The 56,874-nt window shown below is 71.3% G+C and carries 46 protein-coding genes and 1 pseudogene (1 of these 47 only partly in view); 20 read left to right on the top strand and 27 right to left on the bottom strand.

The window, feature by feature from the left end; genetic code table 11:
* Nucleotides 1-337: 337 nt before the first annotated feature.
* From AC07GB_RS34225 to AC07GB_RS34255, 7 genes are all read right to left on the bottom strand, one after another.
* Entirely contained in the window at nt 338-1,993 is a 1,656-nt protein-coding gene (locus tag AC07GB_RS34225) for a hypothetical protein (protein ID WP_478852429.1), read from the bottom strand.
* Nucleotides 1,990-2,802, bottom strand: a complete 813-nt coding sequence (locus tag AC07GB_RS34230; RefSeq protein WP_478852431.1) for an AAA family ATPase — start codon at nt 2,800-2,802, stop codon at nt 1,990-1,992. The genes AC07GB_RS34225 and AC07GB_RS34230 overlap by 4 nt, the downstream gene beginning before the upstream one ends.
* On the bottom strand, nt 2,799-3,563 hold the full coding sequence (locus AC07GB_RS34235) for an AAA family ATPase (RefSeq protein WP_478852433.1): 765 nt from the start codon (nt 3,561-3,563) through the stop codon (nt 2,799-2,801). Before AC07GB_RS34235 ends, AC07GB_RS34230 begins: the two co-directional genes overlap by 4 nt.
* The gene (locus AC07GB_RS34240; protein WP_478852435.1) at nt 3,560-5,281 is read right to left on the bottom strand and encodes a transposase; all 1,722 of its coding nucleotides are present in this window, start codon (nt 5,279-5,281) and stop codon (nt 3,560-3,562) included. The genes AC07GB_RS34235 and AC07GB_RS34240 overlap by 4 nt, the downstream gene beginning before the upstream one ends.
* A gap of 212 nt (nt 5,282-5,493) precedes the next feature.
* A complete protein-coding gene (locus AC07GB_RS34245) occupies nt 5,494-7,842 on the bottom strand; it encodes a hypothetical protein (RefSeq protein WP_478852437.1) in 2,349 nt (782 codons plus the stop codon).
* Nucleotides 7,843-8,952: 1,110 nt separating this feature from the next.
* Nucleotides 8,953-9,507: a class IV adenylate cyclase gene (gene cyaB / locus AC07GB_RS34250; RefSeq protein WP_478852439.1), complete on the bottom strand. Its 555-nt coding sequence runs from the start codon at nt 9,505-9,507 to the stop codon at nt 8,953-8,955.
* 14 nt (nt 9,508-9,521) lie between these two features.
* Nucleotides 9,522-10,373: a helix-turn-helix domain-containing protein gene (locus AC07GB_RS34255; RefSeq protein WP_478852441.1), complete on the bottom strand. Its 852-nt coding sequence runs from the start codon at nt 10,371-10,373 to the stop codon at nt 9,522-9,524.
* Between the two features lie 164 nt (nt 10,374-10,537).
* On the opposite strand from AC07GB_RS34255, the gene AC07GB_RS34260 reads away from it, so the two are divergent.
* Nucleotides 10,538-11,056 (top strand): hypothetical protein, encoded by a 519-nt coding sequence (locus AC07GB_RS34260; RefSeq protein WP_478852443.1) that lies wholly within the window; start codon nt 10,538-10,540, stop codon nt 11,054-11,056.
* Nucleotides 11,057-11,257: 201 nt separating this feature from the next.
* The gene (locus tag AC07GB_RS34265; RefSeq protein WP_478852445.1) at nt 11,258-11,707 is read left to right on the top strand and encodes a hypothetical protein; all 450 of its coding nucleotides are present in this window, start codon (nt 11,258-11,260) and stop codon (nt 11,705-11,707) included.
* 132 nt (nt 11,708-11,839) lie between these two features.
* Here AC07GB_RS34265 and AC07GB_RS34270 read toward each other — a convergent pair whose 3' ends face one another.
* From AC07GB_RS34270 to AC07GB_RS34280, 3 genes are read right to left on the bottom strand one after another with little or no spacing between them, the layout of a single operon-like run.
* A complete protein-coding gene (locus tag AC07GB_RS34270) occupies nt 11,840-12,691 on the bottom strand; it encodes a helix-turn-helix domain-containing protein (RefSeq protein ID WP_478852447.1) in 852 nt (283 codons plus the stop codon).
* Between the two features lie 23 nt (nt 12,692-12,714).
* Complete coding sequence (locus AC07GB_RS34275) at nt 12,715-13,245, bottom strand: DUF6879 family protein (protein WP_478852449.1); 531 nt, start codon at nt 13,243-13,245, stop codon at nt 12,715-12,717.
* Nucleotides 13,214-13,477 (bottom strand): hypothetical protein, encoded by a 264-nt coding sequence (locus AC07GB_RS34280; RefSeq protein ID WP_478852451.1) that lies wholly within the window; start codon nt 13,475-13,477, stop codon nt 13,214-13,216. The genes AC07GB_RS34275 and AC07GB_RS34280 overlap by 32 nt, the downstream gene beginning before the upstream one ends.
* 369 nt (nt 13,478-13,846) lie before the next feature.
* Between AC07GB_RS34280 and AC07GB_RS34285 the strand changes: the two genes are divergently transcribed.
* A complete protein-coding gene (locus AC07GB_RS34285; protein WP_478852453.1) occupies nt 13,847-14,233 on the top strand; it encodes a hypothetical protein in 387 nt (128 codons plus the stop codon).
* The gene (locus AC07GB_RS34290; protein WP_478852455.1) at nt 14,230-14,439 is read left to right on the top strand and encodes a hypothetical protein; all 210 of its coding nucleotides are present in this window, start codon (nt 14,230-14,232) and stop codon (nt 14,437-14,439) included. Before AC07GB_RS34285 ends, AC07GB_RS34290 begins: the two co-directional genes overlap by 4 nt.
* Nucleotides 14,440-15,590: 1,151 nt before the next feature.
* Here the strand turns inward: AC07GB_RS34290 and AC07GB_RS34295 are convergent.
* Together AC07GB_RS34295 and AC07GB_RS34300 are read right to left on the bottom strand one after the other, a co-directional pair.
* Complete coding sequence (locus AC07GB_RS34295) at nt 15,591-16,295, bottom strand: hypothetical protein (RefSeq protein WP_478852457.1); 705 nt, start codon at nt 16,293-16,295, stop codon at nt 15,591-15,593.
* A gap of 236 nt (nt 16,296-16,531) precedes the next feature.
* Nucleotides 16,532-17,197, bottom strand: a complete 666-nt coding sequence (locus AC07GB_RS34300) for a hypothetical protein (protein ID WP_478852459.1) — start codon at nt 17,195-17,197, stop codon at nt 16,532-16,534.
* Nucleotides 17,198-17,960: 763 nt separating this feature from the next.
* On the opposite strand from AC07GB_RS34300, the gene AC07GB_RS34305 reads away from it, so the two are divergent.
* The 3 genes from AC07GB_RS34305 (at nt 17,961) to AC07GB_RS34315 (ending at nt 21,018) form a co-directional block, all read left to right on the top strand.
* Nucleotides 17,961-18,380 carry a hypothetical protein gene (locus AC07GB_RS34305; protein ID WP_478852460.1) on the top strand — a complete coding sequence of 140 codons (420 nt, stop codon included), beginning with the start codon at nt 17,961-17,963 and terminating at the stop codon, nt 18,378-18,380.
* Between the two features lie 747 nt (nt 18,381-19,127).
* The gene (locus AC07GB_RS34310; protein WP_478852462.1) at nt 19,128-19,385 is read left to right on the top strand and encodes a hypothetical protein; all 258 of its coding nucleotides are present in this window, start codon (nt 19,128-19,130) and stop codon (nt 19,383-19,385) included.
* Nucleotides 19,386-19,791: 406 nt separating this feature from the next.
* Nucleotides 19,792-21,018 carry a helix-turn-helix domain-containing protein gene (locus AC07GB_RS34315; RefSeq protein WP_478852464.1) on the top strand — a complete coding sequence of 409 codons (1,227 nt, stop codon included), beginning with the start codon at nt 19,792-19,794 and terminating at the stop codon, nt 21,016-21,018.
* Nucleotides 21,019-21,483: 465 nt separating this feature from the next.
* On the opposite strand, the gene AC07GB_RS34320 is transcribed toward AC07GB_RS34315, so the two are convergent.
* Entirely contained in the window at nt 21,484-22,512 is a 1,029-nt protein-coding gene (locus AC07GB_RS34320) for a Rossmann-fold NAD(P)-binding domain-containing protein (RefSeq protein ID WP_478852466.1), read from the bottom strand.
* Between the two features lie 369 nt (nt 22,513-22,881).
* On the opposite strand from AC07GB_RS34320, the gene AC07GB_RS34325 reads away from it, so the two are divergent.
* The gene (locus AC07GB_RS34325) at nt 22,882-23,718 is read left to right on the top strand and encodes a GbsR/MarR family transcriptional regulator (RefSeq protein ID WP_478852468.1); all 837 of its coding nucleotides are present in this window, start codon (nt 22,882-22,884) and stop codon (nt 23,716-23,718) included.
* Here the strand turns inward: AC07GB_RS34325 and AC07GB_RS34330 are convergent.
* The 8 genes and pseudogenes from AC07GB_RS34330 to AC07GB_RS34365 all read right to left on the bottom strand — a co-directional run bounded on the left by AC07GB_RS34330 (nt 23,650) and on the right by AC07GB_RS34365 (nt 31,478).
* Nucleotides 23,650-24,285, bottom strand: a complete 636-nt coding sequence (locus tag AC07GB_RS34330) for an SDR family NAD(P)-dependent oxidoreductase (RefSeq protein WP_478852541.1) — start codon at nt 24,283-24,285, stop codon at nt 23,650-23,652. The two genes, AC07GB_RS34325 and AC07GB_RS34330, sit on opposite strands and share 69 nt — an antisense overlap.
* 77 nt (nt 24,286-24,362) lie before the next feature.
* Nucleotides 24,363-24,473: pseudogene (locus tag AC07GB_RS34335) on the bottom strand (hypothetical protein); the annotation flags it as partial.
* A gap of 116 nt (nt 24,474-24,589) precedes the next feature.
* Entirely contained in the window at nt 24,590-26,425 is a 1,836-nt protein-coding gene (locus AC07GB_RS34340) for a nitrosuccinate lyase (protein ID WP_478852470.1), read from the bottom strand.
* 35 nt (nt 26,426-26,460) lie between these two features.
* Entirely contained in the window at nt 26,461-28,002 is a 1,542-nt protein-coding gene (locus tag AC07GB_RS34345; protein WP_478852472.1) for an FAD-binding oxidoreductase, read from the bottom strand.
* Nucleotides 28,003-28,113: 111 nt separating this feature from the next.
* Entirely contained in the window at nt 28,114-29,112 is a 999-nt protein-coding gene (locus AC07GB_RS34350; RefSeq protein ID WP_478852474.1) for an aldo/keto reductase, read from the bottom strand.
* Between the two features lie 61 nt (nt 29,113-29,173).
* Nucleotides 29,174-30,328, bottom strand: coding sequence for an FAD-dependent monooxygenase (locus AC07GB_RS34355; protein ID WP_478852476.1), 1,155 nt, complete (start codon nt 30,326-30,328; stop codon nt 29,174-29,176).
* Nucleotides 30,325-30,909 (bottom strand): hypothetical protein, encoded by a 585-nt coding sequence (locus AC07GB_RS34360; RefSeq protein WP_478852478.1) that lies wholly within the window; start codon nt 30,907-30,909, stop codon nt 30,325-30,327. Before AC07GB_RS34360 ends, AC07GB_RS34355 begins: the two co-directional genes overlap by 4 nt.
* Before the next feature lie 86 nt (nt 30,910-30,995).
* Entirely contained in the window at nt 30,996-31,478 is a 483-nt protein-coding gene (locus AC07GB_RS34365; protein WP_478852480.1) for a carboxymuconolactone decarboxylase family protein, read from the bottom strand.
* A gap of 692 nt (nt 31,479-32,170) precedes the next feature.
* On the opposite strand from AC07GB_RS34365, the gene AC07GB_RS34370 reads away from it, so the two are divergent.
* The 12 genes from AC07GB_RS34370 (at nt 32,171) to AC07GB_RS34425 (ending at nt 48,296) form a co-directional block, all read left to right on the top strand.
* On the top strand, nt 32,171-33,256 hold the full coding sequence (locus AC07GB_RS34370; protein WP_478852482.1) for an AMP-binding protein: 1,086 nt from the start codon (nt 32,171-32,173) through the stop codon (nt 33,254-33,256).
* Nucleotides 33,256-34,623: an aldehyde dehydrogenase family protein gene (locus AC07GB_RS34375; RefSeq protein ID WP_478852484.1), complete on the top strand. Its 1,368-nt coding sequence runs from the start codon at nt 33,256-33,258 to the stop codon at nt 34,621-34,623. Before AC07GB_RS34370 ends, AC07GB_RS34375 begins: the two co-directional genes overlap by 1 nt.
* 106 nt (nt 34,624-34,729) lie before the next feature.
* Complete coding sequence (locus AC07GB_RS34380) at nt 34,730-36,079, top strand: 3-deoxy-7-phosphoheptulonate synthase (protein ID WP_478852486.1); 1,350 nt, start codon at nt 34,730-34,732, stop codon at nt 36,077-36,079.
* 51 nt (nt 36,080-36,130) lie between these two features.
* Entirely contained in the window at nt 36,131-38,323 is a 2,193-nt protein-coding gene (gene pabB / locus AC07GB_RS34385) for an aminodeoxychorismate synthase component I (RefSeq protein WP_478852488.1), read from the top strand.
* Between the two features lie 90 nt (nt 38,324-38,413).
* Nucleotides 38,414-39,889 carry an AMP-binding protein gene (locus AC07GB_RS34390; protein ID WP_478852490.1) on the top strand — a complete coding sequence of 492 codons (1,476 nt, stop codon included), beginning with the start codon at nt 38,414-38,416 and terminating at the stop codon, nt 39,887-39,889.
* Nucleotides 39,890-39,921: 32 nt separating this feature from the next.
* The gene (locus tag AC07GB_RS34395) at nt 39,922-41,514 is read left to right on the top strand and encodes a class I adenylate-forming enzyme family protein (protein WP_478852492.1); all 1,593 of its coding nucleotides are present in this window, start codon (nt 39,922-39,924) and stop codon (nt 41,512-41,514) included.
* Nucleotides 41,515-41,555: 41 nt separating this feature from the next.
* Nucleotides 41,556-42,773, top strand: a complete 1,218-nt coding sequence (locus AC07GB_RS34400; protein WP_478852494.1) for an FAD-dependent monooxygenase — start codon at nt 41,556-41,558, stop codon at nt 42,771-42,773.
* 6 nt (nt 42,774-42,779) lie between these two features.
* Complete coding sequence (locus tag AC07GB_RS34405) at nt 42,780-43,628, top strand: aminotransferase class IV (RefSeq protein ID WP_478852496.1); 849 nt, start codon at nt 42,780-42,782, stop codon at nt 43,626-43,628.
* 60 nt (nt 43,629-43,688) lie between these two features.
* On the top strand, nt 43,689-45,689 hold the full coding sequence (locus tag AC07GB_RS34410) for an FAD/NAD(P)-binding protein (protein WP_478852498.1): 2,001 nt from the start codon (nt 43,689-43,691) through the stop codon (nt 45,687-45,689).
* Nucleotides 45,690-45,790: 101 nt separating this feature from the next.
* Nucleotides 45,791-46,357, top strand: coding sequence for a MarR family winged helix-turn-helix transcriptional regulator (locus tag AC07GB_RS34415; RefSeq protein ID WP_478852500.1), 567 nt, complete (start codon nt 45,791-45,793; stop codon nt 46,355-46,357).
* A 422-nt stretch (nt 46,358-46,779) separates the two neighbouring features.
* Complete coding sequence (locus AC07GB_RS34420; RefSeq protein ID WP_478852502.1) at nt 46,780-47,319, top strand: hypothetical protein; 540 nt, start codon at nt 46,780-46,782, stop codon at nt 47,317-47,319.
* Entirely contained in the window at nt 47,319-48,296 is a 978-nt protein-coding gene (locus AC07GB_RS34425; protein WP_478852504.1) for an MsnO8 family LLM class oxidoreductase, read from the top strand. Before AC07GB_RS34420 ends, AC07GB_RS34425 begins: the two co-directional genes overlap by 1 nt.
* Nucleotides 48,297-48,713: 417 nt before the next feature.
* Here AC07GB_RS34425 and AC07GB_RS34430 read toward each other — a convergent pair whose 3' ends face one another.
* The 6 genes from AC07GB_RS34430 to AC07GB_RS34455 all read right to left on the bottom strand — a co-directional run.
* Nucleotides 48,714-49,967, bottom strand: coding sequence for an FG-GAP repeat domain-containing protein (locus AC07GB_RS34430; protein WP_478852506.1), 1,254 nt, complete (start codon nt 49,965-49,967; stop codon nt 48,714-48,716).
* A 57-nt stretch (nt 49,968-50,024) separates the two neighbouring features.
* The gene (locus AC07GB_RS34435) at nt 50,025-50,768 is read right to left on the bottom strand and encodes a hypothetical protein (RefSeq protein ID WP_478852508.1); all 744 of its coding nucleotides are present in this window, start codon (nt 50,766-50,768) and stop codon (nt 50,025-50,027) included.
* Between the two features lie 48 nt (nt 50,769-50,816).
* Nucleotides 50,817-52,013 (bottom strand): non-hydrolyzing UDP-N-acetylglucosamine 2-epimerase, encoded by a 1,197-nt coding sequence (gene wecB / locus AC07GB_RS34440; protein WP_478852510.1) that lies wholly within the window; start codon nt 52,011-52,013, stop codon nt 50,817-50,819.
* Between the two features lie 393 nt (nt 52,014-52,406).
* Nucleotides 52,407-53,759, bottom strand: coding sequence for a phosphomannomutase/phosphoglucomutase (locus AC07GB_RS34445; RefSeq protein ID WP_478852543.1), 1,353 nt, complete (start codon nt 53,757-53,759; stop codon nt 52,407-52,409).
* A gap of 305 nt (nt 53,760-54,064) precedes the next feature.
* Nucleotides 54,065-55,744, bottom strand: a complete 1,680-nt coding sequence (locus AC07GB_RS34450; RefSeq protein WP_478852512.1) for an FAD-binding oxidoreductase — start codon at nt 55,742-55,744, stop codon at nt 54,065-54,067.
* Between the two features lie 162 nt (nt 55,745-55,906).
* Nucleotides 55,907-56,874, bottom strand: partial view of an MFS transporter gene (locus AC07GB_RS34455; RefSeq protein ID WP_478852514.1) — the 3' portion only. It continues 259 nt past the right edge of the window; the window shows 968 of its 1,227 coding nt (coding positions 260-1,227); the start codon falls outside the window, past its right edge; the stop codon is at nt 55,907-55,909.

Here is a 56,874-nt window from a genome sequence, read left to right on the forward strand (position 1 = left end):
GCGCGCGTCCGGCTCCGCCGGAACGACGCGCCGCCGCTACGCGGCGGGAGACGCGCAGCGCTCCGCGCTGCTCTGCCGGCCCTCCGGGCCGGCGCCGGGCAACTCCGTTGCCCGGCAACCGAATCGCTCCGCGATTCGGTTCAGTAATTCGCTCCGCGAATTACTGAGGCTGGCTACAAGGCCAGTGTGCGGATCGCTGGTCTGGGTTTCAACCCTTACTCCTGTTTGATCTCTCTCTGACTCTCCTTTAGGTGTTGAGTCATCAAATTCTTTGTGCAACAAGGTAGTTCAAGAAGCAACTGCTAATTCCTTCCCTGATATTCCAGAAAAGCAACCCTCAAGTGAATTCTCTTCTGCACGGATATCCTGCTCCGGCTGACAGCGCATAAAGCAGATCTGGATGAGGAATCGGCCACTGCGGAGTCGAGGCAGGATCCAGTAGAAGTCGGTCCATGAGATCGGCCAAAAGATCCTCACTGACCGATACGGGAGGCCGACGGGAGCCAAGGTAACGCCTCAGGATCTCCACAATGGGGGCGGCCTGGTCGTGTGGGAGGGCAGTGTCGGTCGGGGGACCGATGGTAGCGAGCAGCTCGGCGCGTTGGTGTGAGCTCAGCAGGTGTGGTGGAGCTGAGAGTTGGAGCTCCTCTTGCGTCCGTGGGTGATGCTGAGGGGGCTGGTCGGTCGATGTGTATGGCGTGGTGGTGGCTGGGTGGGCGCAGCGGGCGCGGTGGTGCCAGTCGGGGCCGGGCTGGAGAGGGCCGAGGGCGGGGATGCCCACCGCGGCGTCGTGGGCCAGGTCTGTGAGCCGGTGGCCGAAGGAGCTGCTGAACAGCAGGAAGTGATCTTGCGCCTGCTCTGAGCGGCGGAAACGGAGAGCCGTGCGCAGCACGGGGCGAGCTCGGGGCGGGACGGCGTAGACCACGGCGGGTGGCGGAGTGGTCGAACCGTGTTCGGGGTGCCAGACGTCGGGGACGGCTAGGCGTGTACAGCGCACGTCGAGGGCGGCGATGGGGGTGGCGTACAGGGCGTCGGGGTGGGTTCCTGTCGTCAACAGGGCTGTCAGTGCGGCTAGTTGGAGTGGGTGAGGAATGCCGCGGCTGATGCGGTGGGCCGTGTACGGCGTGAATGGGCGTGTGGTGGTGCCCGGCCCCGTGGCCGTGTCGAGGTCGTCGGGCAGGTCCAGGAGGAGACCGGCGCGCAGGAATCCGGCCTGGGCTCCGCGCAGCCGGGTCAGGGTGTGGCGTGGGCTGGGGCTGCTGGTCGTCAGGCGGGATAGGAAGAACTCCAGGTCTTGCTGGGTGGGCAGACCTGGATGGCGGGTGAGGTAGGCCCTGGCCGCGTACAGGCCGGCCCGGTACTGGGCATCGACCCGGGCGAAGTCTGCGGCGGGCAGACAGCGGCGCAGCTCGGCGCGGAAGCGGGCGACCGGGAGGCGCGGTAGGTCCGGCAGGGGCATGGTGCGGTCTGGGACGGGCTGAGGGCGGTGTGGGGCGGGCGGGCCGAGGAGATCGAGGGCCTCGTGGCTGTCGGTGATCTGCTGCAGGTCGTGGTCGAGGTGGTGGCGGGCGAGCCGGGTGCGCAGCCGTGCGGCGGCGGCAGGGGTGGGCGGCTGGGCGATCAGGACGAGGTGGATGCCGGTGTCCTGGCGTAGCTGGGCGATGTGGCGGGTGCGGGCCTCGGCGAGGTGGTGGGCGCGCAGGATGACGAGGCGGTGGATGCCCAGGACGGTGATCCAGCAGGTAGCGGCCCGCCAGGCGGGTGCGGCGGCGGGGGGCTCGGATGTGGTGGGCTGGTAGTCGGTGCGGCCCAGGGCGCGCAGGATGTCCCGCGGCAGGTAGGCGGTACGGGGTGTGTGCGGGGTGAGGTCGACCGTGGTTTGGCCGGCCTGGGGGTCGGTGCTGGCCCGGGCCGCTTGGAGTACGCGGGTGTCGTCGTCCACGTTGATGATCAGCGTGACGGGCGGAGGCGTTGGGGGTGTCGTGGGTGTCATCGGGGGTCTTCGTGTGGCGGGAGGCAGCCGTCGAGCGTCGTCTCCAGCAGGGTGCTTGCCGGGGGCGAGGCGCGGCGTTCAAGGCGCAGGGTGTGGTGGGTGATCTGGGCCCAGCGGCGGAAGTTGCCGTGCCCGTGACGGGTGTCGAGGCGGTCGAGGACGTCCTTGCCGGTGTCGCGCCATCGCGGGTGGAGCTGTGGGATGGCGCGGCGTACCTCGCCGGGGGTGAGCGGGTGGATCTGCAGCCAGCGGGTGGTGCGTGTGGTCAGCAGGGGCTGGCGGCGCAGCATGCGGAAGCCCTTGGTGCTGGTGGCGAGGATGAGGGTGAGCTGGGTGGTGGGGTCGTCGAAGAGGTAGCAGAGGTACTCGACGCAGCCGGTGGTCAGGCGGCTGGCCTCGTCCATCACCAGCAGGTGCGGGTGCGCGGCGAGTTGGGTGCGCAAGGCCGTGTCCAGGACGCCCGGGTCCCGCGTCGGCGGGATGGGGAGATCTGCAGCGAGCAGCAGCTCGGCGTGCAGAACGAGCGGGGTCGGAGCAGGGCGCGGGCTGAGATGGCAGATGCGTACGTCGCCGGGCAGCGCAGGGCGGGAAGCGAGATGAGTCTGCAGGGCGTAGGTCTTGCCGCAGCCTGCGTCGCCGTAGAGGCACATGATGGCCTGCTCTGCCAGGGTTTGCTCCACAGCGCGGGTGACCGCGTCGAGGGCAGGCACCGGGACGGTCCGGGCACCGGGGAGCGAGAGGAAGTGCTGCGGGCCGGGGCCGGGTAGGGCCGGAGGCGGGCGCGTGCTGCTGATGGTGGTGGGCGTCATGCCTGTCCCAGGCGGGCGAAGGTCCAGCGCAGCACCTCTTGGTCGACGCGTTGCCTGCCCAGGCGCTGGAGGCCGAGGCGTGCCTGGGCGGTCAGCCAGGCCCAGTCGCGGAAGCTGCCGTGGGCGGCGTGCGTGTTGGCGAAGAGGATGTCGTCGGGTTCCGCGTTCTCCCACAGCGGGTGGAACAGGGGGATGGCCTGGAGGACTTCTTGGGGGGTGAGGCGGGAGAACTTCTGCCAGATGAAGATCCGTGAGGCGAGCATCGGCTCCTTGCGCAGCACGGTGTAGCAGCCCTGGCCGCCGACGAAGACGATGGCCAGCTGGGTGGCGTAGTCGTCCCACAGGTAGCGGAAGTACTCGAAGGCCTCGGAGTTGAGCCACTGGGCCTCGTCCACGATCAGGGTGCGCGGGTGGGCCGCGAGTGCGTCTTTGAGGAGGTGGTCGAACTCCGATGGGTGTGCGGGCGGGGTGCCGGCCAGGTCGAGCGCGGTGAAGATCTCGTGGCGCACCGCGCGGGCGGTAGGGCGGGAGCGGAATGCGATCCGGCGTACTTCCTCGTCGGGCTCCAGCTCGCGCAGGCTGGTGTTGACCGAGAGGGTCTTGCCGAAGCCCGCGCCGCCGTAGACGCACATCATCGCCCTCGCCTCGATTGTGTCGGCGAGGTTCTCTCGTGCTCTGAGCAGGGCGCGGGTGGCCACGATGTGCGCGCCGGGCAGTTTCAGGTACTGGTCGCCCTCGGCCGGGGGCAGGGTGGTGGTCACTGGTGCTCCTCCTTACGTGGGCCGGGCCCGTCGGTGGGGCGTGGCGCAGCAGGGGTGCGCCAGTGGCTCGGCGCTGTGGTGGGTGGGATCAGGTCGGGCAGGGCGAGCTCAGCCGCGTCGGTCAGGTGGGCTGCGGTCAGGGCCTGGTCGGCCTCGGCCGAGGTGAGGGCGCCCAGGCGTTTGGGCTGTTCGGCGCGGGTCACCGCCGCGTACTTCGGGCGGGTACGTCGCGAGGCCTGGGCCAGCGCGCGGGCCAGACGGCGCTTCTCGGCGTCCTTGCTGCGGCGCAGTGCCCGGCGCTGCTCATCGGTGGCCGCATCCGCCAGGTGGGCTGTGCCCAGGTGCTTGCCCGTAGCGGTGTCGAAGACTTCGATCTCGTGGTCGTGGTGCGGCAGGCAGCGCACCCTCACCTTCGTGCCGGCGTCCGCGCCTCCGGTCATCCACTCCCCCACGTAGTACCGGTTGTTGAATCGCACGCCGCTGGTGGTCAGCGTGCGGGTGCGGCCGTCGTCTTCGAGCGTGAACGCCCACAGCAGGGAGCGGTCGACGTCGTGGATCGGGGTGGGGTCCTGCTGCCACGCCTCAAGCGGCGTGCGCCCGCCCAGCGCCTGGGAGGCGTGCTCGGTGTTCCACCAGGTGATCCACTCCAGCAGTTGCTCGACGAAAGCGGGGAACTCCATCAACTCGCCCACCGGCACACGGCCGCCCCGTGCGGTGCCCGGTCGCACCGAGGCGGACGGGGCGTGGGTGTAGCCGGGCAGGGCGGCGAAGAACATGCGCTGGGCGCAGCGGTTCAGGTTCTCCACCGTGCCCTTCAGTTCCGGCCGGTAAGCGGGCAGGTCCTGGATCGGCACAGCGAACGCGCCCAGAGCCTGGGCGACGGTGTGGGAGAGGAAATCGGAGCCGCGGTCGATGCGTACCAGGGCGGGCAGGCCCCCGATGGGGCCGAAGGCGTCGTTCTCGCCTCGCTGCAGGGCCATGCGTAGCGCGGCCAGGATCGCGTCTCGGGAGGGCTGGTGCGGGGTGATCGCGGCTCCGGTGATCGCGTTCGTCGCGCAGTCGATGAACCACGTCACCCAGGGAAAGACGCGCTGGCTGTCGAGGAGGACCTCGACGGGGATGTGTTTGTGATCGGCTTCCCAGCAGGCGTTGCGCCACTGGCGGGGGCGGCGCAGATGTACGTCGTGTCGGCGTCTGGCGCGTTCTCCTCCGGCGAGGGCGGCGCGCTGGCCGGGGTTCAGGTCGAGGCGGATGGCACGGTGCAGCGTCGCCAGCGATGGCGGTGGTGCGGGTCCTTTACTGCCTTCGACGGCGTCCAGGACGTGCTCGGCCAGGGCTTGGGCGTGCTCGGCCAGGGCCTGGGCGTGCTCGGCCAGCAGTTCCCGGTGTACCGCTGCGGCGTTGCCGCACCATCGAGCGAGGCGTGCGTGCAGTTCGGGCGTGATCGTGAAACGCTCCCGCTCACGTGGGCTCGAGCGGCCCTGGTGGCGAGCGGCCTCAAGCCACCGCCACACCGTCCGCAGCGAGACTCCCACCGAAGAAGCGACCAGACGGACATGCGCCGTCGATAACTCGCCGGTCGCGTCCAGAGCGAGTAGCCGTGTGACAGCCTGCTCGCGCCCCAGCAACCGCGGCGCCACCGGGCCTGGCGTCTGGCTGTCCGCGTTGAGGCCCATGCCTGAGACGGGGTTCTCGGGTGGAATGGATCGCTGGGTCATAGCGACACCCTCAGCCGGCTGCACTGATCCATCGGCGGATACAGGGAAATCTGCAGCCAGCCGGGAACAGCCCCTTACACTCCTCCCTGCTCGCTCAGTGAGCAGCTCAACGACACTACGATCGTCGTCGGTGACACCGTGCCGGCGCGATCGGCGAAGCTAGCGGGCCTATGCGCAGGCGCGTTCTTCTGTCTGTGGGAGGCGGTGCGGTCTCACGTGTTGGGCAATGGGGTGAGCTTGGGGGTTGTTCCAAGGTCTGTCAGCAGGCTGATCTGAGGGGCTGGCTTCCCTGCTCTTAGGCGTCCTTGTCGCTCCGAGCTGAGCGTCTCGACTGTGGTCTGTGACCACTGCGGCTTCGCGGTGGCCAGGATGAGGCCGGCTGCTCCGACGAGTGCGCATCCTTCCATGAGTTTGCCCGCTTCGCGCTGCCGCTCGCGGACGCTGTTACCAAGGGAGTCGTTGCTTTTGGCTTCTCCCAGCCACAGATCTTCGCTGGTCGCCAGGGCGAAATCCATCTCCACGAAACGGTTGCCGCTCTTGAGGAGTTCGAATTCCTCGCAGACGAGGGCTTGGCGTGCCCAGTGCTGATTGCGCAGGTATCTCGTGGCCAGCAGGGGTACGTCGCCGTTGTTTACGACGAGTTCCAGCACTGCTGGGTGCAGATCGTAGAACCAGCGGGGTTCATCTGCGACTGGTCTCCAGTGGCTCTTGGTGAGCTGGTTCTCCCCTTCGCAGCGTCTGCAGCGGTAGCTCTGGCTGATCTCAGCAAGCGGGTAGAACTCGAGGATGGGGCAATGACCGCAGCCAAGGATCAGCCCGCGGCGTAGCACGCCCTGTGACGTCCACTGGTCGATCTGGTTTCTGCGTGCTTCTAGGCTCCAGGTGTTGTCGTCATGAGCAACGAAGGCTTCCCAGGACAGGACGACAGCGGACTTCAGTTTCCACCGGCTGTGTTCCGGGCCATCGTGGTTCGTAGTGTTCTGAGTGAAGCGGTGCAGCAAAGCCCAGCCCGGGCTTGCCGCTAGTGCTTCCAGAGCAGTGCGGGATCCAAGGAGCCGTTCCATGATGGCGGCGCGTTTCCCTGCCGGGCTGGAGCGGATAGTGGTGTCGTTTGCTGAAGCTGCGATGTGCAGGATGCGCTTGATGCCTGGCCAAGCCAGCTTGGGAGAGGCAAGCGTGCCGGTCAGGGATGCCCCGCTGGGTACGAAGTCGTAGCGGTGAGACCAGTAGGTGATGCCTCCGTCCGCGGCACGGACGAAGGTCTCCCATGGGTTTTGGCCTGTTGCCGTGACCGTAGACGATCCCAGTACGGTGAGTGGGGGGACAGGGTGGTTGCTGGCGGTGAGAGTGATCTGCCACCGGTGTTTGTCTGGGTCGAGGCCGCGTGGGACCTCGGCAGCCAGCGACAGGGATGTCTGGAGTGATCCGTCGGGTTCCACGCTCGCGGGAAGAGAGCGCGGCTGGTCCCAGGCGTCTTTCAAGACCACCATGATCGGGTGGTTGAGATCGATGTCGTGAGGGTCGACTGCCTCAAACGGGCGCTCCACCTCTGCAGGCTGAGTGTGCCTGACGGGGCGCTCGTCCCATCGTGCGTCGATGTGCCGTTGGGTCTCCTCCACGCTCAACGAGGCGCTCGTCACCTGCGTCTGGCCGGATGCGCGGCCGGGGAACAGCCACATGTCGCTCACCGAGGCTTCCCATGGCATCCATGTCACCGCGCCACGGGTCTGCCGGAGAGCCTCAGCGAGAGCAAAGTCTTCTGGCTGGTCTCCCAGAACGACGATTCGGTCTGGGCGCTGGAGGGCTCTCGTGACCGGGATGCACCGTCCGGCCTCATAGGAGCGCACCGCGAGCGCTCCATCGGGTGCGTTGGGGTGCAACTGCGACAGCAGCGGGGACTCGGCGCCGCGGAGCGCCGCCTCGCGCCACTGTTCAGCCGAGACATCCCCGCCAGTGCCAGTTGTCTGGGCCTGGATACCGACATGCATCGCGTAGGCCAAGGCCTCCACCGAGGTCACGAGTCCCCTTGGAACACCGATGACGGGAACGCCGGCAATCGCGGCCAGCGATGTCAGATCACGCACATCGTCATGATCGAACAGGTGACTGCACTGGACATGTTCCTCATGATGGTTCGTGCCCACCCGCGAGCGCAGTGCGTCAGCCGCCGTCACAGCCTCGCGGACGATGGGACCGTCCCACGAGTGCTGGCGGACCATCACTTTGAACTGATCAGCACCGGGGCTGCCGGGAATCTGATGCTCGGCCAGCATCTGCTCGATGCTGCCGGGGTAGAGGGTGTCGAACGTGTCCCATGACGGCCCGTAGGCCATCACATGATCAGGGTGCGAATGCGCCAGGCATCGCTCGACTGCCGGATGTCCGACTGCGCGCGCCGGTATCACCGCACTCCCGCTACAGCCCCACATTGCCGACAGCCGGGCCAGGGCTGCTGCCGTCCACTGGACCCAGTCCTCATCCCTGTGTGGCGCGACGATGACGACCCGGGGCGGTCTGGCCGCGTACGACAGCGGCAGGAAGGTGAAGGACTGACCAGACATCCGCCCAGTTTGTCACCCCACTGGCCGCTAGCCGGCACGAAAGCCTCTTCTTACTCAGCACAGCTATGAAGACCACCACGTCAGATAGGTATATCCCGTCCCCACCCACAAGCGGGTGATCTCCCCTACCCCTTACTCACTTAGGAATCTGCAGCACACTGACACGCTCATCGTCACCCAGATGGCACCACACGCCACCCATGTCCGTGACACCGGGGCGACACAATCCCGCAGACCAGCACGGTGCTGTACAGGTCCAGCAACAGTGACGTCCCTCTCAGAACAGTGACACCCACACACAGATTCACAGAGCAGCGCTCCGCGCTGCTCTGCCGGCCCTCCGGGCCGGCGCCGGTCAACTCCGTTGCCCGGCAACCGAATCGCTCCGCGATTCGGTTAAGGAATTCGCTCCGCGAATTACTGTGGCTGGCTACGGGGTTGACAACGCGTCACTTTCGGCTTTCCCTTACTGATCTGATAGGGCATCAGGAAACATTTCTGATGCCCAGCAAATCCGCCCAGTCTCACGCTGAAATCAGCGATAACCCAAAAAACCCTGTGTAGCTAGGCTGCGAACCCGTATCCGGAACTTCCCCCTGGGATCCAAGATCCACAGTAGCGTTATCAGCCCATGCCTCAACAATACGGTCCAGGTGAAGGGTGTACAGCGTACGGAACTCCCCTACCCGCCGACGGGCCTCTCCACCTACGACTGGTCCAACGGGGAAACTCCACACCGGCCTTGCCTCGCTACTCGCACCGGGGAGGGAAGGATGGGGGCTCACAGAGCCGGTGCGGAGAAAGCTATGACGGTGCCGGACTCGCGTGACGTCGCGCTGGAGCTGGTCAAACTACAGCGAACGATGGCCGGCCAGGTTCGCCGAGGAGCACGGGCAGCTCGCGCTCCTCGTACAGCGCGGTGACTAGACGAGCAAGACTCCGGACGAGTACGAGCGGTGCCTGGGCGCGCTGGAGCGCAGCCGGTGGCCGCCTGCCGACCCCCCGCAGCGCTCACCGGAATGATCGGCACCAGGGTCGGGCCTGTCCGCCCTGCTGAAACGCTTCTCCCTGCCGCCTTCGGGCGGGAGGGCGGCCTTCACGGGCCCAGGGTCACCTTCGCTGAGCAGCAACCGCCCCTGTGTACGTCTCCTTCGTGAGGTCGCCGGCATCGATGCCGAGTTCGGAGAACACCGCTCGGATGTCTGCCAGGGCATCGCCCAACTCGGATTCGTCCACGAGCGTTTCCACTTCCAGGAACACGCCATCGAGTTCGGGGACACGTACGAGCGTGGCCAGCATCTGCCGCCCTCTGGCCTCGAACTCGTAGTTGCGACAGTGCTTTTCGAACGCGATGACGATCACATGGCCAAGGCCGCGCAGAATCGCGTGCACTGCTTCCGCGCCCTCGACAACCGTCTCGTGCTCCGGCTTGGATCCGGACTCCTCATCAACCGAGGCATCCTTGAACGTCAGTACCGTACGAGCGCTCTCCGGGCTGTGCACCGTGCGCACTCGCAGCTCTTGGTCCGCCGCCTCCAGCGAACCGTCGGGCCGGTCGTAGTAGGCGTCCTGGTACACCTCGATGCGGGCGGGTGCCCGCTTGTCCAGCTCACCCATGACCGCCTCCGGCATACGCACACGCGCCTTCAACTCGGCCTCGATCACTGGCTTCCCTTTCGTCAGACAGTGCGCTGTGCGCTGTCGATGACTGCCTCGAACATCCTGCTGAACCCCCGGAAGAGCGGTCCGTGTGGTGTCGCCATCACCTTGTACGTCGCCGACTCGTGTCCTTCCCACCCCCTGTCGAACGCACCCACGAACATGACATCGCCCGTCCGGATGAGGCGCCAGGTCGGCAGCATGCTGTACCGCCACACACTGATGTCGCAGGTGTCTGCCAGCTCCCGCAGACGTGCTTCGGTGAGCTGGACCCCTGATGCCAATGACTCCGCGGACTCGCCGATCTCGGCTGCCCGCCGCGTCAGGGCCGTGCTCTCGGGATCGAGCAGCGCCACCCGGACCCGCAGCCCCTTGCCTCCTTGGTCTCGGGGCAGGCAGGTCCGAAGCAGGCTGTCGTTCAGTCCGATCAGGCCGAGGCCGCGTACAGCCAGAATGTCCAACTCCTCGGTTTCGCGGGCCTGCTGTTGGATTTCTTCGGCTGCCGATCTTTGCGCTGCGTAGACCCTTACGACCTCTGGAAAGGCGGCCAGGTCGAAGGCGACGCCCCCGCTGCGCTTTTCACGGCTGGCGGCCAACCCGAGAAGGTGGCGGGCGTCGTCGGGCATGTGTACGCCGTCGGCGATCCGTTCGTACACGTCGAGCCTGCTCACCTCACGGCGACCGTTGATGATCTCGTTGACGCGTGCCTGGGTCATCCCGACCGCTCCCGCGATACGGGCTTGGCTTGCTCCCGTGTACCGCTGCACTTGCCGGAACACGGCTCCCATGTCGCGGCCTTTGAGGGCTTCCCGCACCTCGGCGCGCTCCCACGCCCAATCCGGTAACTCGATGGGCCCCGCTGCGGTCGGCATTGCACTCCCTACTGCTCACCACGAGATGGAAAGTCATCTCACCGTGAGATTACCGGCAGGGTATCGAGCGACCACGCTGCGTCACATGATCCTGGCCAGATCAGAACACGCCCCGGCAACCGTGTAACCGGCCCCAGGGCGTAGCCGACGATCAAGGAGTCGATATGAGGGAGAGTACGGCCTCCGTGTCAGTGTCGGGAAGCAGTGCTCGGAGGCAGGTTCCCTCGCAAGCGGAGAACCGGCTCATCGCTGACTGGCTCGCGCAGGCGCACCCGCTGCCGGGCCAGGCGCGGCGTGAGTGGATGGACGCCTACGTGGCGATGATCCCGCTGGGGCGGTGCTTCGACGCCGTACGCGTACCCGCCCAGCGCATCCACGCCGCCGTCGCCAGCGAGGAGCCCGCCACCGTGGCCACAGCCCTGCGGGACTGGCTTGGCGGCCCCGTGATCCGGGACCTGCGCAGCCCGCTGGGCGCGTACTACTTCCTCGTACCCCCCGACGCGGCGTGGGAGGGCCCGGAGGCGTGCCTGAGCAGGGGCACCTACCTCGGCGTCCCCCGGGTAGGGCACATCGCCTACCTCATGACCTGGGTCGTGCCGCCAGAACACCCCGGCAACCTGTGCGACGTCACCGTCCTGCGCACGCTGCTGGCCACGGCCGATCCGCTGCGGACGGTGACCTGATGACAAGCGACCCTACCGACGGCGAGGACAGTCCCGAGCCGCTGAGCCCGTACCAGGCCTATCGCGGCCATCTGAGCAGCTGCCCCCGCCGGCACGTCGGTATCCTCGCCGACTGCCCCGAAGGCGCACGTCTCCACGCCGCCTGGATCGCAGGGGGCCGTGCGGCCACCACACCGGCGGGTCCGTCCGGAGGGGGCCGGGATGGCTGAGCCGAAGCCGGTGGTGCTCCTCGCCGCCCTGCCCCAGCACGACACCCTCGACCCCGCGCAGCTGTCCGGTGCCGCCTGCGTCTGGTGCCAGCACCAATTCCACCCCGGCGAAGGCATCAACCTCGGCGGCCCCGGCCCCTACCGTCCTCACGGCTGCCTGGACTGCTGCGAAGCCAGAACCAACTCCCTGACCACCTACCTCACCTGGTACCACCACACCGTCACCTGCCACCGGTGCCCCTGCGGCCCGTGCGAAGCCGGCCAGGCTCTGGAGTTGGAACACCTGACCGCGCGGGAGCGCACAGACCAACCCGCCATGCGCTGCGCGAACTGCCACACCCCCCTCACCCCCGGCCAGCGACTTCGCCCCCACTACTGGCGAGAACAATCCTGGCCGATACTCGGCTACCTCCACACACGCGCCTGCCCCACACCGCAGTAAGCCACCCGTGCACGTGACCTCCACGAGGAGGGTGCCGGGTTGGAGCACGGCCGCCTGACGAGTGGTCAGGAAAGTCAGGGGCGGGGTGTCCGGGGTTGTCCTCTCCCGACCGCAGTCGGGAGAGGACCGGGGCTAATGGAGGGCTTCGATTGCTTTCACGATCAACGCCCTCGCGTCGGCGCCATAGACTGCGACGGCCCGCAGTTGGTCGAAAGCCTTCTCGTAGAGAGCGATGTCACTTGGCTGCGTTACGGTCACTCGGGCCGAGAGAAGTTCGACGGACACAAGAGTGTCGTCGTACATGTGAAATGTCTCCATCGGCCAGATGGATCGGTCCGTGGTCGACTGCGGGATGATTCCCAGAGCCACGGATGGGATCGCGCCCGCTGTCAGCAGGTAGCCCAGTTGGGCGGCCATCGCGTCGGAGTCGCTCACCTGATGGCGCAGCGCTGCCTCTTCGACGAGGAGCGCGAACCTGCGGCCGGGCTCGTGGAGGATCTGTGATCGGCTCAGGCGGGCGGCCACTGCTTCGGTGACGTCGTTGGGGATGTCCCGGAACTTCGTGATGGAGGACAGCAGCCCTGTCGCGTATCCCTCTGTCTGGAGCAGGCCAGGGATCAGGGTCGCGGAGTAGACGCGGAAGAGTTTGGTTGATTTGAACAGCGGTAGGTAGCTTTTTTGGAGCTGTTTCAGTCCGGCGCGGGCTTTGCGACGCCATTCCACGTACATGGATTCGGCGTTGCGGGACTGAGCGATGATGTCGCTGGTCTGATCGGATGCGCTGCACGCCTGGCACCAGCGGCGGATGTCGTCGGCGGATGGCGGCGTGCGCGCGTTCTCGATGCGGTAGGTCTTGGGGTGAGTCCAGTTGCAGCGGGAGGCCAGCTCAGACCCGCTGATTCCTGCGTCCAGGCGGAGTTCTCTCAGGCGTTGGGCAACGCTCTCGCGTGCCGCCTGTGCCGCGGACGACGGGGACATGGGCATGGGCCAGCCTGCTCGCCTTCGTGCTAGTCGATCCGGAACTCGTCGTGCGGAATGCCGCGCTCCCATACGGCCTCGAACGCGTCGGCGCACAGTTGGGCGGCCGCCGGGTCGGTGCTGATCTCTCCGCCGGCTGAGGCTCCGTCGCCGGTGAAGTGATTCCACCGGATGAGCCGTTTGTCGATCAGCCAGAAGTCGTTTCCGGGAAGGGCGAGGTCGGAGGCGCGTCGCCGGGGCAACCACCGCACCTGTTCGCCTGCGGCCACGTTGGTGAAGGTGCCTGAGTGCTCGTACCGGATGTACTCGCTCACGGGCTCGGAGACGATGCGGGCGCGGCGGACGGCTACGCCGCGTCCGACCGTGGCTTGGATGAGGTCCAGCCATGGGCGCCACCACGAGTGCTGGTCTGCCGGGTCGTGGCGGAACCCCTCACGCCACCGGGCGAACGATTCCGACTCGTAGTCCACGGCGTAGCTGTCGCGCATCTCCAGGTGGACTGCCGACTCGGTGGCGGTGCTCAGCAGCTCATGGAATGTCGGCTCGCTGCTCGAGGACATTGCACGCCTCCCTCAGCGTTGCGGCCATGCGGGCCGGTACCCGCACCACCTGTTCGTGTTCCGGGATGCCGCTCGCGTGGCCTGGGACCTTGAACGTGGCGCACTGCGCTGTCAGTTCGGGCTGTGGCTTCCACCCCTGGATGACGATCTCACCTTTGGCCTGGTCGACCCACACAGTTGGGCTTTCTCCGTCACCAGTGTTGGGGTCGATTCCGATGAACCGTAGCGCCATGGTTGCCTCCGCTGGCCGCAGTGGTGTGCACGGATGAACACCACTTTCAGTGACTGGAGTTGGGCAGTCAAGAGGTTCACTGTGCGGCTAGTCCGCAAATGTAGGCGTGTACATCGGTGCACATGGCTGGCGACGGCTGTCGTCTCGCTCCTAACGTCGAAAGGTACAGCGAAGGCGCCCTGGCAACCGTGTGACCGGCCCCGGGGTGTGGCCGACGATCAAGGAGTCGACATGGGTGGGACTACGGCCTCCGTGCCAGCGCCGAGAAGTGATGCTCGGAGGCAGGTGCCCTCGCTAGCGGAGAACCGGCTCATTGCTGACTGGCTTGCGCAGGCGCACCCGTTGCCGGGCCAGGCGCGGCGGGAGTGGATGGACGCGTACGTGGCGATGATCCCGCTGGGGCGGTGCTTCGATGCCGTACGCGTACCCGCCCAGCGCATCCACGCTGCCGTCGCCGGTGAGGAGCCCGCCACGGTGGCCGCGGCGCTGCGGGACTGGCTTGGCGGCCCCGTGATCCGGGACCTGCGCAGCCCGCTGGGCGCGTACTACTTCCTCGTACCGCCGGACGCGGCGTGGGAGGGGCCGGAGGCCTGTCTGAGCAGGGGCACCTACCTCGGCGTCCCCCGCGTGGGGCACATCGCCTACCTCATGACCTGGGTCGTGGCGCCGGAGCACCCCGGGAACCTGTGCGACGTGACCGTCCTGCGCACGCTCTTGTCCACGGCCGATCCGCTGCGGACGGAGAGCGGACCATGATGAGCGACCTCGATGACTACGAGGACCGCCCAGAAGCGAAGGGCCTTTACCGGGCCTACCGCGATCATCTGGACACCTGCGCCCGTCGGCACGTCGGTATCCTCACCGACTGTTCCGAAGGCGGGCGTCTGCGCGCCGCCTGGATCGAAGCAAGCCGCACGACGGCCGTGCCCGCGGGCCCGGGCGCAGGAGGTGGGCGTGGCTGAACCCAAACCGGTAGCCCTCCTCGCCGCCCTCCCGCAGCCCGACACCCTCACCCCGGCCCAACTGACTGGTGGTTCCTGCGTCTGGTGTCAGCGCCCCTTCCGCCCCGGCGAAGGCATCGACCTCGGCGACCCCGGCCCCTTCCGGCCCCACGGCTGTCTGGACTGCTGCGAGGCCAGGACCCAATCCCTGACTACCTGTCTCGCCTGGTACGACCACATCGTCAGCTGCCACCGGTGCCCTCATGGCCCGTGCGGGCCGGGCCACGCCCTGGGCGAAGAGCATTTGAGCGTACGAGAGCGCGCAGGCCACCCCCCGATGCGCTGTGCGGCCTGCCAGAGCATCATCGCCCCCGGTCAATTACTACGGCCGCACTACTGGCGCGACAGGCCCTGGCCGATACTCGGCTACCTCCACGCACGCCACTGCCCTGCCCCTCCCCCGCAGCAGGCCGGGGCGCAGAACGGACCGCCCGCATAGCTCCCGGCGTACGGGCGGGCCGGCAGCGCCCCTGGCCATCTGGCCGGGGTGCTGCTCTGCGTCCTGAGCACGGTCAAAGGCGCTGGCCCCCGCTTCCCCGCCGGAGGAAAGCCAGGCGCTGCACGAGGCGCGTACCGCATACCACCGGCCTACCGCAGGAGTCAGCGACCTCCGCCACTACAACAACACCTCGACAAGGTCAGGAAGGGGACCGGCACCTGTGGCGTGAGAGCACGGGGCACCAAGGGCGTCGCGGAGGCGACCGTCACGGCCGCGTCCCTGCCCGGCAGCAGCGTGCCGATCGCCCCCGAGAGGACACGTCCCGCAGCCGCTGCCGGACCCGCTGGTTGTTCAGGCCTTCACCATGTCCTGGGGGATGATTGCGGGCTCGCGCGTGGCTGAGTGCACGACGGCGACGCTGAGCAATGGCGCCACCACGTACACCTGGTCCTCCACAGCCTTCAGCGGTGAACACCCACACGCCGCAGACAAGGAGGCTGGCGCGCGGCCGCCGTACGGATGGGGAGCCCAAACCCTAACCGAGGAGATGTGATGGGTTGCCCGGGCGCGGGCGGGCCGCGAAGGCCTGCCGGCCGAACTCTCCGAGTTCGACGGCGACGCGCCCACGCGCCCCGTGGCAAGCGTCCTTCAGCACCCCGTGGACGCCACGGTGTCAGCCCTGTTGTGCACGCTCACGCGCCTCACGCAGCTCGTACTGCTCCGCGGCAGCTCCGTCGCCCTGCTGTGACAACGAGGCGTAACGGTCAGTGGCGATCTGATCGACGCGGGCGCAGTATCGTGCGGCCGCCGCTTTGACAGCCTCAGCCGGCGGCAACTGTTTTTCCACCGCCCGCAGGGAGCGGAGCAGTTCTTGGGTCAGCTGCGTAAGCCGGGCGCGTTCGTCCCGTGCGGTAATGCTGCCCAGCTCGGCGTGGCCTTGTCTGATGGCGGCACGACGGGATTGCTCTTCCACGGCCAGGATCACCGCTTGGCGACGCCGCTCCAGAGTGCGGAAGGTGCAGTTGCCCGGGGCGGCCACCACCGCCTCGGCCGCTTCGACCGCTCTGGCCAGCTTCGGTGAGAAGCGGGTCGCGGCCAATGCCTCCGCTTCCCGCTTCTCCCGCTCGGCCGCAAGCCGCCGCTCGCGCAGCGCCGGCCAGGCCGGGAACTCCTCCCGCCCCTCGCGCTGTGCGCGCGTACGTGGGCCGGCCTTGTCCGCACGCGTCAGTCGCTCGTCCCAGGAATCTGTCCGCGTAAAGCTGTAAGCACGGCACCCCACACTCCCCCACTGGCCGAACCCGTGCGTCCAGCGCCTCTCGTCGAGCCGGATCACCGGCTCCCCGCAATTCCGGCACAGCTCTTTGTCCAGTTCGGTCAACGTCCCGCCTCTGTAGTCGTGTTATCGCCGGCGTCCGGGTCGTGTTCCTCCGGCGCCTGCATCGTGCCATCACGCTCCGAGATCCCAGCCGGTGGCCCGATTCGGTGCCTGTTGTGCACGACGACAGCCACAGCCGGGGCAGGGCCTGTCGGTCGCCGGGCCGACGGTGTGCTGTTCGGCCCGGTGCCGGTGGCCGTCAGGTGATGGCGCCGGTTCCCTTTCCTGGTGTGGGTCTGCTACGTCCATGCCTCTGGTGCTGCGGCCAGTGCGGCTCGGGCGGCCATCAGGAACGCCTGGGTCTGCCGCTCTACCGGGCTTGGCCCCAACGTGCTGAGCTTCGTCCTGTTGTCTCTGTCCATGAGTGCCGAGACGCGTTCCATCGCTTCCCTGTCGCTGCTCAGGCGATGCTTCTTCAGGGCTTCGGCGAATTCAGCGGGTGCTTCCCTGGTGTCGTGGATAAGGACCAGGGCCACCCGTTCCGTCTCTTGGCCCAGCGTCTGGACCCGCCATCCCAGCTGCCGCCCCGCACGCCGCAGCGCGGCACGGATCAGCGGTACTCCCCCCAGAGCCTGGGCGTCCGCGGGGTGAAGGTTCGCCTGCAGAGCCCCGCCATATCCTCCGGCTCCGTTCGGGCACGTGGCCTCCAGGGCCGGCTTCAGCACCTTGGACAAGGCGATGCACCGCGGATCGTTGGCTAGCGACGGCCGCTTGTCCGCCCTGGTCGGCGGCAGCTCGGTTCGTGGCTCCGCCGTGGGGTCCTCGGAACGGACGGCGGCCGGTGCCCCAGGGTGCTGTCGCAGAGTGAGGAGTGCCCGCGCCATGCCGTCCTGATCGAGCCGGGCTGGAAGCAACCCGGCCTCGCTGCAGGCGATCACGTGGGCCAGAGCCTTCTGGTAAGGCATGGACTGTGCCGTGGCGAAAGCACGGGCCAGGCGGGTGCGGTGCGTACGGCCGGAGGACATCGCTTTCCCATCAGGTCTGCCGTGAACGGAGGCACCCCACCGCACCGTGTCTCCGGCAGACCAACTGGACGCGACGAGTCAGATCTGAGCCGAGATACAGCACTGTGGTCCTGGCGGCGGCCAGATTCACCCATGGCGGTGGTCCTGTGAGGGTGGTACGCGTCCACAGACGCAGGTCCCACTATGCCAGCATCACCCGCGACATCGGCAAGGGGGCCTGGAGCGGGTCGGGCCCCGGGCGCCTCTCGCAGGCGCCGAGCGAACGAGGGGGGCCGGCTGCACGGCCACGCGGAGGTGCCTGGGGGTTGCTCCGTCCCGTTGTCACGGCCTGAACCGGGGTGCTGGCGAGGCCTCGGCCTCCTGCCGCCACCGGCTCGGTACCGGGGGCCAGTTACTCTGTGTGGCCTCCGTGTCGGATTCGATCGCTCCCGCGTCTTGGCCACGCGCAGCCGGCTGGCCCGTACGGCGTCATGCCGCCGCCGCGGCAACCTCACGCGCCGTCGGCTCAGCCCATCGGGCCCGGCAACGACGGTTGCGGCAAGGGCGGCCGCCGCGGGGACCGGTCCCGCAGGGTCTGGGGCACAGTGGCGTGTGCCGCAAGGGATCCTGTCGGACCGCTCCGGAGGCGCCAAGCGCATGAACGCACCCGTCCCCGACCGCCGTTGCCCTGCGCCGGGGGTGCTGGGCGCCCTTGGTGTGGTCCTTGCCGTCCTGGCTGCGGGGTGCAGCACCAGCGGGCCCGGCCGGCCCCCGCGCCTCGGCGCCACCAGCGGCGGGCGAGGACCGGCGCGCGCCGTCTGCCTCCGATTCGACGGCCGCTGCCTCGTCCCGACGGGCGAAAAACGGCCGGGACTTGAAGGCCTGTCTGGACCGCTCTTGCGAGGTCGAGGTCAGGGCCGGGGAAAGCGTCCGCTTCGCTCCGGAGTTTCTCTCCGCCACCTTCACGGTGAACCGCGTCAGCGCCGGGGAGGCTGACTTCACGGCGGTCGACGATCAGTTCAGTCCGCTGGAGGGCACCATCGGCGCAGGCGGCAAGGTCGAGACCGGTGACATCCGTGTCACCTTCCGCCTCACCGCTGACGGCAGGCTCATCCTCGCCTTCGCTCCCCGACAGTTCGCGTGAGGCCATACCTCCGGTCCCTCGGACGCGCCGGGCAGTCGCCCTCAGCCGGACACCGGCGACAGTGCCGCTCGCCTCAGGCCGCCCGGTGAGAGCTGGCCTCGGAGGTGAGTTGCCGGCAGAACGGCCGGTTCAGCGGCGGGTGCGCCTGGTTCGCCCGTGGTTGGTCCCGCTGTCCACAGCGGGGCCGTGCGGCATTATGCCCCTCGAGACCGCGGGGCTTCGGAGGTGGCCGGGTCTTCTTCACCTGCCCGTGGTGGAGTGCCGTGCGGCCGCCGCAACGACGATGGCACGAGCGGCGGACAGGAACAGGACCGCTGACGCACGTAGCGCAGGTCGCCCTCGAGGGGCCGTGGTCGTCTGATGCCTGGGGTGTTCGTGCCGTACGCGTGGAGGATCAACGGCACAAGTCTGCGCCTGGTGCGGCCGGGTGCATGGGTGTGCCGACAGCAGCCATGCACAGGCGAGAAGTGCGCGGTCCGGGTCACTGCGGGGCCGCTCGGATCAGCATGCTCTTGATTCACTGTCGTCCCGATCAGTCCCAGTGGGGTAGATCATCGAGGTCAGGTCCGCCATCCGCCGTAGATGATCTACGCGTCCGGGCAGGAACCAATGGCGTAGCCGGTTCGTACGGCCCAGTCAACTCGCGGCCCATCACGCTTAGTTAGCAGGTCAGGGAGATTCTTACCGTTAGTGCAGGCATGAACTACCCGTCAGGGGCGCGCTGGAGCGGTGGAGTTGGACCATGGCATGACCTGGGACATGTCAGTGATGTATGCGGAACCCGGTAAGCTCGTCAGAGCATCTTCGCTCTCTGGTGTTTTCGGCGATCGGGTCACCCGATCGGGGTCGATCGCCCCGGAGAAGGAGGTGTTGCGAGTGGAAGTCACCCCGCCCTCGGCGGGGAAGCGCGGCGACCGGAAGAAGATCGTCCGGAAGGTCTTCGGCTGGCTGACTCTCCAGGCACTGGGTGCCTGGTTGCGTCATCAGCTGGAAAACCTTCTCTGACGACGTAAGGCCCTCTGCTGACACAGAGGGCCTCCGGGAGTCTCGCTCTCCCACACGCCTGCCCTGTACCCCCGCCAACGGAGTGATCACCCTGGGGGTGCAGGGCACTTTCATGACGCCTGACGCTGGACCGACCGCGGTTCACATACCGTGCGGCCAACGGCGTCCAACGTCGCGCATTTCCGCGTTCCCATCCACTGGTTCTGCCGCTAAACAACATGGAATGCCAGCTCATGGGGCAGTCCGCCTTATGGCAAGCACTCCATGGTGCACGGTCATGCTACCGCTAAAATGGTCCCTGGCGAGGAAGGGGAGATACCGAATGGCACGTGGCCTAGCCGACTTCAACGCGTCTGAACTGCGAGCCCACCGAACGAACTTCTACGCGCGTCCAGGCCGTACGTCGATGACCGCGCAGCAACTCGCCCAAGCCGTCGGCGCCTCCAAAGCCCAGATCCTCGCGTATGAGAACGGGCACCGAGTGCCCGATCCTCCGCGGCTCCTGAAGCTCGCGCAGGCACTGGACGTCCATCCATCCCGCCTGATGTCTCACCACGGCGAGGGCTGGGACGTTGCCGGCATCCGACGCGCCTGCGGGCTACGAGCACAGGATGTTGTCGAACAGCTCGCCATCTCCTCCAAGAACTACCGCCGGTTCGAAACGGAGGGCATCGTCCCGGCACGCCGACCGGGCTTCCTCGACGAGGTCTCCGCGATCTTCGGCCTGACCCGCCGGAACCTGGAGCGGGCGATCGACACCAGCCCTGTCGTACGCGCGCGCCAGGAACGAGCCGCTGAGCTGGTCACACACATGGCCAAGCGCTACGTTCCACAGCCCGGCACGTGGACGGGGCCCGATCTGCAGGACACCGACCTGATCGAGCTGGCATCCGCCTACGGACGGCCGGTGCAGCGCACCCGGCGCGTCCTGGCCTACGAGTTGGGCGAGCTACGGCAGTTCAATCTGCGGGCGGCCCGCGAGCAGGTGATCGCCGACTACGACACGGACCCCGACCGGCAGCTCAAAGCACGCCAGGCCGTGGTGCGCTGGCAAGAGATATCCAAGCGGCACCTGGAGCGGATCCCCGTCCGCCTGGAGCAGTTTCACCGAAGCGCCCAGCCCTCTGACGCGTGGCTGCGGATGGTGGACCTGTACACGGCGGACGCCAGGCCCGACAACGCCCGAGACGGCACCTGGGCACCAGTTGCCCTTTTCTCCGGCGACGTCACCCTCTCCCCGTCGATGATCGAGCACAGGGTCTGCGAAGGGATCCGCCTGTTCAGGCTCAGCCTCCACGGAGTGAATCACGTACGAAGCTTCCACGAGCTGTACGCCGCGCTGTACCCGGCAGTTCGCAGGCCTCGCGTCATCTCCACCCGGGGCCGCCAGGTTCCGGAGAACTCCGCGGTGCTTCCGAACCGGCCGGAGCGGATCGTGATTCCCCCATGGACACTGGAGTCCCTGCGGGACTCCGCGACCGGCAAACACAACGCGTTCGTGGATCTGAGCCCCAGAGTCCGTCTCTCCGTGGGTCCTGCGTCCCTTTCCCTCAGCAGCCGAACACAAGAGCCGGACTCCGCCGAGCAGTTGTGGGAGCCGCACCCTCCCCGGGAAGAGGAGCACCCCTCCTGACCGCGGCAGCCTGGATCAATCACCGCAGTTACCGGCTTTGGCGGCATGATGCCGTCAGGAGGTTCCGGCCGGTGGCAGGCCGGTTGTGGTGAGGCAGCGGTCGACGAGGTCTTTGCGGTACGGGGCTTTGCGGAGGCCGTGACGAAGGCAGCGGGTGATGTCGGGGGGCCGCTGAAGGCGGTGTCGGCTTGGGAACTGTGCCGCAGCAGGGACCAGAGCCCTCGACTGACTTGAGGCAGGGGCGTAGGGCGGCAGGCAGTGGGCGGTGATCCAGTCGTGCTCGTCGATGGACCTGCGCGGGCTTGCTGAGCGACAGCTCGCGGTAGTCCTGCCCTCCAGCCACGGGGGTCTGTCCCCGCCTCGGCCCAGGTACGCGAAGTGGGCGGCGCCATGAGGACCCGGTCTCGTCCTCGAAGGCCAGGTAGCCCTGAGCGCCGCGGTGTTTCCGCCTGGTCCAGGTCTCCTTCACCCAGACAGCGACCGCCCCTCGCCGCGCTGCAGGGCGGGTGCTGGTGTCCAGTGGGCGTGGCCTGAGGTGACGGTGGGGAGGTGGGGTAGGAGGGTGGTGCTTTGGGTCCAGGTTGCGGTGTTGTAGAGGTAGGAGGGGCTGTCGGGGAGGTTGTAGTAGTGGATGCCTGGGGTTATTTGGCGTAGGGGGTGGGTGAGGGTGGTGGGGTGGGCCCAGTCGAAGCCGGTGTGGGGGGTGGGGGTGGTGTCGATGATGAGGGTGCCGGGTTTGAGGGTGGTTGTTTGGTGGGTGGTGAGGTAGGTCAGGGGTGGGGCGGTGGGGTGGGTGCAGTTGATGATGATGTCGTGGTGTGCGAGGAGTTCGGGGAGGGGGTGGTGGCCGGTGGTGGTGACGGCGTGGAGGGTGCCGGTGTGGTCGGTTTCGAGTTGTGTGGTGGGTGGGGTGGTGTGGGGGTGGGGGAAGTGGGTGGTGAGGTGGGTGATGGTGGTGATGCCTTGGGCTTGTAGGGCGCGGAGGGCTCCTTGGGCGGTGGTGTCGTTGCCGATGATGGTGGCGTGCAGGGGTGGGCCCCAGTGGCCGGTGCGGCCGGTCAGGGCCAGGGCGTGGGTGACGGCGCTGTAGCCGGTGATTTCTTGGGGGTGTGTGGTGGGGTGGGGGTGGGGTGGGGGTGTGAGGAGGGCGGGGTGGTGGTCGCGGGGGCCGGTGGTGGTGGGGGTGGGGGGTGCCAGGTGGGGGTGGGCCCAGAGGATCTGGCCGTTTTTGAGGTCGGTGTAGTCCTGGGGTGAGGGGTGGTGGACGAGGATGACGTCGCATTCGGCGAAGATTTCCTGGCGGGTGCAGATGCCTGCTGTGGTGTGGGCGAGGTGGTCGTCGGTGATGCCGAAGGCGCTGCCGTAGCCGGTCTGGACGTATACCTGGGCGCTGACGTCGGTGTCGAGGCGGGCCAGGTGTTGGGGGTGGAGGGGCAGGCGTTGGTCCTGTGTCGCGCCGGGTGGTGTGATGAGGCCAACTGTGTGCTGGGTCATGCCGGTGTCCTCGTCCTCCGTTGCGAAGCGGCTGCGGTGGGCCGGGTGGGTCGCGCGCGCCGGTCGGCCGGGTTCTTCTCCCGTTGTGCCCTGGTGGGGTGATGGTGTGTCAGGGCAGGTGGGGGTGCGGCGGTGCCGGGCCGTGCCGGTGTGGCAGGGGGCCTTCAACGCTTCGGAAACGCTATGTTGCGTTCATTTTCGGGTCAACGAAGGAGTTGGCTCGGAGTGGGTGAAAGGGCTGGTGGCGGGGTTGAAATTCTTGCAAAGGGCCTGATGGTTAATGCAATGAGTGGCTGATTCGTGCTTTGCAACGAGCTGGGTTCGAACGCACACTGGCTCTCGCACATCCAGCGCGTGAGGTGACCGACGATGCCAGGAAACAGACTGACGCAGCAGGACCGCCGGGATATCGCGGCGGGTCTGGCCGAGGGTTTGTCGTATACCGAGATCGCCAAGCGTCTGGGGCGGCCGACGTCGACGGTGACGCGGGAGGTGATGCGTAACGGCGGGCCGCGGGAGTACCGGGCGGAGCGGGCGCATCACGCGGCGGGGCGGCGTGCCCGGCGGGGCCGGCCGGCGGGGGCGGGGGCGGCGCAGCCGTCCGTACCGGAGGCTTGTGCGCGGGATTACGGGCGTGATGGGCAGGCGGTGCGGGAGTATGAGCTGCGTCTGGTGCATCTGCTGATGGCCATCGGTTTGCAGGGGATGGTCTCGCGGGTGCTGGCGTGTATGTGTGTGACTGATTCGGGCAGTGTGACGGCTGCTGACCTGGCCGCGCGGTTGCGGGTGAGTCCGGCGTCGGTGTCCAAGGCGATCGGCCAGTTGGAGCGGCAGGAGATCGTGCGGCGTGAGCGGGTGGCGGGTCAGCGTCGTGACCGGTACGTCATTGATGATGATGTGATGTATCGGGCGGTGGTGGGCAATTTGCGGCGTAATGCCGCGTTCGCCGAGACGGCGCATGAGGGGGCCGGTGTCCTGGGGGTGGGTACTCCGGCGGGGGCGCGGCTCAAGGAGATGGGCCAGTTGTTGGATCATGTCAGTCGCAGCATGATCCGGTCGATGGAGCAGTGGCGGGCGTTGACGGGGGCGCGGGTGCGGGGCGGGGAGGGTGGGGGCGGCAGCGGGGGGCTGGGTGGGTCACAGCTGGCGCAGGGCGCCGCCGTCGACGGCCCATTCGGCGCCGGTGACCTGGCCGGCCAGGGGTGAGAGGAGGTAGGCGATGACGCGGGCGACGTCGTCGGGGGTGCCGATGCGGCCGGTGGGCAGGCGGCGTACATCCCGCACGAAGTGGTCGACGGCTTCTTCGCGGGGGCGCTGGAAGCGGGTGGCGAGCTGGTCGGCGAAGCCGCCGGGGGCGTCGAAGAGGGCAGTGCGGGTGGGGCCGGGTGAGACGACGTTGGAGCGGATGCCGTGGGGGCCGAACTCGGCGGCCAGGGTTTTGGAGACCGACAGCAGTGCGGTCTTGGCGGCGGCGTAGTCGACGACGGGGGCGTCGGGGTAGCGGGCGGCCTCGCTGGCGAGGTGGACGATGCTGGCGGCGCTGCGGGTGAGCAGGGCGGGCAGGGCGGCGCGGGTCATGCGGACCGCGGAGTGGAAGTTCAGCGCGAAGCTGTGCAGCCATTGTTCGTCGCTGACGTCGAGGAAGCCGGTGCGTGAGGTGAGGCCGCCGACGTTGTTGACCAGGCCGTCCAGGCGCTGGTGGCGTTCAAGGACGGCGTCGATGAGGCGGGTGGGGGCGTCGGGGTCGGTGAGGTCGGCGGTGAGGCTGTGGATGGGCGGGCCGTCGGTGGTGAGGGTGTGGGGGGGGTGCGGGCGGCGGTGACGACGTGGGCGCCTTCGGCTGCCAGGAGTTGGGCGGTGGCCTCGCCGATGCCGGCGGAGGCTCCGGTGACGAGGAAGACCTTGTCTTTCAGGTGCAGTTCCACGGATGAGGTGTCCGGTTCCTTGAAAGGGGGGTTCACCGGGTCCGCTGTCAGCGGGGGGCGGGCGGGCGCGGTGCGGAGACCTCAGGGTAGGGGCCCGGCCGGCTGGGTGGGGGCCGGGCGGGGGTGAGGGCGCTCGTTCGGGTGTCGGTGGGTCAGGTGTCCGCTTGTGGTTCGAGGGCGCGGTCGACGAGCAGGGTGGCGGCGCCGGTGTAGTGGGCGGGGTCCAGCAGGGGGTGGATGCGGTGGGCGTGGGGGGCCAGTTCGGGCAGGGCGGTCAGGATCTCGGCCAGGGGGCGGCCGGTGCGGGTGGCCTCGTCGGAGGCCTGGGAGAGCAGGGCTTTGGCGCGGGCGCGGCCCAGGTGGGCGGTGAGGGCGGCGGCGAGGCGTTCGCTGAGCATGCGGCCCTGGGTCAGGGTGGTGTTGTGGCGCATGCGGGCGGGGTCGGTGCGCAGGCCTTCGGCGAGGGTGGCGGCGGTGTGGGCGGCGCCGCCGACCAGGCGCAGAGCTTCGCGCAGCGGTTGCCATTCGGCGTGCCAGGCTCCGGCGGAGCGTTCGTCCTCCGAGAGCAGGCAGGTGTAGAGGGTGGCGGCCAGGGCGGGTACTTGCAGGGCGGTGCTGCGGATGAGGGTGGACAGGACGGGGTTGCGTTTGTGGGGCATGGCGGAGGAGCTGCCGCGGCCGGGGCGGGTGGGTTCGCTGACTTCGCCGATCTCGGTGCGGGTGAGGGTCTGGACGTCGATGGCGAACTTGCCCAGGGCGCCGGCGGTGAAGGCGAGTACGGCGGCGGTGTCCGCGATGGGGGTGCGCAGGCTGTGCCAGGGCAGGTCGGGGGTGGCCAGGCCGGTTTCGGTGGCGAAGGCCAGGGTGAGGTCGTCGGTGTAGGTGGCGGGGTCGGGGGTGGTGGCGTGTTCGAGGTAGCCGGCCAGGGTGCCTGCGGCGCCGCCCAGGGAGACGGGCAGGCCGGTGTCCAGGAGGCGGTCGAGGCGGGTGAGGGCGTCGTGGACGAGTTGGCGCCAGCTGGCGGCTTTCAGGCCGAAGGTGGTGGGCAGGGCGTGCAGGGCCAGGGTGCGGGCGGTGGCGAGGGTGTCGCGGTGGGTGTGGGCGAGGTGGGCCAGGGCCTGGGCGGTGCGGTGCAGGTCGGCGCGGATCAGGCGTAGCGCGTGTGCGGTGACCAGCATGGTGGCGGTGTCGAGGATGTCTTGGCTGGTGGAGCCGCGGTGGACGTATTCGGCGGCGGTCTGGTCGAGGGCGGCGACCTCGCGGGTGAACTCCTTGACGAGGGCTACCACGGGGTTGGCGGTCTCCCGTGAGGCGAGGGCCAGTTGGCGTGGCTGGATGCGGGTGGTGGCCGCGGCCTGGGTGATGAGGGCCGCGGCCGGGGCGGGGATGGTGCCCAGGCTCGCCTGGGCGCGGGCCAGGGCGGCTTCGGCTGTGAGCATCGCGTGCAGCCAGGCCTGGTCGGTGAGGGCCTCTTCGGCTGGGATGCCTGCTCGTACGGGGGCTAGCAGGCCGGTGTCCTCGGCGGCCGGCGGGGGTGGGCCCGGGTCCTTGGGGGCGGGTGTGGGTGGGCCCGGGTGCTCGGTGGCAGGCATGGACGGATCGGGGGTGTCGGCCGGGGGCGCGGGCGGGCTGGTGTCCTTAGGGGCGGGCGTGAGCGGGCCGGTGTCCTTACGGGCGGGTGCGGGCGGATCGGTGTCCTCAGGGGCGGGTGTGGCTGGGCCCGGGTCCTCAGCAGGACGCGTGGGCGGGCCCGGATCCTCGGCAGCAAGCACAGGTGAGCCGGTGTCCTCGGCGGAGCGCGTGGGCGGGTCCGGCTCCTTGGCAGCGAGCGCGGGCAGAGCCAGCTCGGCGGCAAGCGCAGACAGACCGGTGTCCTCGGCAGCGAGCGCGGGCGAACCCGGGTCCTCGGCAGCGGGCGCGGGCGAACCCGGGTCCTCGGGGGCGGGCGGTGGGGTTGTTCGGGGGGTGGGCCCGTTGGGTTCGGGCATGGGGGTACCTCGCTGGGCGGGGAGGTGGGGGCGGGTCAGGGGGTGAGGGCGTGGGGGAAGCGGAAGAAGCCGTGGGGGTCGTAGCGGCGCTTGACCTGGGTGAGGCGGGGCAGGTTGGTGCCGTAGTAGGCCTGGGCGAAGTCGGGCAGTTTGGGGTCGGGGTAGTTGACGTAGGCGCGGCCGTTGGAGTGGGGGTCGATGGCGGCGAAGCAGCCGTCGACCCAGTCCTGTGCGGCCTTCTCCTGGGCGGCGGTGGGCTGGGGGGTGGTCAGGTCGATGCCGCACACGGAGGTGAACTGGGCGTCGCGGTGGACGTAGGCGGTGGCGTCGGGGGCCAGGTTGTTGGCGTTCTTGCCCAGGGCCATCAGGCTGATGACGCGGGTCTGTCCGGCGCCGCGGGCCGCTTCGAAGGCGGTCAGCAGGTCGTTGAGGCCGCTGGCGGGCAGCGGGCGGGCGAACATGCGGCCGCGGTTTTTGGTGTAGGCGGTGCGCGGCAGGCTCGCGCCGGGTGCGGTGCCGCTGGTGTGGCACTGGGTGGGGGTCAAGGTGGCGCAGCCGAAGCGCTGCATCATCGCCTTGTCGTAGGGCAGTTCCTCGCTGACGCGGGAGGCGGGCGGGCTGCCGACCAGGGAGACCAGCTGGTCCAGGGAGGTTTTCAGGGGGGCGGCGGTGCCGAGGTAGGCGCCGGTGACCATGGCGGTGGGTACGGTGCCGGGGCGGGCGTCGGGCAGCAGCAGGACGGCGTCGGGGGCCAGTTCGGGGGCGCCGGCCTGGGCCCACTGCTGGTAGCCGATGAGCATGTCCTGGGCCTTGTCCCAGTCCCAGGTGAGGGTGAAGGTGGTGGCGACGGGCACCTGGGTGGGGGCGAGTTCGAAGTCGGTGATGACGCCGAAGTTGCCGCCGCCTGCTCCGCGCAGTGCCCACAGCAGGTCGGGGTCGTGCTGGGCGGAGGTGGTGACGACGCGGCCGTCGGCCAGGACGACCTGGGCGCCGACCAGGCGGTCGCTGGCGGGCCCGTACTTGCGGTGCTGCCAGCCGTGGCCGCCGCCGGTGACGAAGCCGCCGGGGCAGACGGTGGGGCAGAAGCCGCCGGGTACGGCCAGGCCGTGGGTGGCGAGCTGGGTGACGATGTCGACCATCTGGGTGGCGGGGCCGACGTGGACGGTGGAGCCGCTGGTGCGCACCCGGTTGAGGCGGGTGAGGTTGATGACCAGGCCCTGGGTGGTGGACCAGCCGGTGAAGCTGTGGCCGCCGCTGCGGATCGCGGTGTGGATGGTGTTGTCCTGGGCGAAGCGGATGCAGGTGGCCACGTCGGTGGCGTTTTCGCAGTAGGCGACGGCCTGGGGGCGCAGGTGGTCGAACTGGGCGGAGGCCAGGTGGCGGGCGCGGTCGTAGCGGCTGTCGGTGGGCAGGATGAGGTCGCCTTGGAGGGCCGCGCACAGCTGCCCCCAGTTGGTGCGGGGCCCGCGCGGGGGCCTGGGCCGTGCCTGGGCGGGGGGTGAGCCGGCCAGGAGTGTGCCGGAGGAGGCGAGGGCGATTCCCGCGCCGGCGCCCAGGAGGGCCCTTCTGGTGGGCATGGTGTTCCCTTTCGTCACGGAGTACGGCGTACGGCGTGCGGCGTGCGGCGTGCGGCGTGCGGTGTGCGGTGTGCGCAGGATGCGTGGTGCGCGGTGGTGGCGTGGTGGGGGTCAGGTGGTTTCGGGGGCGAGGTAGGGCATCTGGTCGGCCGGGTAGCGGTCGCCGCGGGCGGCGTCGGGCGGGATGGCCTGTTCGATGCGGGTGAGTTCGGCGGGGCTGAGGGGGGCGCCCAGGGCGTCGAGGGCTTCGGCCAGGCGGGGGCGGGTGCGGGCGCCGATCAGGGGCACGATGTCGGGGCCTTTGGCCAGGGCCCAGGCGATGGCGGTCTGGGCGAGGGTGGTGCCGCGCTCGGCGGCCAGGGTGCGCACGGTTTCGAGGAGGCCGAGGTTGTACTCGGCGTTGGCGCCGGTGTAGCGGGGGGTGTGGCCGCGTACGTCGTCGGGGGTGAAGGAGCGGTTGCGGGGCCAGTTGTCGCTGATCAGGCCGCGGGCCAGGACGCCGTAGGCGGTGATGGCGATGCCCAGTTCGCGGCACAGGGGCAGGATGTGGGTCTCGATGGAGCGCCCCAGCAGGGAGTATTCGATCTGGAGGTCGGTGATGGGGGCGACGGCGGCGGCCCGGCGGATGGTGTCGCAGCCGGCTTCGGACAGGCCGATGTGGCGGACGTATCCGGCCTTGACGGCTTCGCTGATGGCGCCGATGGTGTCCTCGATGGGCACCTGGGGGTCGCTGCGGGCGATGCGGTAGACGTCGATGTGGTCGGTGCCCAGGCGTTGCAGGGAGTAGGCCAGAGAGGTGTGGACGGCCGCGGGGCGGCCGTCGTAGCCCAGGAAGGTGCCATCGGGGCGGCGCAGGGCGCCGAACTTCACGCTCAGCTGGACCTCGTCGCGGCGGTGGGCGCGCAGGACCTCGCCCAGGAGCAGTTCGTTGTGGCCCATGCCGTAGAAGTCGCCGGTGTCCAGCAGGGTGATGCCGGCCTCGAGGGCGGCGTGGACGGTGGCCAGGGACTCGTCGCGGTCGGCGGGGCCGTAGAGGGCGGACATGCCCATGCAGCCCAGGCCCAGGGCGGACACCTGGGGGCCGGTGGTGCCAAGAGCGCGGTGGAGCACGGGGGTTCTCCTTGGGCGGCTCGGGTGCGGCACGGCGTGACGTGCCACCGGGGGTGGGGGGTCAGTAGGGGACGGTGTGCAGGGGCGGGCCGAAGGGGGCGTGGTCCAGCCAGCGGCCGGCGCGGGGGATGTGGGGGGCGAGGAGGGCGGCGGCGTGCTGGGTGGCGTGTTGCAGGGGCCGGGCGGCCTGGAGGTGGGCCAGGGCGCTCGTGGCGGCGCGGACGTTGGCCAGGGCCGCGGTGCGCCGGGTGCGGGCGTAGTCGGCGATCGCCTGGGGGGTGGCGTGGGCGATGGCCCGGGCGGCGGCGAGGGCGTCGGCGATGCCGGAGTTCATGCCGCGCGCGCCGAAGGGGGGCAGCAGGTGGGCGGCCTCGCCGGTGAGCAGCACGCGGTGGTGGGGGTCGGTGAGGGCGGTGGCGACTTTCTGGTGGAAGCGGTAGGCGGAGGACCAGGTCAGGTCGGTGGGGCGGGCGCCGGGGAGCAGGGCGGGCAGCCAGTGGGCGGCGGTGGCGGCCCAATGGGCGGCTTCCTGGCCGTCGCGGCACTGGACGTCGATGCGCCAGCCGCCGGCGAAGGGCACCAGCAGGACGTTGCGGCCGCCGGCCGCGGGGTGGTGGTAGTGGAAGATCCGGGCGGGGGTGAGGCCACCGGCCTCGCCGGTCAGGTCGGCCACGGCGAAGCCGGTGGGAGCTGTGGTGCCCTTCAGGTGCAGGCCCAGGCGGGTGCGCAGGGTGGAGCGGGCGCCGTCGGCGGCGATGACGTGGCCGGTGCGGTGGCAGTGGCCGGTGGCGGTCAGGAGTTCCGCGGCGCGGGGGGTGGTGCGGATGTCGGTGACGGGCTGGGCCCAGCAGATCTCGGCGCCTGCCTGGTGGCAGGCGGTGCGCAGCAGGTCCTCCACCGCCATCTGGGGCAGGCTGGTGAAGGGGATGCGGTGGGCGGGGCCGTGGTAGGTGCGGGTGTGGACGGGGCGGCCGCGCCACAGGGTGCGCCGGGTGCGCCAGGTCAGGCCCGCGTCGGCGAGGGTGCGGCCCAGGCCGGGGTGGATGCCGTCCAGCAGGTCCAGGGTGGCGCGGTGGACGAAGATGGCCCGGCTGCCGGGGCGCGGGCGGTGTTCGGGGCGGGCTTCCAGGACGGTGACGGGCAGGCGGTGGTGGCGGGCGGCCAGGGCCGCGGCCAGGCCGACGGGGCCGGCGCCGACGACGGTGACCTCGCTCATGGGGCTGCCGCCGTGGCGGGCTCGGGGCGGGGGGCGGGGCGCAGCCGGGCCGGGGCGATGGCGGGGTGGAACAACTCCTCGACGTAGAAGGGCTGTTCGTCGTCGACGTGGACGATGTAGCCGCGCCAGGCGGCGGTGTGGGCCAGGGGGTGCCAGGGGGATCGGCCTACGCGCAGCAGGCGGCGGCGCTGGGGCAGGCGGTGTTCGGCCAGGGCCCGGCCCAGGGGGACGGTGTCGCTGGTGAGGATGGTGCACAGGTCGGCGCGGCGGGGCACTGGGCCCATGACGAGGTTGCGGGAGACGGCCGCGTGGGTGTGGTGGCGCAGTTCGGTGCGGCGTACCAGCCAGGGTTCGTCGGTGTGCGGGCCGAGCAGGGGCAGCAGGTGGGCGGCGTGCGTGTGGGTGCGCCGCACCCGCTGGGTCACCAGGCGCAGGGCGAGGGGTGCGCCCAGGTGGTGTTCGAGCAGGGCGGTGGTGGAGCCGCGGTGGGTGAGCAGGTGGCGGGTGAAGGGGTCGGCGAACTGCTGGGCGCGCAGCAGGGCGGGTTGTTCGGCGGGGTGGCAGGGGGTGCGGCGGGTCATCTGCGGCCCTTTTCAGCGCGGGTGCCGCCCGGCGGGGCCGGACTTCGGGGCGCCGGCGGCACGGTGGGGGTGCGCGGTGTGGGGTGTCATGCCTTGGGGGTGTAGTGGCCGGGCACCATGCGGGTGGAGATGGCGATGCGGTTGTAGGCGTTGATGACGGCGGCGGCCCAGATGAGCTGGGCGACTTCGGCTTCGCTGAACTCCTTGAGGGCTGCCTGGTAGACGGGGTCGGGCACGTGGTCGGTGTGGATGACGGTGACGGCTTCCGTCAGGGCCAGGGCGGCGCGTTCGCGGGCGGTGAAGAAGGGGGTTTCTTCCCAGGCGCTGAGGGCGTACAGGCGCTGTTCGCGTTCGCCGGCGGCGCGGGCGTCGAGGGTGTGCATGTCGATGCAGAAGGCGCAGCCGTTGATCTGTGAGGCGCGGATCTTGACGAGTTCGAGCAGGGAGTGCTCGAGTCCGGCTTCCTGGGCGGCTTTCTCCGCGGTGGCGTGCAGGCGTCCCATGGCGGAGTAGACCTGGGGGGCCAGCTCGGACAGCTTCAGGCGGGGGGAGGACTCGGCAGTGGTCATGCCCTGCACGGTAGGAAGGGTTCCGGTGGTGGGGGAAGCGCGACTTTCCACTGTCGCAGTCATCCTGGGCGAAGGCCCCCGGGGCGGGGCCCGGGGCGGGCCGGGGGCGTGGGGTGCGGGGGTGGCTCGCCCCTCAGGGGGTGGGCCGTCGCGGTGAGTCCCTGGCCCTACGCCGGTGAGGGTCGTCCCGGCGTGGGTGGGAGCCGGCTCGTCGTGGGGCGGGCCGCTGGCTGGTGAGAGGTGAGGTACCGGCTCGTTCCCCTTTCGGGCCGTCGGCCGGTCGCCCCCCTGGTGGGCTCGGTGCTGCCGGGCTGCCGGTCCGTCGCGACTGCCCTTCCCCGCCCTGCTGCTGACGGGGTGTCACGCAGGTGTCCACCCCCCGGCGCCGGGCCCTCCGCCGACCTTCCAGGAAGCTTTTTGAAAAGCTCTCGTACCTCGGAATCCATCCTTCCGTCGCCCAGCCCCCGTCACCAAATCACCGTATTCATGCGGGTAGTTGACGATCCGGGAGCGCCTTCCTGGTCCCGGATTGCGGCTGCCTCTTGACATCAAGAAAGCTTTTCTGAAAGCTATTTATGGGTGCGCTTCCCCACCGCACCTCCCTGCCCGCGATGCCCTCCCAGGCCTGAGCGCGCCACCCGGCTCAGGCCTGCCCCGTTTCCACCCCACCCTGACGAATGGGCTGACACACCATGACCGAACTGCTCCCGCACGCCCCCTCGGCCTCCCCCGGCGCCGGCGCCGAGGCCCATCTGCGCCAGATCCTGCGCTGGCACTTCGGTGCCGCGACCGGCTCGCCGTTCTGGCTGCGCCTGGCCCCCACGCTCGGCTTCGACCCGGTGCGCGACATCCGCACCCTGGCCGACCTGCGGCGCTTTCCCGACGTCAGCGACCAGCTGCGCACCGTGGCCGTGGAGGACCTGATCCCGGCCGGACACACCGGCGGGCCCTTCGAGGTCTTCGAGTCCGGCGGCACCCTCGGCGCGCCCAAGCGCGTGATCGACGCCGCCTCGCGCGGCCTGAACGTGGACTGGGTCAGCACCGTCCTGGACGCCCACGGCTTCCCCGCCACCGGCAACTGGCTGCACGTGGGCCCCACCGGGCCGCACGTCGTGGGGCGCACCATCCGCCACCTGGCGCAGCGCCGCGGCGGAGTGGCCTTCACCGTCGACTTCGACCCGCGCTGGGTCAAGCGCCTGCTGGGCTCGGGGCGCGGCGAGCTGGCCGGGGAGTACCGCTCCTACCTTCTGGACCAGGTCGAACTGATCGTGCAGTCCCAGGACATCAAGGTCTTGTTCATCACCCCGCCGGTCCTGGAGGCGCTGGTGGCCCGCCCCGCGCTCCACGAGCAGCTGGCGGCCGGCCTGGAGGGCATCGTGTGGGCGGGCACGAGCATCAGCGCGGAGTCGCTGCGCCAGCTGGAGGAGACGTTCTTCCCGCGCGCCAGGATCGCCGCGATCTACGGCAACACCCTGATGGGCATCGCCCCGCAGCGCCCCCGCCTGGACGGCGACGTGCACCCGGCCGTCTTCCGGCCCTTCTTCCCGCAGTCCGTGGTCGAACTCCTCGACACCCGCCGGGGTGTGCCGGTGGCCTACGGCGAGCGCGGCCAGGTGCTCGTGCACCTGCTCAGCCGCGACATGTTCCTGCCCAACGTGCTGGAGCGGGACACCGCGATCCGTGTGCGCCCCGCGCCCGGCGACAGCGTCGACGGGCTCGCCGACATCGCCCCGCTGGCCTCCCAGGGCGGCACCCGCGTCATCGAGGGGGTCTACTGATGAGCGCCCCTGCTCCTGCCGTGCGGCTCAACCCGGTCATCGCCGGGCGGGAGGTCGACAGCCGTGACCGTGCCGAACTGACGGGTGTGGACGGGCAGGTGGCCGCCGAGGTCGGGCTGGCCCCCCGCCTGCTGGCGCAGGCCGCGATCGGGCAGGTCCGCGCCCGCGCCGGCGGGCCCGCCCCGCGCGCGGAGCTGTTCGCCGTGGCCGGAGAGCTGTTCGCCACCGCCACCCTGGACGGCGAGAGCCCCAAGGAGTACCAGCGCCGGGTCGCGGTGGCCACCGGCTCCCCGCGCGCCACCGTCGAGCGCGCCACCGCCGGCATCCGCGGCGCCCTGTCGCACATCGAGGCCCTCAACTCCGCCGAACTGCCCGCCCCGTTCGCCCAGGGCGCCTTCGCCCGCCACTGGGTGCCGCGCGGCCGCGTCCTGGCCGTCGTGGTCCCCAACAACCACCCCGAACCCAACGTCACCTGGGTGCGCGCGCTCTCCCTCGGCTACAGCGTGCTGCTGCGCCCGGGCAGCAAGGACCCCTTCACCCCCCGCCGGCTGACCGCGGCCCTGCTGCGGGCCGGACTGCCCGGCGAGCGCCTGGCCTTCCTGCCCGGCGGCCACGACCTGGGCGACCACCTGCTCGACCAGGCCGACCTGGGCATCGTCTACGGCGGCCCGGAGGCGGCCGCCCGCTACGGCAACCGGCGCGACATCCTGGTGCGCGGCCCGGGCCGCAGCAAGGCCCTGGTGGACGCCGAGGCGGCCGCCGCCCTGCCCGAGAGCCTCACGACGTGGATCGCCGACGACGGCGGCGTGCGCTGCAACAACATCTCCGCCGTCCTGACCAGCGGTGACGTCACCGCCCTCGCCGACGCCCTGGCCGAGCGCCTGGCCGCGCTGCCCCCGCTGCCCGTCACCTCCCCCCAGGCCGTACTGCCGGCCACCACCAAGACCAACGCCGAGGCACTGGGCCCCTACCTCGCCGGCCTGGCCGCCCAGGGCCGCGACCACTCCAGCGCGCTGTATCCGCAGGGGCCGCTGAGCGTCTTGGAGGACACCAGCGTCGTCCTGCGCCCGCTGGTGATCTCCGTGGACGACCCGCGCCACCCGCTGGTCGGCACCGAACTGCCCTTCCCCTTCGTCGTCGTCGCCCCCTGGCGCGATCAGGACGGCACCGCCCCCCTGCGCGACTCCCTGGTGGTCAGCCTGGGCGGGCGCCACACCGCTCTGGCCGAGCAGCTCCTGCACGAACCCAGCATCCGCAAGGTCACCTCCGGAGACATCCGGCCCTGGCTCTCACGCCCCGAACTGCCCCACGACGGCAGCCTCGCCGGCTTCCTCCTGGAACCCAAAGCCCTCATCCGCGCCACCTGAACACCCCCCCTCGCGCCGGCAGCCGCCGGTGCGCCCGCCCCCTGTCCGCCCACCGCCTGCCCACCGCCCGCCCTGTGTCCGCCCCTTGTCCGAAAGAGATGCCGCCATGCCACTGACCGCACCCGCACCCCCGGCCCGCACCCGCGCCCTGACCGCGCCCCCCTGGCGCGGCCTGCCCGCCGCCCAGCAGCCGCCCTGGCCGGACCCGGCCGCCGTCGCCGACGTCACCGGGGAACTGGCCCGCCTGCCCGCACTGACCGCCGCCGCCGACGTGCGCCAGGCCGGCGCGGCCCTCGCCGACGTCAGCGCCCGCCAGGCCTTTTTACTGCAAGCCGGAGACTGCGCCGAGCCCACCGGCGCCATGGGGGTGGCCGCCCTCCAGGGCAAGCACCGCGTCCTGGGCGAGATGGGCGAGATCATCAGCAACCGCCTCCAGCTGCCCACCATGACCGTGGGCCGCATCGCAGGCCAGTACGCCAAGCCCCGCTCCAAGCCCGAGGAGATCGTCGCCGGCCGCGCCCTGCCCGTCTTCCGCGGCCTGAACGTCAACGCCCCCGACGCCGACGCCGGCGCCCGCATCCCCGACCCGCGCCGCCTGCTGGCCGGCTACCACAGCGCCCGCGCCCTGCTCGGCGAACTGCACATCATCGCCCACCGCGCGGCTGCCGACCTCACCCCGCTGTCGGCCGCCGGCCTCCTCGGCACCCGCCGCCCGCGCTCCTGGGACGGCACCCTGCGCGCGGTCCTGGACGACTACGGGCGCACCCGCCGCACCGAGGACGGCTGGCGCCGCACGGGACTGTGGACCAGCCACGAAGCCCTGCTGCTCGACTACGAAGAGCCCTTCGTACGCCGCGACGCGCGCACCGGCGAGGACTACCTGCTCTCCACCCACCTGCCCTGGGTGGGCGATCGCACCCGCCAGGCCGAAGGCGCCCACATCGCCTTGCTGGCCCACATCGCCAACCCCGTCGCCGTCAAGATCGGCCCCGGCATCAGCCGCGGCGAACTGACCGCCCTGTGCCACCGGCTCGACCCGCACCGCCGCCCCGGCCGGCTCACCCTCATCGCCCGCCTGGGCGCGGCCGAGGTAGGCCGGCTGCTGCCGGAGTTCATCCGCACCGTCGCCGAGGCCGGCCACCAGGTGGTGTGGGCGTGCGACCCCATGCACGGCAACACCTTCACCGCCGCCACCGGCCACAAGACCCGGCACATGGACGACATCACCGCCGAGACCAGCGCGTTCATCGAGATCATGCACCGCGCCGGGCAGTGGCCCGGCGGCCTGCACCTGGAGGTCGCCGGCGACCGCGTCACCGAGTGCCTGGGCACCGGCGGCCCGCGCAGCGAGCAGGGCCTGGCCCGCGCCTACCGCACCCTGTGCGACCCGCGCCTGAACGACGACCAGGCCCGCCTGCTGGCCCACCGGGCCGCCGACCTCATCGCCCGCGGCTGACCCGCCCCCCTCTCTCTGTTTCTTTTCCTGCCCGCGCCCGACGGAGCCGTGATGAAGACCCTCCTGATCGACAACTACGACTCGTACACCTACAACCTCTTCCAGCTCATCGCCGAGGTCAACGGCGAGGAACCCGACGTGGTCACCAACGACGCCCCCGGCGCCGCCGGCATCGACCTCGGCGCCTACGACAACGTCGTGATCTCGCCGGGCCCCGGCCACCCCGGCCGCGCCGAGGACTTCGGCGCCAGCGCCTGCATCATCGAACGCGCCGACATCCCCGTCCTGGGCGTGTGCCTGGGCCACCAGGGCATCGCCGCCGCCGCGGGCGCCCTCATCACCCGCGCCCCCCAGGCCCGCCACGGCTACCTCAGCCGCATCACCCACACCGCCCAGGAGATCTTCGCAGGCCTGGCGCAGGACTTCACAGCCGTGCGCTACCACTCCCTGGCCATCGCCGAGCCGCTGCCCGCCGCCCTTGAGGCCACCGCCTGGGCCGAGGACGGCGTGATCATGGCCGTGCGGCACCGCGAACGGCCGCTGTGGGGCGTGCAGTTCCACCCCGAGTCCGTCTCCACCCAGTACGGCCACCAGATGCTCGCCAACTTCCGCGACCTGACCCTGGCCCACCAGGCCGAGCACCCCCGCAGCGCGCCGCGGCCCACCTCGCCCCACCCCGCCGCCACGGCCCCCGCCCCCAAGACCCCGGCCCCCACAGCGCCTTCAACGCCTTCAACGCCCTACCAGCTGCACCTGCGCATCCTGGAGAAGGAGATCGACACCGAGAGCGCCTTCACCCACCTCTACGGCACCACCGGCGCCCCGGTGTTCTGGCTCGACAGCGCCCTGGCCGAGGCCGGGCGCGCCCGCTTCTCCTTCTTCGGCGACGCCGCCGGCCCGCTGGCCGAGACCGTGCGCTACCGCACCGGCCAGGGCCACGTCGAGGTCACCCGCACCGGCCAGGCCACCGAGCACGTGCCCGGCACCGTCTTCGACTACCTCCAGGGCGAACTGCGCAGCCGTCAGACATCCGCCCCCCACCTGCCCTTCGACTTCACCGGCGGCTACGTCGGCTACTTCGGCTACGAACTCAAGGGCGACCTGGGCGCCACCAACAAACACCGCGCCCCCACCCCCGACGCCGTCTGGCTCTTCGCCGACCGCTTCATCGCCGTCGACCACCACGAGGGCACCACCTACCTGGCCGCCCTCAGCCGCACCGGCCACCGCGAGGGCGCCGAGGACGCCGTGCGCTGGCTGGAGGCCACCGCCGCCACCCTGCTCGCCCTGCCCCCGCGCCCCCAGCAGCCGGCCCCCGAACCCGCCACCGTCCCCGTCGAGCCCTGGCTCGTCCACGACGCCGACGCCTACGCCGCCCGCATCGCCGCCATCCACCAGCAGCTGCGCGCCGGCGAAAGCTACGAAGTCTGCCTCACCAACGCCGCCTGGACCCCCGCCGACCGGCACGGCGGCCTGGACTTCTACCGCACCCTGCGCCACGTCAACCCCGCCCCCTACGCCTCCTACCTGCGCCTGGGCGACGACCTCGAGATCGCCGGCTCCTCCCCCGAACGCTTCCTGACCATCGACCGCGCCGGCACCGTCGAAACCAAACCGATCAAGGGCACCGTCCCGCGCAGCGCGGACCCCGGCGAAGACCGGCGCCTGCGCGAATCGCTGACCGACAGCGCCAAGACCCGCGCCGAGAACCTCATGATCGTCGACCTGCTGCGCAACGACCTCGGCCGCGTCAGCAAGGTCGGATCCGTGCACGTGCCGCGCCTGATGGCCACCGAGAGCTACCGCACCGTCCACCAGCTCGTCTCCACCATCCGCTCCACCCTGCGCGAGGACAGCGACGCCATCGACGCCGTGCGCGCCTGCTTCCCCGGCGGCTCCATGACCGGCGCCCCCAAGCGCCGCACCATGGAGATCATCGAATCCCTGGAGACCGAGGCCCGCGGCGTCTACTCCGGCTCCATCGGCTGGCTGTCCACCAACGGCACCGCCGACCTGAACATCGTCATCCGCACCGCCGTGCGCATCGGCGACCAGTGGCGCATCGGCGCCGGCGGCGCCATCGTCCTGGACTCCGACGCAGGCGACGAGTACCAGGAAATGCTCCTGAAGGCCGCCGCCCCGCTGCGCGCCCTGCACCCCACCACCCCCACCGCCGCCGACGATGCCGCCGATGCCGCCGTCGTGCCGGGGGTCCGGGAAGCGGAGGCGCCCGCCACGGTCTGAACCCGCCCGCCCCCCCCTTTTCGGGGGCCGCGGCCCCCGCCCGCCCTGGCCCCCGCCCCCCTTCCGCCCAGAACAGGACCCCCTCCCGCCATGAACATGGCCGCAGACCTCGCCCGCCGGGCCGCCCGCAACCGATGGCTCGACCGGCCCGCCTACCACGAGAGAGACCTCACCCTCACCCACGGCCGCCTCCACCAGCTCGCCGCCCGGGCCGCCACCGTCCTGGCCGACGCCGGCGCCCGCCCCGGCACCCGCATCCTGATCGCCCTGCCCGACACCATCGCCTGGGTCACCGCCTTCCTGGCCACCGCCCGCATCGGCGCCGTCGCCGTCCTGGCCAACCCCCACCTGGCCGCCGGCGAGCACGCCCACATCGTGCGCGACGCCCGCCCCCGCCTGGCCCTCACCGAAGCCTTCCTGGCCCCCCGCTTCACCGCCCTGACCCACCTCACCGGCAGCCAGCTCCTCCAGCGCGCCGCCCACCAGGCCCCCGCACCACCCGCCGAGAGCGACCCCGAGCACACCCTCTACATCCAGTACACCTCCGGCACCACCGGCGCCCCCAAAGGCGTCCTGCACCGCCACCGCGACCCGGCCCACTACTACACCGGCACCGGCGCCCAGCTCCTGGACATCGGCGAGAGCGACGTCAACCTGTCGGTGTCCAAACTGTTCTTCGCCTACGGCCTGGGCAACTCCCTGGCCTTCCCCCTGTACTCCGGCGGCTCCGCCGTCCTGCTGCCCGACCCGCCCCGCCCCGCCGCCATCGCCCGCCTGGCCGCCCGCCACCGCGTCACCCACCTGCACGCGGTCCCCTCCGCCTACGCCGCCCTGACCGCCCACAGCGACCCGGCCGCCTTCAGCGCCCTGCGCGCCGCCGTCTCCGCCGGCGAGCGCCTCAGCCCCGCCCTGGCCGCCCGCGTCACCGCCCACCTGGAGGCCCCCGTCCTGGACCAGCTCGGCTCCACCGAAGCCGGCCACGCCTTCGCCTCCAACAGCCTCACCCGCCACACCCCCGGCACCGTCGGCACCCCCGCCCCCGGCTTCGAACTCCAGCTGCGCGACCGCGACCTGAACCCCGTACCCCAGGGCAGCGAAGGCGAACTGTGGGTGCGCGGACCCACCGTCATGCCCCACTACCTGAACCGGCCCCAAGACACCGCCCGCACCCTCCTCGACGGCTGGCTGGCCACCCGCGACCGCGCCGTACGCAACCCCGACGGCACCTACACCCACCGCGGCCGCGCCGACGACCTGGAAATGGTCGGCGGCATCACCATCTCCCCCACCGAGGTCGAAGAAGTCCTGGCCGCCCACCCGGCCGTGCGCGACGTCGCCGTCGCCTCCCTGCCCAACGCCGAAGGCGCCACCAAACTGCGCGCCTTCGTCGTCCCCCACCGCCCCGGACCCGCCCAGGGCCTGGAAGCCGAACTGACCGCCCTGGCCCGCGAACACCTGGCCCCCTTCAAAGTGCCGCGCAGCGTGCACTTCGTCGACGCCCTGCCGCGCACCGCCACCGGCAAACTCCAGCGCTTCTTGATCCGCACCACCGCCCCCGCCCACTGACCACCCCGCCCCGCCCCGGAAAGGACACCCTCATGCCCCGCCTCGCCCTGCCCGAAAAGGCCTTCTACCTCGGCCTGCTGTGGGAGAAGGCCGCCGACAAGCACGGCGACGTACCCGTCACCCTCGACCAGCCCCTGGCCACCTTCCCCCACGCCGGCACCGACCTGACCTACCGCCGCATCGCCGACCTCGTCGACGACCTCGCCTCCCGGCTGTGGCACGTGGGCATCCGCCCCACCGAACGCGTCGCCATCCACAAGGACGACAACTTCGACATCGCCCTGCTGGCCGCCGCCACCGCCCGCATCGGCGCCGTGCCCGTCGTGCTGTCCGCCGCCCTGAGCCCCGACGTCGTCTCCCAGCTCCTGCACCGCCTGGAACAGCCCTGGCTGATCAGCGACGCCGCCAAACTCTCCGGCCCCCTCACCGGCCTCGACCTCGATCAGCTGGTCCGCGACACCGTGCTCGCCGGCACCACCGCCCACCGCTGCCTGCGCCTGCTCGCCGACATCACCGACGCCCCCCGCCGCCGGCCGGTACGCCTGCACCGCCACCAGACCGCCCTGATCACCCACAGCTCCGGCACCACCGGCGTCAACAAGCTGATGGTCCACAACGCCCGCGCCCTCTTCCACCGGCTGCTGCCCCAGCAGCTCATCGCCTGGCCCGTCCGCAAGAAGGAGACCGTCGCCCTGGCCATGAGCTACGTCCACTCCCGCTTCTACCACTCCCTGGGCGTCTTCTTGACCTACGGCAACCCCCTGGTCATCCTCACCGACCCCGACCCCGACACCGTCGGCCCGATCTTCACCCGCACCCGCCCCGGCCTGGTCGAGACCCACCCCAACAACTTCATCCAGTGGGAAGACCTCGCCGACGCCCCCGGCGCCCCGCTCTCCAGCGTGCGCTACTACAGCAGCACCTTCGACGCCATCCACCCGCGCACCATCCAGCGCCTGCTCGCCGCCTCCCGCCGCCGGCGCCCCCTGCTCGTCCAGCTCTACGGCCAAAGCGAGACCGGCCCCATCTCCGGCGCCTGGTACACCCGCAAGAGCGCCGCCAAGAACGACGGCCGCGACGTCGGCTTCGTCCTGCCCGGCTTCATCAAACTGCGCGCCGTCGACGACCACGGCCGCCCCCTGCCCCGCGGCCGGGCCGGCCACCTCGAACTGCGCGGCCGCGGCACGATCATGACCTACCTCGGCGAGGACGGACGCTACGAAAAACAGCGCCACGACGGCTGGTGGCGCCTGGGCGACATGGGATCGCTGCACCGCGGCGGCAAACTCCGCCTCATCGACCGCGAGATCGACCAGATCGACACCATCGACAGCAACCTCGCACTCGAAGACACCCTGATGTCCCGCCTGGAGGAACTCCTGGAGGTCATCATCGTGCCCGGCCCCGACCACACCCCCGTACCCGTGGTCTGCACCCGCCGCGACGCCCCCCTGGACCCCGAGCGCTGGCGCGCGGCGACCGCCGGACTGCCCGCCATGGCCGCCCCCCTGCACTGGCCCTTCGCCGACGTGCCGCGCACCTCCACCTGGAAGGTCCGCCGCGTGGAGATCACCCGCATGCTCCACGACGGCCAGCTGCCCCCCGCCCCCGCCGACGCCACCTGACATCAACCCAGCCCCCGCCCGGCCCCCTGGAAGGACCCCCTATGGCACCCCCCTCGCCCCAGCCCGTCCTGGTGATCGGCGCGGGCCCCGTCGGACTCACCGCCGCCCTGGCCCTGCGCCACCACCGCATCCCCGTCACCGTCATCGAGGCCGACCCCGCCGACCGCCGGCGCCCCGGCAGCCGCGCCCTGTTCGTCCACCGCGACTCCCTGGCCCTGCTGGGCACCATCAAGGCCGGCCTGGACCAGACCCTGATCGAACACGGCGTCATCTGGCCCACCCGCCGCACCGTCTACCGCGACCGCGACGTCTTCACCCGCACCTACCCCGCCACCACCGCCCCCGGCACCCTGCCGCCCTTCACCAGCCTGCGCCAGGTCGAAACCGAAAAACACCTGCTGCGCGCCTGCCACGACGCCGGCGTCCGCTTCCTGTGGGACGCCCCCGTCACCGGCACCGAACCCGGCCCCGAGGACGTACGGGTCTTCACCGCCGACGGCACCGTCCACCACGCCCGCTTCGTCATCGCCGCCGACGGCGCCCGCTCCGCGGTGCGCCACGCCCTGGGCATCCCTATGAGCGGCACCCGCTCCAAGGCCTTCCACGTCGTGGTCGACATCGCCGAGGACCCCACCGACCCGCTGCCCCTGGAGCGCGTGTTCACCTACGAACATCCCGCCCTGGGCGGACGCAGCGTGATGCGGGTGCCCTTCGCCGGCGGCTTCCAGCTCGACCTGCAGTGCAAGGACGGCGACGACCCCGAGCAGTGGGCCACCCAGGAGGCCGCCCGCGCCTGGGTGGCCCGCGTGGTGCCCCCCGCCTACGCCGAACGCCTGCTGTGGGTCTCGCGCTACCACTTCCTGCAAGTCGTCGCCGACGCCTTCACCGACCCCGGCCACCGGGTCCTGCTGGTGGGCGAGGCCTCACACCTGTTCCCCCCCTTCGGCGCGCGCGGCATGAACAGCGGCATCGCCGACGCCGTGGCCGCCGCCGACGCCGTCGCCCAGGCCCTGGCAGGAGGCGAACGCGCCGCGGCCGTCGGCGCGTTCGCCCACGCCCGCCGCGAGGCCGCCCTGTTCAACTCCCGCGCCGCCGGCACCGCCCTGGCCCACCTGCGCCCACGCCACCGCAGGACCCGGCTGCTGCAGGCCTTCTCCGCCCGCATGGCCCCCCTGGTGCCCGCCTGGGGCGAGTGGCTCGAGCGCGCCCCCTACGGGCCGCGCAGCGCCCCGGCCACCGCCGTGCACGGAAGGTACTGAAGCGCCGTGCCCGACCAGCAGAGCATTTGGTACGTCTGGCGGCCCGGCTCCCACCTGGCCCCCGCCCACCCGCCCACGGCCCCGCTCCTGGCCGCGGACTCCTGGCTCCTCCAGGACGGCCAGGCCCGCTTCCTGGCCGGGCACCGGGCCCGCTTCCTGGCCGCCTGCCGGGCCGCGGGCGCCGGACCCGCCCTGGACGCGGACGGCTTCATCACCCAGGCCCTGGCCCGCCTGCCGCGCACCGGCGCCTGGTTCCCGCGCCTGGAACTGCTCGGCGGAGCGCACCCGGTGCTGGGCCTGCGCCTGCGCCCCAGCCCCGCCCGCGCCTCTCAGGCGCGCCTGAGCTGCTGGTACGGGCCCGACCCGCGCACCTGCCCGCGCCGCAAAGGCCCCGACCTGAACGCCCTGGGCGCGCTGCGTGAGCACGCCCGCCGCCGGGGCGCGGACGACTACCTGCTGACCACCCCCGCCGGCCTCGCCAGCGAAGCCACCGCCGCCACCCTGCTGTGGTGGCAGGACGGGCAGTTGTGCCTGCCCGCGCCCGGCCTGCCCGTCCTGGCCGGCATCACCGCCGCCTGGATCACCGCCCGCGCCACCCGCCTGGGCGTGCCCCTCACCGCGCGCCCGGTGCGCCCGGCCGACCTGAGCGGACACGAGGTGTGGCTGGTCAACGCCCTGCACGGCATCCGGCCGGTGACCGCCTGGCCCCACACCCCCTACCGGGCCGGGCCCGCCGAGCGCGCCGCCGGCTGGCAGCGGGCCTGGCAGGACGCCGCCCGCCCCCTGCCCCCCACGCCCGCACCTGCGCCCGGGCCCGCGCGGTCCGGTGCGCGGGCCCGGGCCGCCCGCCCCTGAACCGCCCCTTCTTTTAAGGCCCCTTGTTCGATCCCGCCCGCCCAAGGAGACCTCCCCGCCATGAACAGCCGCCCCCTGACCCTGGCCATCGTCGGCGCCGGCCCCCGAGGCCTGTCCGTCCTGGAGCGGACCCTCGCCGGCGCCCGCACCCTTGCCACCCGCCCGCTGACCATCCACGTCATCGACCCCTTCCCGCCCGGCGCGGGCGCCGTGTGGCGCACCGACCAGCCCGCCCCTCTGCTGATGAACACCGTCGCCTCCCAGGTGACGGTGTTCACCGACGCCTCCGTGCGCATGAAGGGGCCGCTGGTGCGCGGCCCGAGCCTGTATGAGTGGGCGCGCTCCCTGCCGCGCTCACGCACCGCCGTCCGCTATCCGGCCTGGGTGCTGGAACAGGCCCGCGCCCTGGGCCCGGACGCCTACCCCACCCGCGCCTTCTACGGCCACTACCTGCGCTGGGCCTTCGACCACCTCCTCGCCCGCGCCGCCGGCCACATCAGCGTGCACACCCACGCCACCCGCGCCACCGCCCTGGACGGCGCCGGAGCACACCCGCACGGCCCGCAGACCCTGCGCCTGGCCGACGGCACCGTCCTGGCCGGCCTGGACGCGGTGGTCCTGGCCCAGGGGCACACCCCGGTACGGCCCACCGCCGCCGAGGCGGACCTGGCCGCCTACGCCGCCCGCCACCAGCTGCGCTACCTGCCCCCCGCCAACCCCGCCGACCTGGACCTGTCGGCCATCGCCCCGGGCGAGACGGTCCTGCTGCGCGGCCTGGGCCTGAACTTCTTCGACCACATGGCGCTGTTCACCCTGGGCCGCGGCGGCACCTTCCACCGCCACCAGGGCCGCCTTGTCTACCGGCCCTCGGGCCGCGAACCGCACCTGGTGGCCGGCTCCCGGCGCGGGGTGCCCTACCACGCGCGCGGCGAGAACCAAAAGGGCGCCTTCGGCCGCCACCAGCCCCGGCTGCTGAACGCCGAGCGCATCGCCCGCCTGCGCGAGCAGCGGCCCCTGGACTTCGCCGCCCAGCTGTGGCCGCTGATCGCCACCGAGGTGGAAGCCGTCTACTACCGCACCCTGCTGGCCGGCCACGGCCGAGCGGGCGAGGGCGAGGAACTGGCCGAGCGCTACCTGGCCGCCCCCTCCCCCCAGGCCCGCGCCTCGCTGCTGGACGCCCACCACGTGCCCGCCGAGGAGCGCTGGGACTGGGAACGGATCGCCAAGCCCTACAAGCAGGCCGCCTTCACCAGCGCCGGCGACTTCACCGCCTGGCTCCTGGACCACCTGCGGCACGATCTGGACCAGGCCCGCCAGGGCAACCTCCACGGGCCGGTGAAGGCCGCCCTGGACGTGCTGCGCGACCTGCGCAACGAGATCCGCCAGGTCGTCGACCACGGCGGACTGAGCGCCGACTCCCACCGCGAGGACCTCGAAGGCTGGTACACCCCGCTGAACGCCTACCTGTCCATCGGCCCGCCCGCCGCACGCATCGAGCAGATGAGCGCGCTCATCGAGGCCGGCGTCCTTGAGGTGCTCGGCCCGGAGCTGACCGTGCGCCCCCACCAGGGCCCGGAGGGGCCCCGCTTCGCGGCCACCTCCGCGGCCGTGGCCGGCCCGCCGGTGTGCGCGCGCACCCTCATCGAGGCCCGGCTGCCGCACAGCGACCTGCACCGCACCACCGACCCGCTGCTGCGCCACCTGCTGGTGACCCAACAGGCCCGGCTGCACACCCTGCACGGCCCGCACGGCGACTACGAGACCGGCGGCCTGGCCGTCACCGCCCGCCCCTACCACCTCCTGGACGCGGCCGGGCGCGCCCACCCGCGCCGCTTCGCCTACGGCGTGCCGACCGAGGCGGTGCACTGGGCGACCGCGGCGGGCATACGCCCGGGCGTGGACTCCGTCATCCTGGGCGACGCCGACGCCATCGCCCGCAGCCTGCTGGCCCTGCCCGCCCACCGCACACCCCCCGGCCCCGCCGGCGCGCTCACCTGCCCCCCACGCCCCGCCAAGGACGCCGCCGCGCCCGCCATGGCCGCCGCCACCGGCCGCGAGTGAGCCGGCCGCCCGGCCCCGACCCCTCGTTGTCTACACTGCGCTGCCGCCCGGTGAGCCGCGGGCCGCGCACCACCGGGCGGCCGGCACAGGAAGAGGTACTGATGGCCCAGACACCCACGGCACGCTGCACCCCGGCACACCTCGCCGCCCAGGCCACCCGCCTGGCCGCCGCCATGGACGCCGTCACCGACACCGAAGCCGCCCAGCGGGGCCTGACCCGCGCCGACTTCGAGGTCCTGGCCGCCCTGCGCGGCACCGGAGCAGGCGCCGGCTACCGGCTGCGGCCCGGCGAACTCGCCGAGCGCTGCCACCTGTCCTCCGGCGGCACCAGCAACATCATCCGCAGGATGGCCGAGTCCGGCTACGTGGTCCGCGAGGCCGACCTGCACGACGGACGCAGCGCGTGGGCGCAGCTGACCGAGGAGGGACGCCAGGTGGTGGACGCGGTGCGCCAGGCCGCGGACACCGTCTACGAACAGCTGCTGGGGCCGCTGCCCGGCGGCGCGGTGGAGGCCCTGTCCGGGCTGATCTCCCTGGTGGCCGCCGCCCTCGAACAGCCCCCCGCCCCCGCACAGCCCGAGGCGGCGGAGCGGGCCGCGGCGGGCCCCGCACGGCCGGGCAGGACCCGGCGGATCGTGCGCGCCCCACGGCCCGCCCCCAAACGCTGAAACCCCCCTCTCCCGGCCGCCCACGGGGGCGGCCTGCACGGAAGGGAGGAAGAGGGGGAAGCCAAAAAAAAGGGGGGGCGGAAGGAAGCCGGGCGCGTGAGCGGCGGGGCATACCGGTTGGTGCCCGGCTTCCTGTCGTCCATGGTGGCCCGGGCCGGTGGCCGGCCACAAAGGCCGCGGTGCTACTTCGGCACCTGCCCCGCCCGCCTGCGGGCCGGGGCCGTAGGGCCGGGGGGCCGTACGGGTGGCGGGCACCGGCCGGGCGGATCGGCGACTTGGCCAAGTGGGACCGGCCGGGCCCGGGCGGGAAAGGCCGGGAAAGGCCCGGGCGTTCAGCCCGGTGATGCGCGGCCATGTGGCACCCCGGGTGCCCCGGGCCGCGCCCCTGGCACGCCCCCGCACCACCGCCTAGGAGGCACTGGATGAACACCAGCGTGACGCGCCCCGCCGCCCATATCGGGGCGCTGCTGAGGCACTTCGGAGATCTGCGCGATGGCACCCACGGCGACGGCGCCGTCTCGCGGGCGGCCAAGGAGGAACTGTTCCAGCAGGCCGTCGCGCTGCTGGACCCCTACGCCCGCCAGGTCCTCGAGGAGTTCAACACCCACCTGCTGGGCGGCTCGGGCCAGGTGCGCGCCAGCGGGCCCCAGCGCGCCGAGGACGGCGGCCTGGCCGCCACCTGGGCGCTGAGCTGGCCCCGCCAGCGCGCCGAGGGCATCGACCCGATCAGCCTGGTGGCGCACTACGGCAAGGGGTTCCACCACCCGCACCTGCGCGGCGCCACCGTCGCGGAGTGGCCGCTGAACGTCTTCACCGACGAACAGGCCGCCGCCGAGGTGCCCACCCTGCGCGCCATCGCCGCCGCCGACCTGCACAACCTCGTCTTCCAGCGCGACTTCCGCATCGTGCCCGCCGTCACCGACCCCCACAGCGCCCCCGCCGCCCCGCACCAGGAGGCCTGATGGACCGGGCCCCTTTGCGCCTGTCGGTACTGGACCAGTCCCCCATCGGCCAGGACCAGTCACCCGCCCAGGCATTGCGCGCCTCCGCCGACCTCGCCCAGGCCGTGGACCTCCTGGGCTACACCCGCTACTGGGTGGCCGAACACCACCACTCCCCCGGATTCGCCGGCACCGCCCCCGAAATCCTCGCCGGCCACCTCCTGGCCCGCACCCGCCACCTGCGCATCGGCACCGGCGGCGTCCTGCTGCCCCGCTACCGGGCGGCGAAGGTCGCCGAGGTCTTCAACGTCCTGGCCGCGCTGCATCCGGGCCGGGTCGACCTCGGGGTGGGCCGCGCGGGCGGCCCCGCCGACCGCTTCCCCGACCAGGTGGAGGAACTCCGCCTGCGCCTGGGCCTGATCGAGGGCCGGCGCCCCGAGGTGGACCAGAGCGCGCCCGTGCCCCCGCACCTGTGGCTGCTGGGCGCGGGCACCCACTCCGCCCGCCACGCCGGACAGCTGGGCGCCGGCTTCGCCTACGCCTACTTCCTGACCCACAAACCGGGCCGGGCCGTCCTCGACGCCTACCGCGCCGCTCTCGAAGACACCGGGCAGCCGCCGCGGCGCGGCGTGGTGGCCGTGCGCGTGGTGAGTGCCGACACCCAGGCCAGGGCCGAGGAACTCGCGCGCGCCGTGCTGCTGTGGCGCAGCCGCAAGGACCTGGGCCAGGACCTGCCCCTGCCCTCGGCCGACAGCGTGCGCGCCCACCGCTGGAGCGAGGCGGAGGCCGAACGGGCCACCGCGCTGCGCCGCACCCTGGTGGCAGGCACCCCCGAACAGGTCCACCAGCAGCTGACCCGGCTGGCCGCCGCACACGGCACCGACGAACTCCTGGTGAACACCCTGACCGCCGACCCCGCCGACCGGGTGCGCTCCTACCAGCTGCTCGCCCAGGCCTTCCAGCTCACCGCGGGCCGGCCCCAGACGGTGCCCGCCTAGCGGCGCCCTACGCCTGAGCCGCGCGGCGCCCGGCAGACACAGGCGGCAGAGCCCGAAAGCGGGCTCTGCCGCCTGTGCGCTTTCCCCGGCCCGGCCGGGCGCACACCAAAGCGGGGCGGCCGTTGGTGTACGGCCGCCCCGGGGGGTCTGGGTCCTCCTGTCTGCGGTTGTGGTCCGTGCTGGGGTGGTTGCGTCTGGTCCGGCGTACGGCTATCGCGTGCTCCTCTCGCCGGGGGCGGTCATGTGTGTCCTCCTCCTTCTTCTTCGTCTTCTCTTCTTCGGCTGTACGGAGTGGTACGGGGTTGTGCGCGGGTCTGGCTGTCGGTGATCGGGACGGGGGATCGGGGTTGGAGGTCGGAGGGTCAGGGTCGGAGGTCGGGGTTGAGGGTGGTCGGGGGGCCGGGGGGTCGGGGTGGGTTACTGGGCGTCGATCTCGTTGCGGTAGACCATGAGCTTGGCGTCCTTGGCCACGTAGTAGTTCTGCACCGAGTAGGCGATGGTGGCGAAGTCCAGGCGGCCGTCGCCGTTGAAGTCGGCGGTGGCGATGCGGGCCACGGACTCGTCGGAGACCCGCCACTTGGCCCACACGCCGTTCTTCAGGTCGATGGCCTTGTAGTACATGACGCCCTGCCAGGGCCACGGGCCGCGCAGGGCGACCAGGAACTCGTCCTCGCCGTCGCCGTCGAAGTCGGCGGTGACGATCTGGTGTCCGGGGCCCTCGCCGTTCTCGTTCGGGTCGCCGTAGACGTCCAGCAGGACACGGTTCCACTCCACGTCCTCGGGCCGGCCGTCGGTGGCCTTGGTGTAGACGGCGACGGTGTTGCCGTGGAAGGGCTCGACGGCGGCGACGTAGCCCATCGCGTCCTCGCCCATGCGGCCCACGTTCAGGTCGCCGCTGCCGCGGAAGCCCGTCTGCTCGAACTGGGTCAGTTCGCCGGTGCCGATGAGCTTGCGCACCCACTCCTTCTTGGTGTCGTCGTAGAAGACCCAGGTGACGCCCTCGTCGGAGGCCAGCAGGAGGGACTCGCGGTCAGAGCCGGGGATGAGGCCCTGCTTCTTCTCCGCGCCGTGGATCATGCGGAAGTGGCAGTCGTCGATGACGGTCATCGGCCACTCCTCGGCCGTCTGGACGTCGTCGGGCTGGGTGAACATGACCACCGGCAGGACGGCGTGGACGTCCTCCTTGGCGACGATCGGCAGGCCGATGATCTCCAGGCGCTCGGTCTGGGTGAAGTAGCCCGCCCGCAGCCGGTGCATGCCGGTGGCGCGGCCCACGTAGTGCCTCTTCCAGCGGGACTCGTCCTTGTCGGGGCTGCCCGGGTTCTCCAGCCAGTCGATCTTGCCGCCCTGGGTGTTGGCGTCGTGGATGGTGCCGATGGGGCCGTAGAGGTCGTAGCAGAGGATGATGTCGGGGCGGCCGTTGCCGTTGACGTCGGCGTAGTCGGCGCCGACCGGCATCTTGATCTTGTCGGCGACCAGGCGGCGGGTCCACTTCTCGTCGTTCTGGTACCAGTAGATCTCGCCCAGGCGCAGGCCGTAGCCGAACAGGTCGGGCTTGTTGTCGCTGTTGAGGTCCGGGGCCTCCAGCCAGTATCCGTCGCGCAGCTGGTCGGCGACCAGCTCGGCGGTGAACTTCGGGGCGCGGAAGGCGGACAGGGTGTCGGCGGTCATGGTGGTTCTCCTTGAGGTGTCGTGGGGCGCGGCGGCCGAAAGGGGCGGTGGGCGGGGTCAGGGGGTGAGGCGGTGGTATTCGACGGCGAGCCAGAGGCAGTCGGTGTCGGCGTAGTACTGGTGCCAGGGGTAGTGGTAGGAGCCGTCGGGGCGGATGGTGCAGAACGGGTCGGGGGTGGTGTAGCCGGGGCTCATGCGCAGGTCTTCGTAGAGGCGGGTGGGGTCGGGGGCGGTGAACTTCTGCATGCGGCCCAGGCCGTGGACTTGGGTGTGGACTTCGATGAAGTCGTGGCGGTTGTGGATGTGGCAGTCGGTGCCGGCCGGGGCGAACCAGAGGTTGGCCTTGATCTGGAAGTCCTGGGCGCGGGCGGGGTCGGGGTCGGGGGTCTGTCCCAGCAGGTGGGCGGGGTCGAAGCGGGTGGTGCCCGCGTCGTCCTGGGGGCTTTTGAACAGGGGGGTGGTGCGGGGGAAGGCGGCCTCCTCGGGGAGCAGGTCGGCCAGGTGCTGCCAGCCCGGCTCGCCGGTGATGGCGCCGATGGGGGTGTCGAGGTCGGTGCGCAGCAGGATGAGGGTGTCGGCCTGCTGGATGCGGGTGTCGCGCAGGATGGTGGAGGACAGGGGCGCGATGCCCTTGCGGGGGTGCTCGCTGACGGTGACCGGGCGGGGCTGGGGGTTGACGACGAGGGCGGTGCCGTTAACGGCGTAGTCGCGGGCGTGGGTGATGAGGGTGGCCTGCACGTGCGGTCCGGAGAAGGTGAGTTCGGTGGTGGTGTGGGTCTGCTGGCGGGTGGTGGGGGTCATGGCGGTGCCTCCTGCCGGGTCGAGGGGTGCTGGCCGGGTGGGGTGTGCTCAGGCGCGGGCGAAGGTGGCGGTGCGGGCCAGTTCCGCGGACAGCTCGTCGATGGCGATGGCCGGGGTGAACTGGTCGGGGGCGGGGCTGTCGCCGAAGAAGTGGGCGATGGCGTCCACGGTGCGCTCGGTGGCGCGGCCGTCGCCGTAGGGGTTGGTGGCGTTGGCCATGCGGTCGTAGGCGCCGGGGTCGCGCAGGAGTTCGCAGGCGGCCTGGACGATGCCGGGTGTCTTGGTGCCCACCAGGCGGGCGGTGCCGGCGACGACGGCCTCGGAGCGCTCGGTGACGCTGCCGAGCACCAGGGTGGGCTTGCCCAGGGCGGGGCCTTCCTCCTGGGCGCCGCTGCTGTCGGAGACGATGAGGTCGGCGCGGCGCATCAGCTTGCTGAAGCACAGGTAGGACAGCGGGTCGACGATCGTGATGTTGGGGTGGTCGCCGATGCGGGGCAGCAGCGCGTCGCGCACGACGGGGTTGCGGTGCAGCGGGATGACCACGCGCACGTCGGGCTCGTCGGCGATGGAGGCGAACGCCTCGGCGATCTGCGGCAGGTCCGGCCAGGCCTCGCGGCGGTGGGCGGAGGCCAGGACCACGCGCCGGTTGTCGCTGTCGAGGTCCTCGATGGCCTTGGAGCCGTAGTCCTGGGCGCGGTCGCTGGCCCAGCGCAGGGCGTCGATGACGGTGTTGCCGGTGACGACGATGCTGTCCTCGGCGATGCCCTCGCGCAGCAGGTTGGCGCGGTTGCCGGGGGTGGGGGCCAGGTGCAGGGCGGAGACCTGGGCGACCAGGCGGCGGTTGCCCTCTTCGGGGAAGGGGGAGTTGAGGTGGCCGCTGCGCAGGCCCGCCTCGACGTGGATGACGGGGATCTGGTGGTGGAAGCCGGACAGGGCGCCGGCCAGGGTGGTGGCGGTGTCGCCGTGCACGAGGACCGCCTCGGTCCTCAGCTCCTTGAACACCTCGCCCAGGCCGTGCAGGGAGCGGGAGGTCACCTGGGACAGGGTCTGGCGCGGCGCCATGATCTCCAGGTCGATGTCGGGCTCGAGGCCGAAGGCCTCCAGGGTCTCGTCGAGCATCTGGCGGTGCTGGCCGGTGGAGATCACGGTCGGGGCGAAGCGCGGGTCGTCCTTCAGGGCGCGGATGACGGGGGCGAACTTGATGGCTTCGGGGCGGGTACCAAGGACAACGGCGACGGAACGCATGGCATTTATTCCTTTTCTGTGTCAAAGGGGAGGGAGAGGAACGCTCATGAAGGGCTTTACGGAAGGCGCGGCACCGGATGCCGGGGTGCTTTCGCGCCGGGCTCAAAAGGGGGGCGGCCCGTTTGCATTCCGGGCGGCGCTTGCGGTGTTTCCCGCCTTGGGGATTCCTTCCGGTTTCCCTGCCGGCACTAGGTATCTTTCCTGTGAGCTAGTTCCGCGTCAATTGAGCTTTCTCCCGCCGGTTGCACAGGAGTTGGACAGCCGCGCCCCTGTCCGCGGGGAAAGGGGGCGCGGACATGCGAAAACCCCCCTACCCGTGAAGCGGGTAGGGGGGTTTCGGCGGGCTCGGGGCGCTGTGCGGCGCCCGGGTGCGCGGTGGTGCGCGCGGGCCTCTCAGGCGCGCACGAGGGCCAGCACCTCGTCGCGGACACGGGCCATCACGTGCGGCTCGCGGGCCTCGACGTTCAGGCGCAGCACCGGTTCGGTGTTGGAGGCGCGCACGTTGAACCACCAGTCGGCGCCGCTGACGGTCAGTCCGTCGAGTTCGTCCACGCTCACCCCCGGGCGTGAGGGGTAGGCGGCGTGCAGGGCCGCCAGGCGGCCTTTCTGGTCGCTGACGGTGGAGTTGATCTCGCCGGAGGCCGCGTAGCGGTCGTAGGCGGCCACCAGGGCCGACAGGGGGCCGTCCTGGTGGCCGAGGGCGGCCAGGACGTGCAGGGCGGCGAGCATGCCGGTGTCGGCGTTCCAGAAGTCGCGGAAGTAGTAGTGCGCGGAGTGCTCGCCGCCGAAGATCGCGCCGGTGGCGGCCATTTCCTGCTTGATGAAGGAGTGGCCCACGCGGGTGCGCACCGGGGTGCCGCCGTGTTCGCGGACCACTTCGGGGACGGTCCAGGAGGTGATCAGGTTGTGGATGACCGTGCCGGTGCCGCCGTTGCGGGCCAGTTCGCGGGCGGCGACCAGGGCGGTGATGGCCGAGGGGGAGACCGGGTCGCCGTTCTCGTCGACGACGAAGCAGCGGTCGGCGTCCCCGTCGAAGGCGATGCCGATATCGGCGCCCTCCTCGCGCACCCGCTGCTGGAGGTCGACGATGTTCGCCGGATCCAGCGGGTTGGCCTCGTGGTGGGGGAAGGTGCCGTCCAGTTCGAAGTACATCGCTACGACGGTCAGCGGCAGGCCCTCGAAGACGGTGGGCACGGTGTGACCGCCCATGCCGTTGCCCGCGTCGACGACCACCTTCAGCGGCCGGATCGCGGTGAGGTCGACCAGGGACCGCAGATGGGCCGCGTAGTCGCCCAGGGTGTCGCGGCGGGTCAGGGCGCCGGCCGTGCTCAGGGAGGGCGGCGCGCCCTGGGCCAGCCAGCGCTCCACCAGGGCGCGGATGTCACCCAGGCCGGTGTCCTGGCCGACCGGGGCGGCGCCCGCGCGGCACATCTTGATGCCGTTGTACTGCGCCGGGTTGTGCGAGGCGGTGAACATCGCACCGGGCAGGTCAAGCGCGCCCGAGGCGTAGTACAGCTGGTCGGTGGAGCACAGGCCGATCTGGGTGACCGCGCAGCCGCCCAGGGCCGCGCCCTGGGAGAAGGCCAGCGCGAGCGCGGGTGAGGTGGGGCGCATGTCGTGCCCGACGACGATCGCCTGCGCGCCCGTCACCTGGGCGAAGGCGGCGCCGAAGAGTTCGGCCAGGGAAGCGTCCCACTGCTCGGGGACGATCCCGCGGATGTCGTAGGCCTTGACCAGGCCCGACAGGTCGGCGCCGCCGGCCGCGGCGGCGCGCGCGGCGGCGGAGGGGGCGGTGGCGGGGGCGCAGTGGTGTGCGGTGTGGTCCGAGGTGAGGGACAAGGGTGCCTCCGGTTCGGGGAGCGGAAAAAACAGCGGGGGGCCGGGAAGAGGGCCCGGCAGCGGGACCGTGCGAGGAGCCGTACGAGAGGTTTGGCGGGGGCTTGGCGGGGGTGTCGTGGGGGCAGCGCAAGGCCGGGCGCGCTGTCCGCGGGGGGGGCGAACGGCGCGCCCGGCGGCGCGGGAGGCCCTCGCGTCAGGGCAGCGGCGTGTGGTCAGCGGCGGGGCAGTTCCACCGACAGGGAGTGGCGGAAGAAGCCGGTGGGGTCGTAGCGCTTCTTGACCTGCTGCAAGCGCGGGTAGTTGTCCTTGTAGTAGAGCCTCTGCCAGGGCACGCCGGAGGTGTTGCGCCGGGGGTCGGCCACGTCACGGTCGGGGTAGTTGATGTAGCAGCCGTCGGTGCGCTCGTCAGGGACGGGCACTCCCCCGGTCCGGGCGAAGAAGTCCTCGTACAGCTCGCGTATCCAGCCCAGGTAGAAGTCGTCGTCCTTCTGCTCGGCCCAGAAGGTCTGGAAGCACATCTTGAACGCGGAGCTGCGCTGGGCGTTGGCGGTGGCGTCCGGGGCCAGGGCGTTGACCTGGCCGCCGAAGGAGAACAGCACCAGCATGGTGTCGGGGTTGTGGAAGTCGGCGCGGGTCATGTGCCGGTAGAGGGCGGCGAGCTGGTGGTCGGTGAAGTTCTTGCGCATGTAGGCGGACTTGTGGGCGCCGCGCGAGGTGGGGTTGGTGATGGTGGGGTTGTCGGTGCCGACCAGGCGGGTGGCCTGCAGCCAGGGCATGCGCCGCGGGGCGCGCAGCTGCGGCATGGCGGGCAGTTCGCCGTTGGGCCGGGCCAGGGCTTTGGGCGTCAGTCCGGTGCCGGCCAGGACCGCGCTCATGAAGGACTCCAGGAGGCCTTCGGCGCCCTCGACACCTGCGTCGACCTGGGTGAACATGCCCAGGCTGCCGTGGGCCTCGGCGCTGACGTTGAACAGGCTGCTCAGGTGGCGGTAGGGGGAGGTGGGGGCGGCGTGCTGCTCGTGCCAGGCGCCCCAGTTCTTCAGCAGGCGGCTGAAGCGGGTCTCGTTCAGCTGCTCCCAGGGCAGGTCCACGGCGCTGACCAGGACGGTGGAGGGCGGCTTCATCAGCTGGTCGGCGGGGTCGGTGCCGCGCGCGCCCGGTGAGCGGAAGAAGTAGCGGGTGATCAGGCCGAAGTTGCCGCCGCCGCCCCCGGTGTGGGCCCACCACAGCTCCCGGTGGGGGTCGTCCTGCTCCCGGGTGGCCAGCACGGTGCGGGCGCTGCCGCGGGCGTCGATGACGACGACCTCGACCGCGTACAGGTGGTCGGAGACCAGGCCGTGGGCGCGCGAGAGCAGGCCGTAGCCGCCGCCGCTGACGTGCCCGCCGGCGCCGACGCTGTAGCAGATGCCGCCGGGCACGGCCACGCCCCAGTTCTTGTAGAGGGTTTCGTAGACATTGAGCAGGCGGGCGCCGGGCTCGACGGTGAAGGCCCGCATCCGCTCGTCGTAGCCGACGGCCGTCATCGGGGAGAAGTCCAGGATGACCTCGGTGTCGGGGTGGGCGGCGAGGTCGGCGAAGCAGTGGCCGCCGCTGCGCACCGCGACCCGCTTGTTGTCCTTGAAGGCCTGCTGGAGGGCCTGTTCGGCGTCGGCCGCCGAGGTGATCATCTTGATGTAGTCGGGTCTGGCCACGAAACGCTGGTTGTTGCCGCTGCTCAGCAGCGCGTAGCGGGGATCGTCGGGGCCGATGCTCGCCCCGGGCGCCCGCGGGGTGCGGGCGCCCGGGGCGGCGGCGGCCGGGTTCACCAGGGCGGGGGTGACAGCGGTGGCGGCGACCGCGGCCCCCGCGACCGCGGCGCCGCGCCCTATGAGCGTGCGGCGATCGACATCGTTCATCGTCGGCTACCTCGTCTTTCCGGCTCGTTGCGGGCCCGCGCCGCACGGGCGGGGCCCGGGAGCGGACCGGCCCGGCGGATGCCGGGCCGGAGCACGTCCCCCGAAGAGGGCGGCGGAACACAAAAGAAAAAAAGGGGGATGGAAGAGGGGGGAGGGGGGTGGTCAGGCGGGGGTCTGGGCGGGGGCGGTGTCGGTCTGCTGCGCCGGGAGGTCCCCGGCGAGAGCGCCGCCCTGCTGCGGCTTGCCGTCGCGGCGGTCCAGGCGCACCGAGTAGGCGGCCACCGCCAGCGCGCCGGCGGCCAACAGCGCGCCGATCCAGTTCGGGGCGGTGTAGCCCAGGTCGTGGTCGATGGCGAAGCCGCCCAGCCAGGCGCCCACGGCGTTGCCCAGGTTGAAGGCGGCGATGTTGGCCGCCGAGGCAAGGGCCGGGGCGCCGTCGGCCTTTTGCAGCACCCGCATCTGCAGCGCGGGCACGGTGGCGAAGCCCGCGGCGCCGAACAGGCCCAGGGTGATGGCCGCGGGCACCTGGGCGTGCGCGGTGAACACGAAGATCACCAGGACGGCGCTGAGGGCGGCAAGGGCGAGGGACAGGGTGCGCATCAGCGCGCGGTCGGCCAGGCGGCCTCCCACCACGTTGCCCGCGCACAGCCCGACGCCGAAGATGACAAGGAGCCAGCTGACCGCGCCGTCGGAGAACCCGGCGACCTTGGTCATCATCGGGGCGATGTAGGTGAAGGAGGCGAAGACCGCGCCGAAGCCGAGCGCGGTGACCGCAAGGGCCAGCCACACCTGGCCGCGGCGGAAGACGGCGATCTCGCTGCGCAGGCCGCCGGAGTCCTCGCGCGGCTGGGGCGGCACCAGGGCCAGGATGCCGAGCAGGCCCACCACGCCCAGGCCGGTGACCACCCAGAAGGTGGAGCGCCAGCCGAAGTGCTGGCCCAGGAAGGTGCCCATCGGCACGCCCAGGACGTTGGCCACGGTCAGGCCGATGAACATCAGGGAGATCGCGCGGGCCTTGCGTTCGGGCGCGACCAGGTTGGCGGCGACGACCGAGCCGATGCCGAAGAACGCGCCGTGGGTCAAGGCCGCCACCAGACGGCCCGTCATCAGCAGGGCGTAGCTGCCGGCGA

It is taken from the genome of Streptomyces sp. NPDC045778, assembly GCF_056431945.1.

What these genes read in the sequence shown, in the direction of transcription:
- AC07GB_RS34225 (WP_478852429.1), bottom strand. Translation starts at nt 1,993, where the DNA reads ATGACACCCACGACACCCCCAACGCCTCCGCCCGTCACGCTGATCATC.
- AC07GB_RS34230 (WP_478852431.1), bottom strand. Translation starts at nt 2,802, where the DNA reads ATGACGCCCACCACCATCAGCAGCACGCGCCCGCCTCCGGCCCTACCC.
- AC07GB_RS34240 (WP_478852435.1), bottom strand. Translation starts at nt 5,281, where the DNA reads ATGACCCAGCGATCCATTCCACCCGAGAACCCCGTCTCAGGCATGGGC.
- AC07GB_RS34245 (WP_478852437.1), bottom strand. Translation starts at nt 7,842, where the DNA reads ATGTCTGGTCAGTCCTTCACCTTCCTGCCGCTGTCGTACGCGGCCAGA.
- AC07GB_RS34255 (WP_478852441.1), bottom strand. Translation starts at nt 10,373, where the DNA reads ATGCCGACCGCAGCGGGGCCCATCGAGTTACCGGATTGGGCGTGGGAG.
- AC07GB_RS34260 (WP_478852443.1), top strand. Translation starts at nt 10,538, where the DNA reads ATGAGGGAGAGTACGGCCTCCGTGTCAGTGTCGGGAAGCAGTGCTCGG.
- AC07GB_RS34265 (WP_478852445.1), top strand. Translation starts at nt 11,258, where the DNA reads ATGGCTGAGCCGAAGCCGGTGGTGCTCCTCGCCGCCCTGCCCCAGCAC.
- AC07GB_RS34270 (WP_478852447.1), bottom strand. Translation starts at nt 12,691, where the DNA reads ATGCCCATGTCCCCGTCGTCCGCGGCACAGGCGGCACGCGAGAGCGTT.
- AC07GB_RS34275 (WP_478852449.1), bottom strand. Translation starts at nt 13,245, where the DNA reads ATGTCCTCGAGCAGCGAGCCGACATTCCATGAGCTGCTGAGCACCGCC.
- AC07GB_RS34280 (WP_478852451.1), bottom strand. Translation starts at nt 13,477, where the DNA reads ATGGCGCTACGGTTCATCGGAATCGACCCCAACACTGGTGACGGAGAA.
- AC07GB_RS34285 (WP_478852453.1), top strand. Translation starts at nt 13,847, where the DNA reads ATGGACGCGTACGTGGCGATGATCCCGCTGGGGCGGTGCTTCGATGCC.
- AC07GB_RS34290 (WP_478852455.1), top strand. Translation starts at nt 14,230, where the DNA reads ATGATGAGCGACCTCGATGACTACGAGGACCGCCCAGAAGCGAAGGGC.
- AC07GB_RS34300 (WP_478852459.1), bottom strand. Translation starts at nt 17,197, where the DNA reads ATGCCTTACCAGAAGGCTCTGGCCCACGTGATCGCCTGCAGCGAGGCC.
- AC07GB_RS34310 (WP_478852462.1), top strand. Translation starts at nt 19,128, where the DNA reads ATGACCTGGGACATGTCAGTGATGTATGCGGAACCCGGTAAGCTCGTC.
- AC07GB_RS34315 (WP_478852464.1), top strand. Translation starts at nt 19,792, where the DNA reads ATGACCGCGCAGCAACTCGCCCAAGCCGTCGGCGCCTCCAAAGCCCAG.
- AC07GB_RS34320 (WP_478852466.1), bottom strand. Translation starts at nt 22,512, where the DNA reads ATGACCCAGCACACAGTTGGCCTCATCACACCACCCGGCGCGACACAG.
- AC07GB_RS34325 (WP_478852468.1), top strand. Translation starts at nt 22,882, where the DNA reads ATGCCAGGAAACAGACTGACGCAGCAGGACCGCCGGGATATCGCGGCG.
- AC07GB_RS34340 (WP_478852470.1), bottom strand. Translation starts at nt 26,425, where the DNA reads ATGCCCGAACCCAACGGGCCCACCCCCCGAACAACCCCACCGCCCGCC.
- AC07GB_RS34345 (WP_478852472.1), bottom strand. Translation starts at nt 28,002, where the DNA reads ATGCCCACCAGAAGGGCCCTCCTGGGCGCCGGCGCGGGAATCGCCCTC.
- AC07GB_RS34355 (WP_478852476.1), bottom strand. Translation starts at nt 30,328, where the DNA reads ATGAGCGAGGTCACCGTCGTCGGCGCCGGCCCCGTCGGCCTGGCCGCG.
- AC07GB_RS34360 (WP_478852478.1), bottom strand. Translation starts at nt 30,909, where the DNA reads ATGACCCGCCGCACCCCCTGCCACCCCGCCGAACAACCCGCCCTGCTG.
- AC07GB_RS34365 (WP_478852480.1), bottom strand. Translation starts at nt 31,478, where the DNA reads ATGACCACTGCCGAGTCCTCCCCCCGCCTGAAGCTGTCCGAGCTGGCC.
- AC07GB_RS34370 (WP_478852482.1), top strand. Translation starts at nt 32,171, where the DNA reads ATGACCGAACTGCTCCCGCACGCCCCCTCGGCCTCCCCCGGCGCCGGC.
- AC07GB_RS34375 (WP_478852484.1), top strand. Translation starts at nt 33,256, where the DNA reads ATGAGCGCCCCTGCTCCTGCCGTGCGGCTCAACCCGGTCATCGCCGGG.
- AC07GB_RS34380 (WP_478852486.1), top strand. Translation starts at nt 34,730, where the DNA reads ATGCCACTGACCGCACCCGCACCCCCGGCCCGCACCCGCGCCCTGACC.
- pabB (WP_478852488.1), top strand. Translation starts at nt 36,131, where the DNA reads ATGAAGACCCTCCTGATCGACAACTACGACTCGTACACCTACAACCTC.
- AC07GB_RS34390 (WP_478852490.1), top strand. Translation starts at nt 38,414, where the DNA reads ATGAACATGGCCGCAGACCTCGCCCGCCGGGCCGCCCGCAACCGATGG.
- AC07GB_RS34395 (WP_478852492.1), top strand. Translation starts at nt 39,922, where the DNA reads ATGCCCCGCCTCGCCCTGCCCGAAAAGGCCTTCTACCTCGGCCTGCTG.
- AC07GB_RS34400 (WP_478852494.1), top strand. Translation starts at nt 41,556, where the DNA reads ATGGCACCCCCCTCGCCCCAGCCCGTCCTGGTGATCGGCGCGGGCCCC.
- AC07GB_RS34410 (WP_478852498.1), top strand. Translation starts at nt 43,689, where the DNA reads ATGAACAGCCGCCCCCTGACCCTGGCCATCGTCGGCGCCGGCCCCCGA.
- AC07GB_RS34415 (WP_478852500.1), top strand. Translation starts at nt 45,791, where the DNA reads ATGGCCCAGACACCCACGGCACGCTGCACCCCGGCACACCTCGCCGCC.
- AC07GB_RS34420 (WP_478852502.1), top strand. Translation starts at nt 46,780, where the DNA reads ATGAACACCAGCGTGACGCGCCCCGCCGCCCATATCGGGGCGCTGCTG.
- AC07GB_RS34425 (WP_478852504.1), top strand. Translation starts at nt 47,319, where the DNA reads ATGGACCGGGCCCCTTTGCGCCTGTCGGTACTGGACCAGTCCCCCATC.
- AC07GB_RS34430 (WP_478852506.1), bottom strand. Translation starts at nt 49,967, where the DNA reads ATGACCGCCGACACCCTGTCCGCCTTCCGCGCCCCGAAGTTCACCGCC.
- AC07GB_RS34435 (WP_478852508.1), bottom strand. Translation starts at nt 50,768, where the DNA reads ATGACCCCCACCACCCGCCAGCAGACCCACACCACCACCGAACTCACC.
- wecB (WP_478852510.1), bottom strand. Translation starts at nt 52,013, where the DNA reads ATGCGTTCCGTCGCCGTTGTCCTTGGTACCCGCCCCGAAGCCATCAAG.
- AC07GB_RS34450 (WP_478852512.1), bottom strand. Translation starts at nt 55,744, where the DNA reads ATGAACGATGTCGATCGCCGCACGCTCATAGGGCGCGGCGCCGCGGTC.